Source organism: Kineosporia rhizophila (assembly GCF_021277265.1).
GTDB classification, from domain to species: Bacteria; Actinomycetota; Actinomycetes; order Actinomycetales; family Kineosporiaceae; genus Kineosporia; species Kineosporia rhizophila.
Window position 1 is genome coordinate 56689 of the sequence record NZ_JAJSOH010000022.1, and the last position, 57005, is coordinate 113693.

At 71.6% G+C, this 57005-nt stretch carries 53 protein-coding genes (2 of these 53 only partly in view); 15 read left to right on the plus strand and 38 right to left on the minus strand.

Annotation, left to right across the window (positions count from 1 at the left end):
- Positions 1 to 187 carry the 3' portion of an acyltransferase family protein gene (locus tag LWF15_RS25930; RefSeq protein WP_232813548.1) on the plus strand. The gene continues 1232 nt to the left of window position 1, outside the view, so 187 of the gene's 1419 nt are visible here — the last part of the coding sequence; the start codon falls outside the window, past its left edge; its stop codon occupies positions 185 to 187.
- Here the strand turns inward: LWF15_RS25930 and LWF15_RS25935 are convergent.
- The 3 genes from LWF15_RS25935 to LWF15_RS37805 form a co-directional block, all read right to left on the minus strand.
- The gene (locus tag LWF15_RS25935; protein ID WP_232813549.1) at positions 133 to 678 is read right to left on the minus strand and encodes a murein hydrolase activator EnvC family protein; all 546 of its coding nucleotides are present in this window, start codon (positions 676 to 678) and stop codon (positions 133 to 135) included. The two genes, LWF15_RS25930 and LWF15_RS25935, sit on opposite strands and share 55 nt — an antisense overlap.
- Before the next feature lie 174 nt (positions 679 to 852).
- Complete coding sequence (whiG, locus tag LWF15_RS25940) at positions 853 to 1641, minus strand: RNA polymerase sigma factor WhiG (RefSeq protein WP_332879930.1); 789 nt, start codon at positions 1639 to 1641, stop codon at positions 853 to 855.
- An 84-nt stretch (positions 1642 to 1725) separates the two neighbouring features.
- Positions 1726 to 2787, minus strand: a complete 1062-nt coding sequence (locus tag LWF15_RS37805; RefSeq protein ID WP_332879929.1) for a tyrosine recombinase XerC — start codon at positions 2785 to 2787, stop codon at positions 1726 to 1728.
- A gap of 101 nt (positions 2788 to 2888) precedes the next feature.
- Here LWF15_RS37805 and hemC point away from each other — a divergent pair, with 101 nt between their 5' ends.
- Complete coding sequence (hemC, locus tag LWF15_RS25955) at positions 2889 to 3875, plus strand: hydroxymethylbilane synthase (RefSeq protein WP_232813551.1); 987 nt, start codon at positions 2889 to 2891, stop codon at positions 3873 to 3875.
- Between the two features lie 105 nt (positions 3876 to 3980).
- On the opposite strand, the gene dprA is transcribed toward hemC, so the two are convergent.
- The 3 genes from dprA to LWF15_RS25970 all read right to left on the minus strand — a co-directional run bounded on the left by dprA (position 3981) and on the right by LWF15_RS25970 (position 7691).
- Positions 3981 to 5423: a DNA-processing protein DprA gene (gene dprA, locus LWF15_RS25960; protein WP_232813552.1), complete on the minus strand. Its 1443-nt coding sequence runs from the start codon at positions 5421 to 5423 to the stop codon at positions 3981 to 3983.
- Positions 5424 to 5703: 280 nt separating this feature from the next.
- Complete coding sequence (locus tag LWF15_RS25965; RefSeq protein WP_232813553.1) at positions 5704 to 7332, minus strand: YifB family Mg chelatase-like AAA ATPase; 1629 nt, start codon at positions 7330 to 7332, stop codon at positions 5704 to 5706.
- Entirely contained in the window at positions 7332 to 7691 is a 360-nt protein-coding gene (locus tag LWF15_RS25970; RefSeq protein WP_232813554.1) for a YraN family protein, read from the minus strand. The genes LWF15_RS25965 and LWF15_RS25970 overlap by 1 nt, the downstream gene beginning before the upstream one ends.
- Positions 7692 to 7920: 229 nt before the next feature.
- Between LWF15_RS25970 and LWF15_RS25975 the strand changes: the two genes are divergently transcribed.
- Genes LWF15_RS25975 through LWF15_RS25990 form a run of 4 tightly spaced genes read left to right on the plus strand, consistent with a single transcriptional unit; the run spans position 7921 to position 11585 of the window.
- The gene (locus LWF15_RS25975; RefSeq protein WP_408624038.1) at positions 7921 to 9015 is read left to right on the plus strand and encodes an ABC transporter ATP-binding protein; all 1095 of its coding nucleotides are present in this window, start codon (positions 7921 to 7923) and stop codon (positions 9013 to 9015) included.
- Positions 9005 to 9898, plus strand: a complete 894-nt coding sequence (locus LWF15_RS25980) for an ABC transporter permease (RefSeq protein ID WP_232813556.1) — start codon at positions 9005 to 9007, stop codon at positions 9896 to 9898. The genes LWF15_RS25975 and LWF15_RS25980 overlap by 11 nt, the downstream gene beginning before the upstream one ends.
- Complete coding sequence (locus LWF15_RS25985; RefSeq protein ID WP_232813557.1) at positions 9895 to 10860, plus strand: ABC transporter ATP-binding protein; 966 nt, start codon at positions 9895 to 9897, stop codon at positions 10858 to 10860. The genes LWF15_RS25980 and LWF15_RS25985 overlap by 4 nt, the downstream gene beginning before the upstream one ends.
- Positions 10857 to 11585 carry an ABC transporter permease subunit gene (locus LWF15_RS25990; protein ID WP_232813558.1) on the plus strand — a complete coding sequence of 243 codons (729 nt, stop codon included), beginning with the start codon at positions 10857 to 10859 and terminating at the stop codon, positions 11583 to 11585. The genes LWF15_RS25985 and LWF15_RS25990 overlap by 4 nt, the downstream gene beginning before the upstream one ends.
- A gap of 56 nt (positions 11586 to 11641) precedes the next feature.
- Here LWF15_RS25990 and LWF15_RS25995 read toward each other — a convergent pair whose 3' ends face one another.
- From LWF15_RS25995 to ffh, 14 genes are all read right to left on the minus strand, one after another.
- Positions 11642 to 11971, minus strand: a complete 330-nt coding sequence (locus tag LWF15_RS25995; protein ID WP_231445389.1) for a DUF2469 domain-containing protein — start codon at positions 11969 to 11971, stop codon at positions 11642 to 11644.
- A gap of 297 nt (positions 11972 to 12268) precedes the next feature.
- Positions 12269 to 12640, minus strand: coding sequence for a fluoride efflux transporter CrcB (gene crcB / locus LWF15_RS26000; RefSeq protein WP_232813559.1), 372 nt, complete (start codon positions 12638 to 12640; stop codon positions 12269 to 12271).
- Entirely contained in the window at positions 12637 to 13023 is a 387-nt protein-coding gene (gene crcB, locus LWF15_RS26005) for a fluoride efflux transporter CrcB (protein WP_232813560.1), read from the minus strand. Before crcB (LWF15_RS26005) ends, crcB (LWF15_RS26000) begins: the two co-directional genes overlap by 4 nt.
- Complete coding sequence (locus tag LWF15_RS26010) at positions 13020 to 14108, minus strand: ribonuclease HII (RefSeq protein WP_232813561.1); 1089 nt, start codon at positions 14106 to 14108, stop codon at positions 13020 to 13022. Before LWF15_RS26010 ends, crcB (LWF15_RS26005) begins: the two co-directional genes overlap by 4 nt.
- Before the next feature lie 138 nt (positions 14109 to 14246).
- Positions 14247 to 15143, minus strand: coding sequence for a signal peptidase I (gene lepB / locus LWF15_RS26015; RefSeq protein WP_232813562.1), 897 nt, complete (start codon positions 15141 to 15143; stop codon positions 14247 to 14249).
- Positions 15144 to 15151: 8 nt separating this feature from the next.
- Positions 15152 to 15952, minus strand: coding sequence for a signal peptidase I (lepB, locus tag LWF15_RS26020; RefSeq protein ID WP_232813563.1), 801 nt, complete (start codon positions 15950 to 15952; stop codon positions 15152 to 15154).
- Positions 15949 to 16602, minus strand: a complete 654-nt coding sequence (gene lepB, locus LWF15_RS26025; RefSeq protein WP_232813564.1) for a signal peptidase I — start codon at positions 16600 to 16602, stop codon at positions 15949 to 15951. Before lepB (LWF15_RS26025) ends, lepB (LWF15_RS26020) begins: the two co-directional genes overlap by 4 nt.
- Positions 16603 to 16887: 285 nt before the next feature.
- Positions 16888 to 17247: a 50S ribosomal protein L19 gene (gene rplS, locus LWF15_RS26030; RefSeq protein WP_232813565.1), complete on the minus strand. Its 360-nt coding sequence runs from the start codon at positions 17245 to 17247 to the stop codon at positions 16888 to 16890.
- Positions 17248 to 17389: 142 nt separating this feature from the next.
- Positions 17390 to 18316 carry a tRNA (guanosine(37)-N1)-methyltransferase TrmD gene (trmD, locus tag LWF15_RS26035; RefSeq protein WP_232813566.1) on the minus strand — a complete coding sequence of 309 codons (927 nt, stop codon included), beginning with the start codon at positions 18314 to 18316 and terminating at the stop codon, positions 17390 to 17392.
- The gene (gene rimM, locus LWF15_RS26040) at positions 18317 to 18859 is read right to left on the minus strand and encodes a ribosome maturation factor RimM (RefSeq protein ID WP_232813567.1); all 543 of its coding nucleotides are present in this window, start codon (positions 18857 to 18859) and stop codon (positions 18317 to 18319) included.
- Between the two features lie 28 nt (positions 18860 to 18887).
- Positions 18888 to 19130, minus strand: coding sequence for an RNA-binding protein (locus LWF15_RS26045; RefSeq protein WP_052533772.1), 243 nt, complete (start codon positions 19128 to 19130; stop codon positions 18888 to 18890).
- A 1-nt stretch (position 19131) separates the two neighbouring features.
- Positions 19132 to 19596: a 30S ribosomal protein S16 gene (gene rpsP / locus LWF15_RS26050; protein ID WP_232813568.1), complete on the minus strand. Its 465-nt coding sequence runs from the start codon at positions 19594 to 19596 to the stop codon at positions 19132 to 19134.
- Between the two features lie 186 nt (positions 19597 to 19782).
- Positions 19783 to 20865: an amidohydrolase family protein gene (locus LWF15_RS26055; protein ID WP_408624040.1), complete on the minus strand. Its 1083-nt coding sequence runs from the start codon at positions 20863 to 20865 to the stop codon at positions 19783 to 19785.
- A 230-nt stretch (positions 20866 to 21095) separates the two neighbouring features.
- Positions 21096 to 22691 carry a signal recognition particle protein gene (ffh, locus tag LWF15_RS26060; protein WP_232813570.1) on the minus strand — a complete coding sequence of 532 codons (1596 nt, stop codon included), beginning with the start codon at positions 22689 to 22691 and terminating at the stop codon, positions 21096 to 21098.
- An 85-nt stretch (positions 22692 to 22776) separates the two neighbouring features.
- On the opposite strand from ffh, the gene LWF15_RS26065 reads away from it, so the two are divergent.
- Positions 22777 to 23487, plus strand: a complete 711-nt coding sequence (locus LWF15_RS26065) for a hypothetical protein (RefSeq protein ID WP_232813571.1) — start codon at positions 22777 to 22779, stop codon at positions 23485 to 23487.
- On the opposite strand, the gene LWF15_RS26070 is transcribed toward LWF15_RS26065, so the two are convergent.
- The 3 genes from LWF15_RS26070 to LWF15_RS26080 form a co-directional block, all read right to left on the minus strand.
- Positions 23484 to 25979 (minus strand): [protein-PII] uridylyltransferase, encoded by a 2496-nt coding sequence (locus LWF15_RS26070; protein WP_232813572.1) that lies wholly within the window; start codon positions 25977 to 25979, stop codon positions 23484 to 23486. The genes LWF15_RS26065 and LWF15_RS26070 overlap by 4 nt on opposite strands.
- A gap of 104 nt (positions 25980 to 26083) precedes the next feature.
- A complete protein-coding gene (locus LWF15_RS26075; protein WP_232813573.1) occupies positions 26084 to 26422 on the minus strand; it encodes a P-II family nitrogen regulator in 339 nt (112 codons plus the stop codon).
- A complete protein-coding gene (locus LWF15_RS26080) occupies positions 26419 to 27741 on the minus strand; it encodes an ammonium transporter (protein WP_232813574.1) in 1323 nt (440 codons plus the stop codon). The genes LWF15_RS26075 and LWF15_RS26080 overlap by 4 nt, the downstream gene beginning before the upstream one ends.
- Before the next feature lie 432 nt (positions 27742 to 28173).
- On the opposite strand from LWF15_RS26080, the gene LWF15_RS26085 reads away from it, so the two are divergent.
- Positions 28174 to 29280 (plus strand): hypothetical protein, encoded by a 1107-nt coding sequence (locus LWF15_RS26085; RefSeq protein ID WP_232813575.1) that lies wholly within the window; start codon positions 28174 to 28176, stop codon positions 29278 to 29280.
- Positions 29281 to 29474: 194 nt separating this feature from the next.
- Here the strand turns inward: LWF15_RS26085 and ftsY are convergent, their stop codons facing one another.
- The 3 genes from ftsY to smc form a co-directional block, all read right to left on the minus strand.
- Entirely contained in the window at positions 29475 to 30686 is a 1212-nt protein-coding gene (gene ftsY / locus LWF15_RS26090) for a signal recognition particle-docking protein FtsY (RefSeq protein WP_232813576.1), read from the minus strand.
- Between the two features lie 269 nt (positions 30687 to 30955).
- Positions 30956 to 34294, minus strand: coding sequence for a hypothetical protein (locus LWF15_RS26095; RefSeq protein WP_232813577.1), 3339 nt, complete (start codon positions 34292 to 34294; stop codon positions 30956 to 30958).
- Between the two features lie 414 nt (positions 34295 to 34708).
- Positions 34709 to 38584 (minus strand): chromosome segregation protein SMC, encoded by a 3876-nt coding sequence (smc, locus tag LWF15_RS26100; protein ID WP_232813578.1) that lies wholly within the window; start codon positions 38582 to 38584, stop codon positions 34709 to 34711.
- A 155-nt stretch (positions 38585 to 38739) separates the two neighbouring features.
- Between smc and LWF15_RS26105 the strand changes: the two genes are divergently transcribed.
- Together LWF15_RS26105 and LWF15_RS37810 are read left to right on the plus strand one after the other, a co-directional pair.
- Positions 38740 to 39684 (plus strand): hypothetical protein, encoded by a 945-nt coding sequence (locus tag LWF15_RS26105; protein WP_232813579.1) that lies wholly within the window; start codon positions 38740 to 38742, stop codon positions 39682 to 39684.
- Positions 39685 to 39725: 41 nt separating this feature from the next.
- On the plus strand, positions 39726 to 40778 hold the full coding sequence (locus LWF15_RS37810) for an FUSC family protein (protein ID WP_232813580.1): 1053 nt from the start codon (positions 39726 to 39728) through the stop codon (positions 40776 to 40778).
- 51 nt (positions 40779 to 40829) lie between these two features.
- Here the strand turns inward: LWF15_RS37810 and LWF15_RS26115 are convergent, their stop codons facing one another.
- Complete coding sequence (locus LWF15_RS26115; protein ID WP_232813581.1) at positions 40830 to 41789, minus strand: sulfotransferase family protein; 960 nt, start codon at positions 41787 to 41789, stop codon at positions 40830 to 40832.
- A 219-nt stretch (positions 41790 to 42008) separates the two neighbouring features.
- Here LWF15_RS26115 and LWF15_RS26120 point away from each other — a divergent pair, with 219 nt between their 5' ends.
- On the plus strand, positions 42009 to 42719 hold the full coding sequence (locus tag LWF15_RS26120) for a winged helix-turn-helix domain-containing protein (protein WP_232813582.1): 711 nt from the start codon (positions 42009 to 42011) through the stop codon (positions 42717 to 42719).
- Here LWF15_RS26120 and LWF15_RS26125 read toward each other — a convergent pair.
- The 9 genes from LWF15_RS26125 to LWF15_RS26165 form a co-directional block, all read right to left on the minus strand.
- Positions 42716 to 43696: an Fpg/Nei family DNA glycosylase gene (locus tag LWF15_RS26125; protein ID WP_232813583.1), complete on the minus strand. Its 981-nt coding sequence runs from the start codon at positions 43694 to 43696 to the stop codon at positions 42716 to 42718. The two genes, LWF15_RS26120 and LWF15_RS26125, sit on opposite strands and share 4 nt — an antisense overlap.
- A gap of 3 nt (positions 43697 to 43699) precedes the next feature.
- On the minus strand, positions 43700 to 44497 hold the full coding sequence (gene rnc, locus LWF15_RS26130) for a ribonuclease III (RefSeq protein WP_232813584.1): 798 nt from the start codon (positions 44495 to 44497) through the stop codon (positions 43700 to 43702).
- Positions 44498 to 44574: 77 nt separating this feature from the next.
- Positions 44575 to 44778, minus strand: coding sequence for a 50S ribosomal protein L32 (gene rpmF / locus LWF15_RS26135; RefSeq protein WP_052533759.1), 204 nt, complete (start codon positions 44776 to 44778; stop codon positions 44575 to 44577).
- A 2-nt stretch (positions 44779 to 44780) separates the two neighbouring features.
- Positions 44781 to 45314, minus strand: a complete 534-nt coding sequence (locus tag LWF15_RS26140; protein ID WP_232813585.1) for a YceD family protein — start codon at positions 45312 to 45314, stop codon at positions 44781 to 44783.
- Positions 45315 to 45507: 193 nt separating this feature from the next.
- Complete coding sequence (locus tag LWF15_RS26145) at positions 45508 to 46416, minus strand: ATP synthase subunit B family protein (RefSeq protein WP_232813586.1); 909 nt, start codon at positions 46414 to 46416, stop codon at positions 45508 to 45510.
- An 84-nt stretch (positions 46417 to 46500) separates the two neighbouring features.
- Complete coding sequence (gene coaD / locus LWF15_RS26150; RefSeq protein ID WP_232813587.1) at positions 46501 to 47031, minus strand: pantetheine-phosphate adenylyltransferase; 531 nt, start codon at positions 47029 to 47031, stop codon at positions 46501 to 46503.
- A 357-nt stretch (positions 47032 to 47388) separates the two neighbouring features.
- Positions 47389 to 48000 (minus strand): 16S rRNA (guanine(966)-N(2))-methyltransferase RsmD, encoded by a 612-nt coding sequence (rsmD, locus tag LWF15_RS26155; protein WP_232813588.1) that lies wholly within the window; start codon positions 47998 to 48000, stop codon positions 47389 to 47391.
- Positions 48001 to 48061: 61 nt separating this feature from the next.
- On the minus strand, positions 48062 to 50317 hold the full coding sequence (gene recG / locus LWF15_RS26160) for an ATP-dependent DNA helicase RecG (RefSeq protein WP_232813589.1): 2256 nt from the start codon (positions 50315 to 50317) through the stop codon (positions 48062 to 48064).
- Between the two features lie 27 nt (positions 50318 to 50344).
- The gene (locus LWF15_RS26165; protein ID WP_232813590.1) at positions 50345 to 52528 is read right to left on the minus strand and encodes a DAK2 domain-containing protein; all 2184 of its coding nucleotides are present in this window, start codon (positions 52526 to 52528) and stop codon (positions 50345 to 50347) included.
- Between the two features lie 310 nt (positions 52529 to 52838).
- On the opposite strand from LWF15_RS26165, the gene rpmB reads away from it, so the two are divergent.
- On the plus strand, positions 52839 to 53024 hold the full coding sequence (gene rpmB, locus LWF15_RS26170) for a 50S ribosomal protein L28 (protein ID WP_231445270.1): 186 nt from the start codon (positions 52839 to 52841) through the stop codon (positions 53022 to 53024).
- Positions 53025 to 53595: 571 nt separating this feature from the next.
- On the opposite strand, the gene LWF15_RS26175 is transcribed toward rpmB, so the two are convergent.
- Complete coding sequence (locus LWF15_RS26175; protein WP_232813591.1) at positions 53596 to 54621, minus strand: thiamine-phosphate kinase; 1026 nt, start codon at positions 54619 to 54621, stop codon at positions 53596 to 53598.
- A gap of 141 nt (positions 54622 to 54762) precedes the next feature.
- Here LWF15_RS26175 and LWF15_RS26180 point away from each other — a divergent pair, with 141 nt between their 5' ends.
- Positions 54763 to 54996, plus strand: coding sequence for an Lrp/AsnC family transcriptional regulator (locus LWF15_RS26180; RefSeq protein ID WP_232813600.1), 234 nt, complete (start codon positions 54763 to 54765; stop codon positions 54994 to 54996).
- Positions 54997 to 55000: 4 nt separating this feature from the next.
- On the plus strand, positions 55001 to 55564 hold the full coding sequence (locus tag LWF15_RS26185; RefSeq protein ID WP_232813592.1) for a DUF3515 domain-containing protein: 564 nt from the start codon (positions 55001 to 55003) through the stop codon (positions 55562 to 55564).
- Positions 55565 to 55634: 70 nt separating this feature from the next.
- Here the strand turns inward: LWF15_RS26185 and LWF15_RS26190 are convergent, their stop codons facing one another.
- Positions 55635 to 56786 (minus strand): D-alanine--D-alanine ligase family protein, encoded by a 1152-nt coding sequence (locus LWF15_RS26190; protein WP_232813593.1) that lies wholly within the window; start codon positions 56784 to 56786, stop codon positions 55635 to 55637.
- Positions 56787 to 56874: 88 nt separating this feature from the next.
- Here LWF15_RS26190 and LWF15_RS26195 point away from each other — a divergent pair, with 88 nt between their 5' ends.
- Positions 56875 to 57005 carry the start of a trans-sulfuration enzyme family protein gene (locus LWF15_RS26195; RefSeq protein ID WP_232813594.1) on the plus strand. The gene runs 1033 nt beyond the window's last position, so the window shows 131 of its 1164 coding nt (coding positions 1-131); the start codon lies at positions 56875 to 56877; its stop codon lies beyond the right edge, outside the window.

Here is a 57005-nt window from a genome sequence, read left to right on the forward strand (position 1 = left end):
TGGTCAGAGCGCCCACCGGGCCATTGGCCAGACCGCCCGCCGGGCCATTGGTCGGGCCGCCGACACCCGCGAGCAGCCCGGAGACCAAGGCGCTGATCAGGCCCGCGGCCTGCTTCGTCCCGGCGTTCCGGTTCAGCCTGGCCACCAGACCAGACCTCGCGCCGGATCCCGGGCGAGCGCCGGGTAGCCCGCGCCGAGCGGAAGCAGCACGGCCGGGCCGGCTTCGAGGCCGAGCATCGTCAGCGGGTCTACGTAGGCCCCATCTCGCCGAACACCCCAGTGCAGACATACGTGAGGCAGACAATGGCTACCCGGGCCGGCCGCCAGCAGATCACCCAGCACCTCGCCCGCCTGCACAGGCTGTCCGCGATGCACCCGCACCCGTACTGGCTCGAAGCTGCTCACCAGACCGTCACCGTGATCGATGCTGACCACCGGCGTACCGGCCACCACCCCGGCGAAGCTGATCGTGCCGGAGGCCGGGGCGAGCACGGCCGCATTCGCACTCCCATTCAGGTCGACCCCGCGATGCCCGGGAGACCACGGCTGTGGCCCCACCGCGAACCCCCGGGCGACCGCGGGCTCGGGCCGCAGCGGCCACTGCCAGCGCAGCTGCGGCCCGGCGGCCCCGCCAAAGTGCAGGGCCGCAACCAGAATCAAGGCGAAGGTCGTGGTCACTGGTCCAGAGTGCCGCCACCGAGCCCAGCCCATAGGGCGAGAACGGCCACCTGTGGACAAACAGCCGTTCGTGTGGGTCTGTGGACGAACTGGCCCGGGCCGGCACCGTCAACCGGTGCCAAAACGCCCGGCGGCGCACCGGATCACCGATGCGCCGCCCCGGAGCGTCTGGCTCTAACTGACCTCGGAGAGCTTTCCGCGCAACTGCAGCACGGCCTTGGTGTGCATCTGGCAGATGCGGGACTCGGTCACGCCGAGCACCCGGCCGATCTCGGCCAGCGTGAGCCCCTCGTAGTAGTAGAGGGTGACCACGATCTTCTCCCGCTCGGGCAACTGGTTGATCGCCCGGGAGAGCATGAACTTGGTCTCCTCGCTCTCGAAGGCGGCCACCGGGTCCTCGGCCTTGGTGTCCTCGAGGGTGTCGACCAGGGAGAGCTTGTCCCCCTTCTCCCCGCCCACGGTGAGCAGTTCGTCCAGGGCCACCACGTTCACGTAGGAGACCTGGGAGAAGACCGCGTGCAGTTCCTCCAGCGTCATCCCCAGCCGCTCGGCCACCTCGGGCTCGGTCGGCGTGCGGTGCAGTTCGCCCTCCAGCGCGGCGTAGGCCCGCTCCACCTCACGGGCCTTGTAGCGCACCGAGCGGGGGATCCAGTCGATCGCCCGCAGCTCGTCGATGATCGCCCCGCGGATGCGGGAGATGGCGTAGGTCTCGAACTTGATGGCGCGGTCGATGTCAAACTTCTCGATCGCGTCGATCAGCCCGAAGATCCCGTAGGAGACCAGGTCGGCCTGCTCGATGTTGGGCGGCAGGCCCACGCCCACCCGGCCGGCCACGTACTTGACCAGCGGCGAGTAGTGGAGGATCAGGCGTTCACGGGTCGTCTGGTCGGCCGTGGCCTTGAACTTCTCCCATAGCGCCCGCAAGGCGGCCTCGTTGGCCGCGACGGCGTCCTCCGCGGTCACGTCTACGAGAGCGTCGCTGTCGGCAGTCACCCGGGTCCTCCCCTGCTCAGCGCCTAGTCATCCGGTCAGGCAGCTTCGTCGAACTCAGGCCCTGGGGTGGGCCTGACGGTAGCTGGCGCGCAGCCGGTCCACCGACACATGTGTGTAGAGCTGCGTAGTCGTGAGCGTAGCGTGACCAAGCAGTTCCTGAACGCTACGAAGGTCCGCGCCGCCGTCCAGAAGATGCGTCGCCGCGCTGTGCCGTAACCCGTGCGGGCCAAGCGAGGGCGCGTCATTCACCCGTTCGAGGGCCTGATGCACCACCTGCCGGACTTGACGCTGGTTGACCCGACCTCCGCGCTTTCCCAAAAATGCCGCCGAATCGCTGTTTTCGCTGGTCAGCGTGGGCCTGGCCCGATCCAGCCAGGCGTTCAGGGCCTGGGCGGCGGGTAGGCCGTACGGGACCACCCGCTCCTTGCCGCCCTTGCCCAGGACCCGGATCGTGCGCCGCTCGCGGTCGATGTCGTCGACGTCCAGCGAACAGAGTTCACCCACTCGGACGCCGGTCGCGTAAAGAAGCTCCAGCAGGGCGAGGTCGCGGACGAGGATCGGATCGCCGGGCTCGATCCTGAAGCCTTCGGCAGCGTCTTCGGCCACGCCGTTCTCGACCACCGCGGCCGCTTCGGCCAGAGCTCCCCGGGCCTGGTCCTGACGCAGCACCCCGGGCAGCCGGCGTCCGCGTTTGGGGGCCTGAAGACGGGCCCCCGGATCGGTGGTCAGCCGTTCGGTACGCAGGAGCCAACGGGTGAGGGCCCGGGCACTCGCGGCGCGGCGGGCCAGACTGGCCCGGGCCTGGCCGGATCCGGCCAGCTCGGCCAGCCAGGAGCGCAGGACCGGCAAGGTGAGCAGGCCCTCGAGCGAGGTTGGCCCGCCGGCGACGTTCCGGGCGTGTCGCAGCAGCTCGGCGGCGTCGCCCGCGTAGGCCCGGACGGTGTGCTCGGAGAGATTGCGCTCGGCCGAAAGATGGCGGGCGAACTCCTCGACCAGCAGCTCGTCCTGGGGGTGCTTCTCACAATTGTGGACGTCGGTGGGCCCCGAACCGTCTCCGGCTCGCTCACGGGGGTGGCTGGCCGGGTCGGGTGATCGACCGGGGGGCTGCTCGGACATCTGCCCACAGTCTCCTCTACCCGGGCACGGCTCAAGCACGAAGCCCGGCGCGCCGTAGACCAGCCGCCCACCGCCCTGCTTCCCGCCCTATGGTGCGGAGGATGAGCCGACCGCCCCAGCCTCCTTGTGACCAAGCCCCGGCCGGGCGGACGATCCGGATCGGTACGCGCTCCTCGCCGATGGCGCTGGCCCAGGCGGAGCGGGTGCGGGCCGCGCTCACCGCCCTGGTGCCCGGCCTGCGGGTCGACGTCGTTCCGGTCACCACCAGTGGAGACCGCTGGCCCGGAGCCTTGTCGGCGCTCGGCGGCAAGGGCGCGTTCACCAGGGAGGTGGACCAGCTCCTGCTCTCCGGCACGGTGGATCTGGCGGTGCACTGCATGAAGGACGTGCCCGGGGACCGGCCAGTGCCGGCCGGCACCAGGTTCGCCGGTTACCTGGAGCGCGACGACATCCGGGACGCCCTGATCCACCCCGGCGGCCTGAAGCTGGAGGAGTTGCCGCCAGGAACCCGCATCGGCACCTCCGCCGTGCGCCGGATCGCTCAGCTGGCCCGCCACTACCCGCATCTGGAAACCGTGCCGATCCGCGGCAACGCCAACCGCCGTCTGGCCAAACTGGATGCGGACGAGTCTGACGCTCTGATGCTGGCCTACTCCGGTCTGGAGCGGATCGGCCAGACCGCCAGAGCCACCGAGATTCTCGACGTGGAAACGATGTTCCCCGCGGTCGGGGCCGGAGTGCTGGGCCTGCAGTGCCGGGATCACGACGCTGCCACGATCGCACTGGCCGACCGCCTGGCCGACCCCGGCACCGGACTCCAGACCACGGCCGAGCGGATGATGCTGCAGGTGCTCCAGGGCCACTGCAACAGCCCGATCGCGGGTTTCGCAACCTCCCGGCCGGACGGCTCCCTGACCCTGCGGGCCATGGTGTTCTCGCTCGACGGGAAGACCGTGATCGAGGCCGAGGAGACCGACAGCGCCTGCGACCCGGTGCTGCTGGGCGCCTCGGTCGCGACCACCCTGCTGCGCCAGGGAGCCCACGAGCTGATCGAGGCGTCGGCGCTGCTGACACCGCCCATGACATAGCGCCGGCCCTCGTCCTCCTGCCCACGAATCCCAGCCACGACACGGACGGCGCCCGCGCGCCAAGCAGTTTCACCACCGTTGCCCCGACGCCCTGGCCGAGCTGCGCTATTCCTTTCCCGGCCCACCTCCTCGGGCTCGGCGCCACTGCTCGGCGCCCGGACCGGCGGGCTCGGCCAGGCCCCGCAGCTCCAGCCGGGCCAATGAGGCCAGAAGTGAGCCCTCGTCCTGCTCCACGGCCGCCCCCAGGGCGGCAAGGGCGAGCGCTGCTCGTAGCGGCAGCGCGTCCAGCACCCGCAGGTCACGCGGTTCGAGGCCGGTGAAGTCGGCCGAGACAGGGCTCTCCTGCTCATCGGCGAATTCTCCGATGGGTCCAGCCAGTTCGCAGAGCTCCGCGGCCGAGGTGATGCAGACAGCCCCCTTACGCAGCAACCGGTGTGCCCCGTACGACGACGGTGACGTGACCGGCCCGGGCACCGCTCCGACCGGACGGCTGAGCCGGTCGGCCCACTCGGCCGTGCCCATCGTGCCCGACCGACTGCCCGCCTCGACCACGCAGGTGGCCTGCCCGAGAGCTGCGATGATGCGGTTGCGCAGGATGAAGCGCCACCGCGTGGGCGCCGAGCCGATCGGCACCTCGCTGATCACCGCCCCGTGCCGGCCGACCTCCTTGATGAGCAGTTCGTTGCTCGGCGGATAGGCCCGGTCCAGGCCACCGGCCAGCACCGCGACGGTCGGGCCCCCGACCGCGAGCGCGCCCCGGTGAGCGGCCGCGTCGATGCCCAGCGCCGCTCCCGAGATCACCGTCAGACCCCGCTCGGCGCAGCCGACGGCCAGTTCGGAGGCCATGTGCTCGCCGTAGCCGGTGGCCGCCCGGGCCCCGACGATCGAGACGGCCCGGGCCCCGGCCCGGGCGAGGTGAAGAGGGCCGAGCACGTAGAGACAGAAGGGCATCTCGACCTCGAGCCGGTTCAGGCCCTCGGGCCATTCCGGGTCGGACGGGACCACCAGGCGCCCGCCGATCCGGAGCAGGTTGCGCAGATCCTGCGCCGGATCGAGGCCGGCCAGCTTGTTCACGTACCGCTCGCCGTGCAGCCCGGCCCGGGCCTCGGCCAGCGCCGCGACGGCTCCGAGCCGCGCCACCAGTTCACCGGCCCGGGCGTCGGCGGGCTCGACCAGGCGGCTCCAGGCCACGCGGGCCAGCCTTTCCGCCTCGTCGCCGGAGTCGTCCGGACCACCGGAAAGAACCGAACCAGGAGGGCCTTCGTCTCCGTCCGCAAGAGTGGGCAGCGCCGGTGAGAGCTCACCCGTCAGATCGGCTCCGGACGACTGTAACTCGACCGCCTCAGCCGCCCCGACCGCCTCGACCGCCCCAGCCGCTCCCAGCACGTCAGCTGCTACCGCCTCCTTGGCCACCTCCTCAGTTCCAGCCGCCCCCAACACTTCGGCTGCCCCCACTGCTCCGGCCATCTCGTCAGCTCCAGCCCCGAACACCTTGTCTGCTCCCGCTGCTCCTGCCCCCTCGGCTGCTTCCTCTGTTCCGACCCCCACGGCTACTCCCCCGGCCGCGGTCATCCCTGCTCCCGCCGTCCTGGCCACCTCGGCAGCTCCAGCCGCCTAAATACTTTGTTTGCTCCCTCTACTCCGGCCACCCCGACTACCTCCCCTGTTCCGGCCCCCACGGCCAATTCCCCAGTCCCGGCCATCACCGTCACTCCCGCTGCCTCAGCCACCTCTACCGTTCCAGGCGTCCGGGAAACCTCGGCTGCTCTCCACGCTCCTACCACCAGACCAATTCCGGATTCGTTCCCCTCAAACGGATCTCGCGTGGTCATGCCGTCACCTGCCCACGCCGGCGCAGCATCAGGGCGCGGGACACGTCGTCTCGGTCGGGCTGTTGCCTTCCGGCCAGGTCGGAGATCGTCCAGGCGACCCGCAGCACCCGGTCGTGCCCTCGGATCGAGAGCTGCCCGTCGTCGAGGGCCCGGTCCACGTCCTGGGTGACCGCGGTGGGCAGCCTGAGGGTTCCTCGCAGATAGCTGCCGGACACTTCGCCGTTGCTGCTCCACGACGTACCGGCGAGCCGTTCAGCCGCGACCGCCCGCGCCTGCCGCACGCGCTGAGCCACCGTGGCCGAACTCTCCGCCGGTTCCTTCGCTGCCATGTCTGCCCTGGACACGGGCAGGACGTCCACCTGCAGGTCGACCCGGTCGAGCAGCGGCCCGGAGAGCCGGGAGAGGTAGCGGCGGCGGGCATTCGGTGCGCAGACGCAGTTCAGGCCCTTGCCGCTGGCGAAGCCGCACGGGCACGGATTGCTGGCCAGGACGAGCAGGAAGCGCGCGGGGAAACGGGCGGTGCCGTTGGCCCGGTGGATGACCAGATCGCCGTGCTCGAGCGGCTGGCGCAGCGAATCCAGCACCTGGCTGCCGAACTCGCCGGCCTCGTCCAGGAAGAGGATGCCTCGGTGAGCCAGCGAGGCGGCGCCCGGATGGGGCAGGCCGCTGCCGCCGCCCACCATCGAGACGACCGTGCAGGTGTGGTGCGGATTCTGGAACGGCGGGCGCCGGATCAGCCCGGTGGCCGCGTCCAAGGTGCCCGCCACCGAGTGAACCGCCGTCACCTCGACCGCCGCATCGTCGTCCAGATCAGGCAGCAACCCGGGCAGTCGCGAGGCCAGCAGTGTCTTCCCGGTGCCGGGCGGGCCCATCAGCAACAAGTGGTGCCCGCCCGCGGCGGCGAGCTCGATCGCGTAGCGAGCCTGCTTCTGCCCCACCACATCGGCCAGATCGGGCTCGGGGCCGGGCGGTGCCGCGGTGCGCACGTCGGCCAGGTTCTGCGGCCGCACTAGCACGTCTCCCGGACCGGCCGACCGTTCCGGCCGGGCCGAGGCGGAACGTGGATCCCGGATCAGCGCCGGCTGTTCCGGTTCTGGCCTGATCTCGCCGGGCCGACCGCCGTGCAGCCGGATCAGGTCGGCCAGCGTGGCCATCGGGTACACCCGGGCGCCGGGCACCAGCCGTGCCTCGGCCTCGTTCGCGGCCGGGACCACCACGTCCGGGTATCCGCCCCGGACCGCGGCCAGGGTGGCGGGCAGCACCCCGCGCACCGGGCGCACCCGGCCGTTGAGCCCGAGTTCGCCGACGTGCACGTAGCGCTGGACCAGCGGCGAGCGCAGCACCGACTGAGCGGTGAGCAGGGCCACCGCGATGGCCAGGTCGAAGCCGCTGCCGGCCTTGGGCAGGGCGGCCGGGGAGAGGTTCACGGTGATCCGCCTCTGCGGTAGAGGGTGACCGGAGTTGGAGCAGGCCGCCCGTACCCGGTCGCGGGACTCGGCCAGCGAGGCGTCGGGCAGGCCGACCAGGGTGAAAGCGGGCAGACCGAGGGCGATGTCGGCCTCGACGTCGACCACGTGCCCGGTCAGCCCCACGATCGACACCGACAGGGCCCGGCCCAGCGCCATCAGGCCACCGCCTTCAGGTGCACCAGCCGGGCCGGGCCGGCGGCCGGGCGGACGATGCCCACCACGTCGATGCGCACCTCCGGGTAGAAGCGCGACTGCGTGGACAGCCAGGCCCCGGCCAGCCGCCGCAGCCGGCCGGCCTTGAGCGCCGTCACCGCCTCGAGCGGGCTTCCGGCCGTGACCGTCTGCCGGGTCTTCACCTCGCACACCACCAGGCACTCGCCCTCGAGCGCGACCAGGTCGATCTCGCCGAGCCGGCACCGCCAGTTGCGGGCCAGGATCCGGCAGCCCGTGGCCTCCAGGTGCGCGGCCGCCAGATCTTCCCCGTACCGGCCGAGTTCGGCCTTCGCCAGATGCATCCCCACCACCTCCGCACGAAAGCCTGCGGAGGGCGGGCCGCTCCGGTCATCCCCGGCGACGGCGCCTGTGGACAAACCACCGGTCGTGCCGGTCTGTGGAAAACCGGACGGTGCACCCCTGCATGCATCCGGGGACGTAGCGGTGTCCGACCGGGGGATGATTTCCCGGAACAGGACGTTGGAGGGGCGTGAATTGTCGGGGGACAGCACTAGAGTCGGCCGGGTCATGATGATCTCGGTCGAGAACCTCACGAAGCGCTACGGCGCTGTCACCGCGCTCGACGGGCTGACCTTCGCCATCGAGCCGGGTGTCGTCGGTCTGGTCGGCGCCAACGGCGCGGGCAAGTCCACGATGATCAAGATCCTGCTCGGGCTGCTGCCCGCCACCGCCGGCAACGCCCGCGTGCTGGATCTCGACGTCGCCACCGACGGGCCCGCCATCCGGCAACGTGTGGGCTACATGCCCGAGCACGACTGCCTTCCCGCCGACATGTCGGCCACCGAGTTCGTGCTGCACATGGCCCGGATGTCCGGGCTGCCGCTGACCGCGGCGCGCGAGCGCACCGCCGACACCCTGCGCCACGTCGGCCTCTACGAGGAGCGGTACCGCTCGATGGGCGGCTACTCGACCGGCATGAAGCAGCGGGTCAAGCTGGCCCAGGCCCTGGTGCACGACCCGGGCATGCTGCTGCTGGACGAGCCGACCAACGGGCTCGACCCGGCCGGGCGCGACCAGATGCTCGCGCTGATGCGCCGGATCGGCACCGAGTTCGGCATCCCCATGCTGGTCACCTCGCACCTGCTCGGCGAGCTCGAGCAGATCTGCGACCACATCGTGGTGGTCGACGGCGGGCGCCTCCTGCGCTCCACCACCACCGCCGACGTGACCTCGGCCAGCCGGGTCCTGGCGGTCGAGGTCGACGAGCGGATGGACGAGGTGGGCCGGGCCCTGCAGGCCGCGGGCCTGGTGGTGCACCCGGCCGGGCGGCAGCTGGAGATCGAGCTGGCCGACGAGTCCACCTACGACCGGGTGCTCGACGTGGTGGTCCAGCTCGGTGTGGGCCTGCACCGGATGGAACGCCGCCGGCACCGCATGGCCGAGATCTTCCGCGCCGACCCGAGTCTCGACCCGGCTCTGCCCTCGGGCGCGCCGGCCGATCCCGGGCAGGCCGCGGCGGCCGCGTTGCAGCAGCAGTGGGCCGCCGCCGGGCGGAACGCGAATCAGGCCGGTGCGGGCCGGTCTTCGGGCGAGGCGGGCCTGCGAACCGTGAACCCCGACCAGCCGCAGACCGACGGGCCGAGGAGCGGTGAGCATGAGCAGTGATTCCGGAGCCGGTACCGGTGTCATCCACGACATCGGTTTCCGGCACTACGAGGGTCCCCGGCTCGGCCGCGGCTACCTGATCCGCTCGTTGTACGTGGACAGCCTGCGCGGCTGCTACGGTCTCGGCCGCTCCGGCAAGTCCAAGATCATGCCGTTCCTGCTGCTGGTCGTGATGACCGCCCCGGCCGTCATCATCGCCGTGGTGGCCGGGGTCACCGGGATGGACGAGCTCCCCCTCGACTACGTCGGCTACATCTTCGCGCTCAGCTCGGCGATCACGATCTTCCTGGCCGCCCAGTCACCGGCCACGGTCTCGCGCGACCTGCGATTCCGCACCATGCCGCTGTACCTGTCCCGGCCGCTGACCCGTAATCACTACGTCCTGGCCAAGTACGGCGCGATGAGCACGGCCCTGTTCATCCTCGTCGCCCTGCCGCAGACCGCCCTGTTCATCGGGGCGCTGCTGGCCGAGATGGAGTTCTGGCCCAACGCGAAGGGCTGGGCCGCCGGGCTGCTCGGGTCGTTCCTGCTCAGCCTGGTGCTGGCCGGGATCGGCCTGCTGATCGCCTCGATCACCCCGCGGCGGGGCTTCGGGGTGGCCGCGGTGATCACCGTGCTGCTGCTGCTCACCCTGGTCAGCGGGGTGCTCTCGGCCCTGGCCTACGAGAACGACCACCCCCACCTGTCCGCCTACTTCGCCCTGATCAACCCGGTCTCGCTGGTCGAGGGGGTGCTGGTCTGGATGGTGGACGCGCAGTCTTCCTACCCCGAGCCGCCGCCCGGCAACCTCGGCGGGCTGATCTTCACCCTGGTCACCGTCGCGGTGATCGCCGGCTCCTACGCCCTGCTGCTCGCCCGCTACCGGAAGGTCTCGGCGTCATGAGCATGACCCTGCCCTACCGCCCCCGCACCGAGGGCGGGCCGGTGGTGATGAAGCTGGAACAGGTCAGCCGCTGGTTCGGCAACGTGGTCGCGGTGAACGACGTGACCATGACGATCGGTCCGGGGGTCACCGGTCTGCTCGGTCCCAACGGGGCGGGCAAGTCCACCCTGATCCACCTGATGAGCGGTTTCCTGCCGCCGTCGTCGGGCTCGGTGACCATCGACGGCGAGTCCACCTGGCACAACGAGAACATCTACCGCCGGATCGGTCTCGTGCCCGAGCGCGAGGCGATGTACGAGGGCATCTCGGGCTGGGACTTCGTGCTGGCGAACGCCCGGCTGCACCGCCTGCCCGACCCGAAGGCGGCCGCCCGCCGCGCGATCGAGACGGTCGACATGGAGGCGGCGGCCGGGCGTGACGTGGCCGGCTACTCCAAGGGCATGAAGCAGCGCATCAAGATGGCCACCGCGCTGGTCCACGACCCCGACCTGCTGCTGCTGGACGAGCCGTTCAACGGGATGGACCCCCGCCAGCGGCTGCAGCTGATGGACCTGATGGCCGAGCTCGGCCGCAACGGCCGGGCGGTGCTGTTCAGCTCGCACATCCTCGAGGAGGTCGAGCAGATCGCCGCCGGGATCGAGGTGATGGTGGCCGGCCGGCACGCCGCGTCGGGCGACTTCCGCGAGATCCGCCGGCTGATGACCGAGCGCCCGCACCAGTACACGATCCGCTCCAGCGACGACCGGGCCCTGGCCGCCGCGCTGATCGCCGACGGCTCCACCTCCGGGGTCGAGCTGGGGCAGCAGGCCGGCTCGGTCGTGCTGAACGTGCAGGCCACCGACTACAACCGGTTCGCCCACCGGCTGCCGGTCTTCGCCCGGGAACGAGGGATCCGGTTGTACGAGGTCACACCCGCCGACGAGTCGCTGGAGAAGGTCTTCTCCTACCTGGTGAGCCGATGAACGCCACCGTCGCTGGGCTCACCTGGCACAGCCTGGTCGGCCGCCGCCGGGCCGTCCTGCTCGTCGTCCTGCCCACCGTCCTGATCGCCCTGGCCGTGCTGGTGCGCCTGGTCAGCGGCGAGTCCGCCGCCAGCGCGGCCGACCTGCTCGGCTCGTTCTCGCTGGGCTTCCTGATCCCCCTGCTCTGCCTGATCGCCGGCACCGGGGCGATCGGCCCCGAGATCGACGACGGCTCGATCGTCTACCTGCTGGCCAAACCGCTGAACCGGTACGTGATCGCGGTCAGCAAGTGGGCCGTCGCGATCGGCGTGATCGTGCTCTTCGGCGTGCTGCCCACCCTGGTGGCGGGTTTCGTCGTCGCCGGTGGCGAGGCGAACGTGGCCGTCGGCGCGGCGGCCGCAGCCCTGCTGGCCGGGATCGCCTACGTCACCGTCTTCCTGCTGCTGGCCGTGGTCACCCGCAACGCCGTGGTGATCGGGCTGCTCTACGCCCTGGTCTGGGAGGCGGCGATCGGCGGGTACGTGCCCGGCGCCCAGGCCCTGAGCATCCAGCAGTGGGCCCTGGCGATCGCCGAGAAGATGGTCGGCGACCGGGCTGCCGAGCTGGGCATCCAGTCGGCCGTCGGGCTGGGCACCGCCGTCGTCCTGCTGAGCGTGGTCACGTTCGGCGGTCTGGCCTACACCGGCTACCGGCTGCGCAGCATCCGGATCAGCGGAGACGAGTGAGCGACCTGACCGGGTGAGGTCGCCGGGCCGCTGCCGCAGCGACCTCACCCATCGGCTCAGGACGCGGAGCCGAAGCCGCCGTTCTTGGGCAGCTGCAGATCGTTGGGGGTGAGTTCCTCCACGTTCACGTCCTTGAACGTGACCACCTTGACCGCCTTGACGAAACGCGCCGGACGGTACACGTCCCAGACCCACGCGTCGCTCATCGAGACCTCGAAGTAGACCTCTCCGTCGGCCGAACGCACCTGCAGATCCACCTGGTTGGCCAGGTAGAAGCGCCGCTCGGTCTCGACCACGTAACTGAAGAGACCGACCACGTCGCGGTACTCGCGATAGAGCTGGAGCTCCATCTCGGTCTCGTAGTTCTCCAGGTCTTCGGCGCTCATCGCACCTCCCCGCCGGGGCGGGTAGGCGCAGTGAGAGCCGCCCGGGGTCTGGAGGCCTGCCGTCGCTCGTTCATACCTGCCGCTTGCTCCTGTGTGCCGACTGTGGGCCGGGCCGTCACGTCTGCGGGGACATGATGACCATCAGTCCGCGCAAGCCCGCTCCGAGCATCCGCTTCCGTCCCATGATGGCGCAGAACCGTGCGGGCGGGGACGCTTGCCGCGCGACTCTTGGGCCCGGGCCCCGACGGTACCGGTCCACCCCGCTCCGGCCTGCGACGATGCCGGGGCACCGGCACCTCAGGCGAGCCGGGCGCCGATCTCCACCCCGGCCCAGGCCAGCCCGAGCCCGCCCAGTACGGACGCCAGCACGTACGCCGTCGCCCAGCCGGAGCGTTCCTGCCGGGCCAGCTGCACCGTCTCGAAGCTGAACGTGCTGTAGGTGGTGAAGGCGCCGCACCACCCGGTGCCCGCCGCGGCCAGCACCTGGCTGCCGATCGCACCGTGGGCGGCCAGGCCCAGCAACAGCCCGAGCAGTGCCGAGCCGAGCAGGTTGATCAGCAACGTACCGAACGGCAGCCCACCACCGACCCGGGCCTGCACCCAGCGGTCCACCAGGTACCGGCTGGGCGCCCCGATCGCAGCTCCCAGCCCCACCAGCAGCGGAATCACCGAGCCACCCTGGACACGAGAGCGGTTCCCACCACGACCCCCAGCAGCGCCCCGGCCAAGGTCAGGCCCAGGTAGCCGACGGCGGCCAGGGTGCGGCCGGCCTCGATCAGCTGGACGGCGTCGGTGCTGTAGGCCGAGAACGTGGTGAACCCGCCGAGGATCCCCACCCCGAAGAACGGCCGGACCAGCGGGTTCGGCGCGGCCGAGCGTCCGAGCAGGGCCATCAGCACCCCCATCAGCAGGCCGCCGAAGACGTTGATCAGCAGCACCGTCCAGGGCACCTCGCCGGGCGTGGCGGGAAGCAGCCGGGTCAGGCCGTAGCGAGCCTCGGCCCCGATCACGCCTCCGAGGGCGACCGCGGCCAGGATCCGGCCGTCTTTCATGGGAAGAGCGTCAGCTCTTCGTGGTCGTAGCCCACCGCCCGCACGTGCTCGGGCGGGGCAGGCAGCTCGGCGCCCAGCTCGCGGACGTCCGCGTCGGACAGCTCTTCCGCCGAGTCCGCCGAGAGCGCATCCTCCACCGACGCGCCGTCGTCGTGGAGATCGTCCGTAAGCTCTTTCTCCGAAACTGATTCCAGATCGAGCGTCTCGCCGAACACCCCGTCCGACCCGGGAATGTTCCAGGAGACCCGGTGCAGCCGGCTCGGCCCGAGCCGGCGCAGCGCGGCCAGGTGGTCGGGGGCCGAGTAGCCCTTGTTCAGCTCCCACCCGTACCCCGGGTGCTCGGCCGCGAAAGAGACCATCAGCGCGTCCCGTTCGACCTTGGCCAGCACGCTCGCGGCAGCCACGGCGGCGCACCGCAGGTCGGCCTTCACCTGGGTGATCACCCGCGGCGGCACGATCGCCGCGATCGGCTCACCGTCGATGAAGCTCAGCGGGTGCCCGACCGCGACCGGTTCCTCGTCGAAGTCGAACAGCGAGGTGCCCTGCGGCGCCTCCTCGGCCGGCTCCACCGGAACGCTCAGCCAGTCGTGGGAGCCGTCCAGCAGCGCGCAGTCCGGCCGGATCTCCAGCGAGGCGAAAGCCCGGGCGGCGGCCAGCCGCAGCGCCGCGATGATGCCGATCTCGTCGATCTCGTCCGCCCCGGCGTGACCCACCGCACTCATCGGCGCCCAGCGCCGCAGGCGGGGCACCAGCTTCTCGCGGGCGGCCGGGGCCAGGAGCTTGGAGTCACGTACCCCGGTGGGGGCGGACTTCGTGTCCAGGTCGACCACCACCACCCCGACCGTGACCGGCCCAGCCAGCGACCCTCGTCCCACCTCGTCGATCCCCGCGACGAAACGGTGCCCCTCGCGCAGCAGCTTGCGCTCTTCGCGCAGCGTGGGCGGCTGGGCCGAGAGCTTCTTCAGCAACGCCTTCTTGGCCTCCGCCTTACGGGCCTTGGCCCGCTGCGCCGCGGCCTGCCGGGCGAGAACCTTCTTGGTCACCGGCGCCGACGGCTCGGATGCGGGATTGGACGCCGGGGTCATCGCCCACTCACCACCTGAAGTCTGAGAAGCCGGAATCTTGCGGACTGCCCGACGCTACCGGACTTGAGCCGGTTCTCTGCGCGAAGAGACCCCAGTTGCGCATGTTTCCGTGGTCACGGCTGCGGAACGGGTGACGTCCTACGGCTCTCCCACCTTCTCGAACACCGACGAGGGATTGGTCAGCAGACCCATCCGGCCCAGTGGCCAGACCCGGGCGAACGACACCCCGACCAGGTTCCCCATCGGCACCCCTCCGTCGGCGTTGTCGCGGTGGTAGCGCGAGTCGGCCGAGTCGCCGCGGTTGTCGCCGAGCACCCACACGTGCCCCTGAGGCACCGTGACCTCGAACTTCTCCTCGCTCGGGGCAGCTCCCGGCTTGATGTAGGGCTCGTCCACCGGCACCCCGTTGACGGTGATCCGGCCCTGGTCGTCGCAACACACCACCCGGTCGCCGGGCAGCCCGATGAGCCGCTTGATCAGGTGGTTGTCGGCGTCGCTGGGCATCAGGCCGACGAACATCAGGGCGCCGTGCACCTTCTCCACGGCCGGGCTGCGCGCCTCCTTGGCGGGGGCCGGGGGCAGCCAGCCGCCCGGGTCCTCGAACACCACGATGTCGCCACGCTGCAGGCTGAACGGGCCCGGGGTCAGCTTGCTCACCAGCACCCGGTCGCCGATCTGCAGGGTGTCCTCCATCGAGGAGGACGGGATGAAGAAGGCCTGCATCAGGTACGTCTTGATGATCAGCGACAGCACCAGGGCGATGCTCATCACCAGGAAGACCTCGCGCACCAGGTAGCCCGCGGCCTGGACCGGGGTGAGCGGCGGGTCGTCCGGCTTGGGCCGGTGCGCCAGAGGGCGGAACTTGCTTGGGGGCCTGCGCTCGCGTGGGGGCTTGCCGGCCCGCACCCGCTCGGCGTCGAGCACCTCCCGGCGGCTCGGGCCGCGGGGGCGGGAGGCCGGCGTCCGCCGGGCGCGGCGCCAGGCGTCTTCCCCCTCGTCCGGCTCCGACGGGCCGGCGGCGCGGTGCGTGTTCACGCCCGAGGTCACGGGGCCGGGACGTTGGCGAACGTGGAGGACGGATTCCGCAGCAGGCCGAGCCGGTCCAGCGGCCAGACGTTGACGAAGGCGCGGCCGACGATGTTCGAGCTGGGCACCATGCCGTTGTTCACGTCGGGGTGGTAGCGCGAGTCCTGGGAGACCGAGCGGTGGTCGCCCAGCACCCAGATGTGCCCGGCCGGGACCTTGACCGAGAACGTCTTGTCGCTCGGCTCGTCGCCCGGGTACAGGTACGGCTCGTCGATCGCCACCCCGTTGACCGTGATCCGGCCCTGGTCGTCGCAGCAGGCCACGGTGTCGCCGGGCAGGCCGATGACCCGCTTGATCAGGTGGTCGTCGGAGTTGCTGGGCACCAGGCCGACGAAGCTGAGCACCCGGTGCAGGTCGCTCACCGGTGCCGCGGTGCTCTGGTCGAGCCAGCCGCCCGGGTCCTTGAACACCACGATGTCGCCGCGCTTGAGGTCGAACGGCCCCGGCGTCAGCTTGCTGACCAGCACCCGGTCACCGGTGAGCAGCGTGTTCTCCATCGACGGGGACGGGATGAAGAACGCCTGCACCAGGAAGGTCTTGATCAGCAGCGACAGCCCCAGGGCGATCACCAGCACCATGGCCAGCTCTCGGATCAGCCCCCAGAGGGCCGACATCGGCGTGGCCGGGCGCTTCTCGGCCGGGGGCTCCTCGACCGCCGTGTCCTCGGCCCGGGTCTGCTCCACTCCGGTGTCGGGGTTCCACGGATCCATCGGCGTGGTCTGGTCGTCCCACGCGTCGCCCTGGCTCGAGCCCCTCACTCACCGCTCCCGTTGCCGTTGTCCAGGCCACCGACCCGTGACATCGGCCAGTAGATACCCACCACCTTGCCCACGACGTTGCCGACCGGCACCGTGCCACCTCCCGGCGAGCCCAGATGGGCCCGGGAGTCGGCCGAGTCGGCGCGATGGTCACCCATCACCCACAACCGGCCCTCGGGCACCTCGATGTCGAAGGCGACCTCGCTGGGCTTGTTCCCCTCGGCCACGTAGGGCTCGTCGACCGGCTCGCCGTTGACCGTCAGGCGGCCCTGTGAGTCACAGCACACCACGTGATCACCAGGCAGACCTATCACTCGCTTGACGTAGTCGCGCGAGCCGACCGGCATGCTGAAGGCCGAGGCCACGAACCGGCCGACCCCGGCCAGCAGCGTGTCCGGGCCGTCGTCCTCCGGGTCGAACACCCCGGCGCCGTCGAACACGATCACGTCGCCGCGCTCGATGTCCGAGGCCAGGTACGAGAGGCGGGAGACCAGCACCCGGTCGCCGATCTGCACGGTCGGCTCCATCGAACCCGACGGCACCACGAACGACTGCATGACGAACGCCCTGATCAGCGCGATCGTCACGGCCACGGCGACCAGGCCGGTGGCGGCCCGGCGCAGAGGGCCGGCCCCCGAACGGTCAGGCACCGCCGGACGGGGCGACGTCGGCACGGCACGGCCGGTCAGCACCCGAACCCACCCCTTCGGTCAACCGCCCGGATCCGGGCAGATCTGAAACTCTGAAGAAAACACGCCGATCCTCGCACGCGCCCGCCGACCACGCCGCCGAACCACGCTCACCCGGCGGCCCGGGAGGCGATTCACAGCTTCTCATCCCCACCTGTGCCCGGGGCAGCCCGGGCGGGGACAAAGCGGACCGGCCCCGGCTCCCCACCGGGAAGCCAGGGCCGGAACCGTCGGAACAGGCTCGGATCAGCGCGCCGGAACGGCGTCGCGCTTCTCCTTGATCTTGGCAGCCTTGCCGCGCAGCGCGCGCAGGTAGTAGAGCTTCGCGCGGCGGACGTCACCGCGGGTGGCCACCTCGATCTTCTCGATGATCGGGGTGTGCACCGGGAAGGTGCGCTCGACACCCACACCGAAGCTGACCTTGCGGACGGTGAAGGTCTCGCGGACGCCGCCGCCCGAGCGGCGGATCACGACGCCCTGGAAGAGCTGCACACGGGAGCGGTTGCCCTCGACCACGCGGACGTGAACCTTGACGGTGTCACCGGCCCGGAAGTGGGGGACGTCGCTCTTCAGCGATGCTGCGTCGATGTTGTCGAGTGCGTGCATGGCACTGTCGCTCTCTCGCGGATGCCACAGGCCACCCGCGCAGGTAGAAGGTTCTGCGGGTTCACGGTTCGTTGCCGGCTCTCGTGTCGGTTCCGCGCTCTCCCCCTGTGGCAGGGGCGCAGCCGACAGGCGGCACGAAGGGTCAGTCTGCCACAGGGGCGGTCAGGGGCTGAAATCGGGAACCCTCCACGGTCCACCCCTCCTCGGCCAGGACGGCCCGGTCCTTCTTGTCGAACTGGGCCGGGTCGAGCCGGGCGATCAGGTCGGGCCGCCGCCGGGAGGTCCTGCGCAGACGCTCGTCCCGGCGCCAGCGCTCGATCTGGGCGTGGTGCCCGGACATCAGCACCGGGGGTACGTCCCGTCCCTGCCAGGAGGCCGGTTTCGTGTACACCGGGTACTCCAGCAGGCCGTCCTCGTGGCTCTCCTCGACCAGGCTCTCGGCGTTGCCGATGACCCCCGGGATCAGCCGGGCCACGGCCTCGACGATGGCCAGGACAGCCACCTCGCCCCCGTTGAGCACGTAGTCGCCCAGGCTGACCGGCTGCACCCGCAGGCGCGTCGCGGCGTGTTCGTAGACCCGCTCGTCGATGCCCTCGTAGCGGCCGCAGGCGAAGATCAGCCACGGCTCGGCGGCCAGTTCCCGGGCCATGGCCTGGGTGAACGGACGACCGGAGGGGCTGGGCACAAGCAGAAGTGGGGACGTCGGGGCCGGCTCAGCGGGAAGGGCGGACTCGCGCTCGGGCGGCGATCCGACGGGGAGCGTTCGCATCGGGCCCGCCAGAACTGAGGACGAGTGTGCGGCCTCGGGCGCAGAGGCTCGTCCTGCGTCGGTGGGGACTGCGTCGGTGAGGACTGCGTCGAGCGCCTCGGCCCACGGCTCGGGTTTCATCACCATGCCCGCTCCCCCGCCGGCGGGCGCGTCGTCCACCGTCCGGTGCCGGTCATGGGTGAACTCGCGCAGGTCACGCACGGCGAGCTCGAGCAGCCCGCTGCGCCGGGCCTTGCCGATCAGCGAAAGATCAAGGGGGGCGAGGTATTCGGGGAAGATCGAGACGATGTCGACGCGCATCTACTCTTCCGGGTCTTCCAGCAGGCCGGCCGGCGGGTCGAGCACGATCCGTCCACCGGCCACGTCGACCTCGGGAACGATCGCCCCGACGAAGGGCACCAGCCGGTCGCCGCTGTGCAGGGTGCGGATCACCAGCAGGTCCTGCGCCCCCGGATGCTGCACGGAGACCACCTCGCCGAGCTTCTCGCCCTGCCGGTCCACCGCGGTCAGGCCGACCAGCTCGTGGTCGTACCAGGCGTCCGGCTCGTCGGAGGCCTCGGCCACCTCGACCTCGAGCCGGGCGTTGCGCAGGGCCTCGGCCGTGGTGCGGTCGCCCACCTCCTCGAAGGTGAGCAGCAGGGTGCCGTTGTTGTCCCGCACCCGGGCCAGGGTGAGGGTGGTGGGCACGTCGACCGGGGTCAGGGAACGGCTGAGGGAGCCGTCCTCCACGTGGAGGACGGCTCCCTTGACGAACCGCTGGTCCGGCGCATCCGTGCGGACCTCGACGCTCACCTCACCACGCAGACCGTGGGCGCGACCGATCCGGGCTACCACGAGACGCATGGTGAAACAGTGCTCCTGTACGGGTTGGTCAGCGGCCGCGGTCGACGTCGACGACGTCCACCCGGACCGGCTCACCGTTGCTGATCGCCTTGACCACGGTGCGCAGCGCGGTAGCGGTGCGACCGGAACGGCCGATCACCCGGCCGAGGTCCTCGGGGTGAACCCGGACCTCGAGCAGGGAACCCCGGCGGAGCGAGCGATTGCGCACGACCACGTCGTCCGGGTGGGCGACGATGCCGCGCACCAGGTGCTCCAGCGCGTCGACGAGCACGTCAGGCCTGCTCGGCCGGGGCCTCGGCGGCAGCCTCGGTGGTGGCCGGCTTCTCCTCGGCCTTCGCCTCGGCCTTGGCCTTCTTCTCTTCCTCGCGCTTGGTGCGCAGGGTCTTGGCCTCGTTCTCGTTCAGGCCCTTCGCCTCGGCGAAGCCGGAACGGTCCTCGACCTTCTTCTCGCCGACGCGCAGGGTGCCCTCGGTGCCCGGCAGGCCCTTGTGCTTCTGCCAGTCGCCGGTCACCTTGAGGAGGGCGAGGACCTGCTCGGTCGGCTGCGCGCCGACGCCGAGCCAGTACAGGGCGCGCTCGCTGTCGATCTCGATGACCGACGGGTCGTACGTGGGCTGGTACCGGCCGATCTCCTCGATCGCGCGGCCGTCACGCTTGGTGCGCGAGTCGGCGACGACGATGCGGTAGTGCGGGGCGCGGATCTTGCCCATCCGCTTGAGACGGATCTTGACTGCCACTGGTGTGGACTCCTCATATGCATGGATGCGGCCGTGCCGGCGCACCGGGTGGGTTTCCGGCGCTTCGGGTTGGCCTAGGACTCGGCATCGCCTGCGGTGAGAGGGTCCGCACCGGCCGGGTTCAGCCGACCATTGTGCCAGATCACCGGGCCTGACGTTGCCAACCGGTCTCCCCGGCGGCCGGGATCACCCGCCGACCTGGTTACCCCTCAGCACCACGGCTCGCGGGTCGGTGAGAACCCGCAGGTCATCCCGTGGATCAGTGGCGTACACCACCAGGTCGGCCGATGCTCCCTCGACCAGCCCCGGCCTCCCCAGCCAGGACCGGGCCGACCAGCAGGCCGCGCCCAGCGCCTCGACCCGGGACAGCCCGGCGGCGTGCAGCTCGGCGATCTCGGAGGCGACCAGCCCGTGCGGCAGGCTCCCGCCGGCGTCGGTGCCGCAGAACACCGGCACCCCCTCGTCGAAGGCGTTCTTCACGGTCTCGTAGCGCCGGGCGTGCAGCGAGCGCATGTGGGCGGCGTAGACCGGGAACTTGCCTTCGGCCTGAGCGGCGATCTGCGGGAAGGTGGCGATGTTGATCAGGGTGGGCACGATCGGCACCCCGCGGGCAGCCGCCGCCGTCAGGGCTGCATCGCTCAGACCGGTGGCGTGCTCGATGCAGTCGATGCCGGCGGCCAGCAGGTCGGGCAGGCACTCTTCGCCGAAACAGTGCGCGGTGACCCGGGCGCCTTCGGCATGGGCGGCGGCCATTCCCGCGGTGAGCGCATCCAGCGGCCAGCACGGGGCCAGGTCACCGCTGGCGCGGTCGATCCAGTCGCCGACGATCTTGACCCAGCCGTCACCCAGGCGGGCCTGCGCGGCCATCATCGCGGGCAGCTGTTCCGGCTCGATCTCGTGCGCGTAGTTACGCAGGTAGCGGCGGGTGCGGGCGATGTGCCGCCCGGCCCGCACGATCACCGGCAGGTCTTCGCGCTCGTCGATCCATCGGGTGTCGGTGGGCGAACCGGCGTCGCGCAGCAGCAGGGCCCCGGAGTCACGGTCGTCGAGTGCCTGTTGCTCGGCGGTGGCCGCGTCGACCGGGCCGTGCTGGTCGAGGCCGACGTGGCTGTGCGCGTCGACCAGACCAGGCAGCACCCAGCCCTCGACCACGCTCTCGTGCACCCCGGCCGAGGTGGGCCGCTCGAAGGTGATCCGGCCGCCCACCACCCAGGCGCCGGCCCGGACCTCGTCCGGCCCGACGAGCACCGGGCCGGCCAGCCGAGTCACCCGCACCGGAACACCTCGCCCGGCTGCCCCGTGGCGGAATTCGCGCCACCCCGACGCGCGCGCAAAGCCTTACGTGTGAGCACCACCGCCACCCCCGCCCGCCCTGGGAAACACGCCACGCCGAACCGAAGGTTGACTCAGGTGCAGTGCCGGGACCACAACCGGCCCGGCCCAGTGCTCACACCCGTTGCTGCCTCAGCCGTACCGTCCGGCGTTCTGCCTGACCGGCCTCAGCGGCCGAGGAACTTCTCGAACCCGGGCGGCAGCTGCAGGTTCGCCGGGTCGACGTTCTGCTGGCCGCCCATCCCGAACGCGCCCCCGGACTGCGCCGGACCGCCCGGCTTGTTGCCCTCGGCCAGCTGCTGGGCCCGCTTCGCCGGGTTGCCCGACTTGGCCTTGCCCTTGCGCGGGGCCGTGTTCTTGGCCTTGCCCTTACTCTTCTTGCCGCCCGGCATCCCCGGCAGACCAGGCATCCCCGGCATGCCGGGCAGCCCGCCGCCGTTGCGCATCTGGCGCATCATCTTCTGCGCCTCGCCGAACCGCTCGATCAGCGTGTTGACCTCGCTGACCTGGGTGCCGGAACCCTTGGCGACGCGCAGCCGGCGCGAGCCGTTGAGCACCCGGGGCTGCCGGCGCTCCAGCGGCGTCATCGACTTGATGATCGCCTCGACCCGGTCCATCTCGCGCTCGTCGAAGTTGTCGAGCTGCTCGCGCAGTTCGCCCATGCCCGGCAGCATGCCCAGCATCTTCTTCAGCGAGCCCATGTTCTTCAGGGCCGCCATCTGGGCGAGGAAGTCTTCCAGGGTGAAGTCGTCGCCGTCGGCGAACTTGGCCGCCATCTTCTCGGCCTGATCGGCGTCGAACGCCTTCTCGGCCTGCTCGATCAGGGTGAGGATGTCACCCATGTCGAGGATGCGGGAGGCCATCCGGTCGGGGTGGAAGAGCTCGAACTCCTCCAGCTTCTCGCCGGTGGAGGCGAACATCACCGGCTGACCGGTGACCCCGACGACCGACAGCGCGGCACCACCACGGGCGTCACCGTCCAGCTTGGACAGCACCACCCCGGTGAAGCCGACGCCCTCCATGAACGCCATCGCGGTGTTCACCGCGTCCTGGCCGATCATCGCGTCGACGACGAAGAGGACCTCGTCGGGGCTGGTGGCGGCCTTGATGTCGGCGGCCTGCTGCATCAGCTCACCGTCGACGCCGAGGCGGCCGGCGGTGTCGATGATGACCACGTCGTGGTGCTTGTCGCGGGCGAAGGCAACACCGTCGCGGGCCACCTGCACCGGGTCGCCCTGGCTGGTGCCGGAGACGCCCTGGCCCTCGGAGACCCCGCGCTCGGGGGCGAACACCGGCACCCCGGCCCGCTGCCCGACCACCTCGAGCTGGGTGACGGCGTTGGGGCGCTGCAGGTCGGAGGCCACCAGCAGCGGCGTGTGGCCCTGCTCGCGCAGCCAGCGGCCGAGCTTTCCGGCCAGGGTGGTCTTACCCGCACCCTGCAGACCGGCCAGCATGATCACCGTGGGCGGGTTCTTGGCCAGGCGCAGCCGCCGGGTCTCGCCGCCGAGGATGCCGATGAGCTCCTCGTTGACGATCTTGACGACCTGCTGCGCCGGGTTCAGCGCCTGGGAGACCTCGGTGCCGACCGTGCGCTCGCGGATGCGCGCGGTGAACTGACGCACGACGGGCAGCGCCACGTCGGCGTCGAGCAGCGCGCGGCGGATCTCGCGGATCGTCGCGTCGACGTCGGCCTCGGAGAGCCGGCCCTTGCCGCGCAGCGACTTGAACGTGGCGGTCAGGCGGTCGGAAAGGGTGGCGAACACCCCAACAGCTTAATGCAACGCGGGGTCGCCGATCCTCGTCCAACCCCTGGACCGCGCGCCTGCCACCAGGCGACCCTGACGAGAGGTGACCAGCGTGACCGTGAGCGTGGAGAAGCGCCCCGAGCGACCGGCGGGCCGGAACAGCCGCTGGGGCCTGATCAGCGTCGCGATCGGCGTGCCGGTCCTGGCGCTCCTGGTCGTGGCGGCCGGCTTCATCCACCCCTGGAACCCCGGCGGCGGTCTCGCGGACGGTCGTTACACCCGCGACTACTCGGTGCGGCTGCCGCACGAGGTCACCGACGCGGGCGCCTGCCTTGACCTGACCCTCGCGGGAACGCTGAGCGCCACCTACCGCTCCCCCGCCTGGAGTCTGGGTGGGCCGGGCTGGACCTCGGCGCAACTGTCCGACGTCTCGCTGACCGTACGCAGCGCCGAACGATGCGGCGACGACGCCCCGGCGGTCGTTCTCGACACCTACGACCTGAGCCAGTTCTGGGCCACCGAGACCTGCGCCGAGCCGATCCGCGGCGACTGGCAGGAATCCACGCCGGCCACCGGCTGCGAGTCCCAGGACCTGGTCGCCGGAATTGGCACCCGGTCGACCGCCCCGGGCGCCGAGTACCGCAACACCTTCTCCGGCATCGAACCGCTCTCCTGGCACGGAACGGTCTACGGCGACTCGCTCTGCCTGAACGGCGCGGTCAGCGGCACGGTGAACAAGGAGAGCCAGACTCACACCGTCGCTCTCGAGGGCTACCGGGTCTGCCTCGACCCGACCACCGCCCAGCCGAACTAACCCGCGTTCGGTACCAGCCCCGCGTCCACAAGCACTGAAACCGTCTCGGCCACCCGCGGAGGCGACAGCGGCCCTCCACCCCGTTCGCACACGTACAGCACATCCACCGCCTGCCCGGCATGAGTGGCCACGTGCGCCGAGCGCAGATCCACGCCTACCCCGGCGAGCGCCGATCCGATCGCGTGCATGAGCCCCGGGCGGTCGGCGGCCCGTACCTCCAGCACGGTCGCCTCCTGGGAGGCGCCGGGCAGCAGCACCACCCGGGGGCGAGCCGGGGCGCCGGAGCGGGTACGGAAGCCCGCGTCCCGGCGGATCAGCGGCTCCAGCACGCTCTGGTCGCCCTCACTGAGCCGGCGCAGGTGCTGCTCCAGCAGTTCCGGCGGGGGCATGTCACCGCGGCTCTCGACCCACCAGGTGTCCACTGCGATGTCCAGGCCCGGTGAGCCCAGGTGCTCGGCCGCCACCGTGCGCACCAGCGCGGACTTCACGGTGAGCCGGAAACTGGCCAGCACACCGGCGATCTCGGCCAGCAGGCCGGGCCGGTCGGGGGCGACCACGGTGACCACGTGCAGCTCGTCCATCGGCGTGACGGCCACCCGCGGACGTCCGTCGGCCAGTGCGGTCCGGACCAGCTCGACCTCCGCCTCCGCGATCGGCGCCGGGCCGGGCGGCTCCTGACCGCGCAGTGCCGTGGCCGCGCGGGCCATCAGATCGTCGACCAGGCGCGCCCGCCAGGCCGTCCAGGCAACCGCCCCCACCGCGACGGCATCAGCCTCGGTCAGGGCGCGTAGCAGCAGCAACGTCTCCTGGCGCTCGCCGACCGCGTTGACCAGGGCCTCCACCGTGCCCGGGTCGTCCGGGTCACGCCGGGTGGCCAGCTCGATCAGGGTCAGGTGCTCGCGGACCAGCCGCTCGAGCAGGTCGCTGTCCTCGTCGCCCAGCCCCATCCGGCGGGCGATCTTCCCGGCGATCGGCCCGCCGGTGATCGAATGGTCCTGCGCCCCGGCGATCTTCCCGATGTCGTGCAGCAACGCGGCCAGCACGAGCAGGTCGGGGCGGGAGGTGTCGCGCAGCGCCCCCTGGATCTGGATGACCGTCTCGATCAGGTGCCGGTCCACCGTGTGCCGGTGAACCGCGTTGCGCTGCGGACGGTTCCGCACCGAGACCCATTCCGGGATCCAGCGGGTGATCACCCCGGCCCGGTCGAGCGACTCCCAGACCTGGGCCAGGTGCGGGCCGCCGGCCAGCATGGCGACGAACTCGTCGCGGGCCGCGGTGGGCCAGGGGTCGGGCAGCGGCGGGCAGTCCCGGGCCAGGTGCTCGACGGTGACCGGGCTGAGCGGCAGGCCGACCCGCACGGCGGTGGCGGCGGCGCGGATCGGGAGCACCGGGTCCTGGGCCGCCTCCACCCCGACGCCGAGCACGACCTCGCCGTCGTGCTCCACCAGCCCGTGCCCCAAGGGCCTCAACCGAGGACGTCGGGGGCCAGGTCGCAGTCGACGTGCGGGGAGCGACTGGCGGGCCCGGCGAGCCGTTACGTCCACGGCGTAGGCAATCGACCGGGTGCAGTCGGCCACCCGGGCCAGCAGTTCGTCGGCATCGGTCAGGCCGCAGAGCACGGCCACCGCGTCCTGTTCGGGCAGCAGCAGCCGGTCGTTGCTCTTGCCGGTGACCGCCTGCAGGGCGTCCCGGACGTCGAGCAGAAGTTCGTGCACCTCGTCCACCGAGCCGTGCGGGCGGTCGGTGACCCAGCTGGCGGCCAGGGCACGCAGGACCGTGACGTCGCGCAGCCCACCACGGGCGTCCTTGAGGTCGGGTTCCAGCAGATGGGCCGCCTCGCCGTACCTTTCGGCGCGCTCGGCCAGGGAGTCCAGGACCTGCGGCAGACGGCGCCGGATACCTCCGCGCCAGTCGCTGAGCAGTGACGTCCGAGTCTTCACGACCAGCGCCGCGTCACCGGCGACGACCCGCAGGTCGAGCATGCCGATGGCGGCGGACAGGTCGGCGGCCGCGACCTCGCGGCACTGGGTGGGGGTACGCACGGAATGGTCGAGCCTCAGCCCGCCGTCCCACAGGGGGTACCACAGTCGCTGGGCCAGCTCCCCCACCTCGTCCGCCGGAAGGCGGCGGCCGTCGTGCAGCAGCACCAGGTCCAGGTCGCTGGCCGGGCCGGCCTGCCCTCGGGCCACACTGCCGACGGCGGCCAGGGCCAGGCCGTCGAGACCGCTCTGGCGGCGGCGCTTCGGCCGTTCGTGCAACGGCGCGACCGCGGCTTCCCAGTCCAGTCGCAGCGCCCGCTCGACCATTTCGGTGAGCGTGCGGCGGCGCTCGGCACCCGGGCTGCCCGGGGTTCCCGAGCGCAGGGCCAGCGCCAGCCTGTCCTTTCTCAGGTCACGGGCGGCGTGCAGGGCCGCCTGGGCCAGATCCTCCGCGTTCTCCCTCTCCTCGAGGGCGGGATCTTCTTCCAGGCCGTCGAACTGGCCAGCCGTCACCGTTCACCTTTCTTCCCGAGCCCGCCCCGGCGGGACCTTCGGCCGGTAACGGAAACTCCCGGCACCCCTGCGGGTACCGGGAGTCTCCGGTGTCACTGACCTGCTTACAGGGCGTCCGCGCCGCGCTCGCCGGTGCGCACCCGGACCACGTCGTCGACCGAGGTGACCCAGACCTTGCCGTCACCGATGCGGCCGGTGGCGGCGGCCTTCACGACCACGTCCACCACGTCCACCACGTCGGTGTCGTCGACCAGGACCTCGAGGCGGGACTTCGGCACCAGGTCGACGGTGTACTCGGCGCCCCGGTAGACCTCGGTGTGGCCCTTCTGGCGGCCGTAACCGCTGGCCTCGCTGACCGTCATGCCCTGGATCCCGAAGGTCTCCAGTGCGGCCTTCACCTCGTCCAGCTTGTGCGGCTTGATCACCGCGGTGACCAGCTTCATGCCGGGACCTCGCTCTCAGCAGTCTTCTTGGCGGCGACCACCGGGCGGGAGGAACCCCCACCGGTGGAGGAGTCGTAGGCGGACTCGGCGTGCTCGTGACCGTCGATGCCCTCGACCTCGGACTCCTCGTCCAGGCGGAACCCGATGGTCTTCTGGATGGCCAGACCAATGATGTAGGTCAGGACGAAGGAGAAGGCAAGGACGACGAACGCGCCCACGGCCTGGCGCCAGAGCTGGTCCACGCCGCCGCCGAAGAACAGGCCGTCCACGCCGGCCGGGGCCGTCGAGGTGGCGAAGAGGCCGATGGCCAGGGTGCCCCAGAGGCCACCGACCAGGTGCACGCCGACCACGTCGAGCGAGTCGTCGTAGCCGAAGCGGTACTTCAGGCCGACCGCCAGGGCGCAGAGCACGCCGGCGACCACACCGATGATGACCGCGCCGACCGGGCTGACCGAGTTGGCGGCCGGAGTGATGGCGACCAGACCGGCGACCACACCGGAGGCGGCACCGAGCGAGGTCGGGTGACCGTCGCGGAAACGCTCGACGACCAGCCAGCCCAGCAGAGCGGCGGCGGTGGCGGCGATGGTGTTGACCCACGCGGTGGCGGCGATGCCGTTGGCACCCAGGGCCGAGCCGGCGTTGAAGCCGAACCAGCCGAACCACAGCAGACCGGCGCCGAGCATCACGAACGGCAGGTTGTGCGGGCGGAACGGCTCCTTGGGCCAGCCGACCCGCTTGCCCAGCACCAGGGCCAGGGCCAGGCCCGCGGCACCGGCGTTGATGTGGACCGCGGTACCACCGGCGAAGTCGAGCGCCTTCAGGTCGTTGGCGATCCAGCCGCCCAGGCTCTCCGCACCGGCGGTGGCCCCGTCGAACGCGAACACCCAGTGCGCCACCGGGAAGTAGACGATCGTGGCCCAGACCGCGACGAACAGGCACCAGGCGCCGAACTTGGCCCGGTCGGCGATCGCCCCGGAGATCAGCGCGACCGTGATGATCGCGAAGACGCACTGGAAGCCGACGAAGGCCATCGCCGGGACGGTGAAGACCAGCTGGTCCTCGGCCATCAGGCCGGACAGACCGAAGAACTGGCTCGGGTCACCGACCAGACCGGCGCCGAGGTCGTCGCCGAACGCCAGCGAGTAGCCGTAGAGCACCCACAGCACCGTCACGATGCCCAGCGCGGCGAAGCTCATCATCATCATGTTGAGAACGCTCTTCGTGCGGACCATGCCGCCGTAGAAGAACGCCAGACCTGGAGTCATGAGCAGCACGAGCGCAGCGCTCGTCATCACCCACGCGGTGTCGCCGGTATCCATCCGCACCCCTTCGAGGAGAACCGCCCCTCGGTGAAGGGGCCGTCATCGGGACCATCGTGTGTTCTGGGCGCCGCAGCTCAGGGTGACCGCGGCGGGGACCGACCCCTGAACGGAGTCGATCGCTCACAGAAGAAATTGCTGTGCGCCGGTTTCCTCGTGGCACCCGCAGGATTTCCGCCCCGTAACGTTTGGCGGCGGGATGTTTCCGCTCAGTTACCCGTGCTGGGCGTTAACCCGTTCGGGGGTATCCGCGCCAGCCCCGGAGCCCGCCGCCGCCCGCATGTGACCCAATGGTGATCGGAACGTTGCCGGGCCTGGCCGGGGGTCACGCAGAGATCAACTTGGTGATGTCTCAATCTCCACCCGAGGCCCCGGCGATCCCCTACCCGCGACGGAGGCGCCTACCCCCGCCCGCTTCGCAGACTGCCGGGTATGGACATCACACGTGGTCAGCTCCTACGTGGCGCCGCCCTGGCCGGCTTGGCCGTCACGTCCACCCCCGCAGTCGCCCAGGCCTGGCCCGGCTCGGCCGACGCGAAGGGCAAGCGGCGCGACGTCCCCTTCCGCGGGGTTACCTATGGCGTCAACAGCGGCGAGAGCCCGACGACCGGCTGGGAAGCGCGGCGGATGCGCAGTGACATGAAAGCCATCCGCGAACGTCTTCACGCAAACACCGTCGCAGTCATGGGCGACGGGGTGGAACGGCTGTCCGCCACAGCCACCGAGGCCGCCGAACGCGGCCTGACCGTTTTCCTGCAGCCCCGGCTCGGCGATGTGCCGGAGGCCGAGATCCTGGAGCACCTGGCCGAGTCGGGCCGGGTGGCCGAACAACTACGTAAGGACGGCGCATGGGTGCGCCTGAGCGTCGGCTGCGAGTTCTGGCTCTTCGTACCGGGAATCGTGCCCGGGGAGAACGCCCTGGAACGGGTTCAGAACCTGCTGAAGGGCAACTTCGATGCGGTGCACATGAGCCGTGAACTGCAACGCTTCATCGGCCTGAGCGCGCGCACCGGCCGTCGCGTGTTCAAGGGCCGGCTGACCTACGGCGCGGCCGAGGACGACGAGGTCGACTGGAAGCTGTTCGACCTGGTCAGCGTCAACTACTACAGCCACCACCGCAAGCGTCGGGACTACCTGCGTGACCTGCGGACCTACCAGGCCCACGGAAAACCGGTGATCGTGCAGGAGTTCGGCTCCTGCACCTTCGTCGGCGCTCCCGAGGCCGGCGGAATGGGCTGGAACGTCGTGGACTACGAGAAGGATCCGGCCGAGGTGCCGGCCCGCATCGTGCGCAGTGAGAAGGTCCAGGCCGACCACCTCGTCCGGCTCTACGACGTCTTCGCCGAGGCCGGCATCCACGCGGCCACGGTCTACGACTTCGTCAGCCCCGACTCGCAGCACAACCCCACCGAGCCGCGCTACGACTACGACACCGCCAGCTATTCCATCGTCAAGGCCGTCGGCCAGGGGAAGAACTGGCACTGGGAGCCCAAGCTCGCGTTCCACGCCCTGTCGCGGCGTTGGTGTCCGCAGAACTGAAAGGCCCACCAGAGGACGTTGGTGAGCCAGTCTCCTGATTGGCTCACGGACGTCCTCTGGTGGGCTCTTGCACTTCTACTGCACCCGAACGCTTATGGCCTCACGTTTGCCTCCGCCGCCCTCGTCTTCCCGGGTGGGAGGGGGAGGGCGGCGGACAAACTGGGCACACCTAGCGGCAGAGCGGGGTTCGGGATCTAGGCGAGCAGGGCGTCGACGAAGGCCTCGGGCTCGAAGGGGGCCAGGTCGTCCGGGCCCTCGCCGAGACCGACGAGCTTGACCGGCACGCCGAGAGCGCGCTGCACGGCGACCACGATGCCGCCCTTGGCCGTGCCGTCGAGCTTGGTCAGCACGATCCCGGTGACGTCGACGACCTCGCTGAACACCTTGGCCTGCTGCATGCCGTTCTGGCCGGTGGTGGCGTCGAGGACCAGCAGCACCTCGTCGACCGGCCCGTGCTTCTCCACCACCCGCTTGACCTTGCCCAGCTCGTCCATCAGGCCGACCTTGTTCTGCAGCCGGCCGGCGGTGTCGATGAGGACGACGTCGGCCTCGGTCTCGATCCCGGCCTTGACCGCGTCGAACGCCACCGAGGCGGGGTCGGCGCCGTCGCGGTCGCTGCGGATCGTCGGCACGCCCACCCGGTCGCCCCAGGTGGCGAGCTGGTCGGCGGCGGCCGCGCGGAAGGTGTCGGCCGCGCCGAGCACCACGTCCTTGTCCTCGGCCACCAGCACGCGGGCCAGCTTGCCCACCGTGGTGGTCTTGCCGGTGCCGTTCACGCCGACCACCATGATCACGGCCGGGCGACCGGGAGCGTGCTCCACGGCGAGCGAGCGGTCCAGGCCCTCGCCCGGGTCGACCAGCGCCTTGAGCTCTTCCCGGAGCAGGGCGCGGACCTGGTCGGCGTCGCGCACCCCGAGCGCGGAGACCCGCTCGCGCAGGCGGTCGATCAGCTCGGTGGTCGGGTCCATGCCGAGGTCGGCCAGAAGCAGCGTCTCCTCGATCTCGTCCCAGGTGTCGGCGTCGAGCTTGTCGCGGCTGAGCAGTTCCAGCAGACCGCGGCCGAGGGCGTTGGAGCGGGCGAGCCGGGCGCGCAGGCGGACCAGACGGCCACGCGGGGCCTCCGGGCGGTCGAGCTCGGGGACGAGGAGGGCCGGCTCGGCGACCTCGGGCACCTCGATCTCGGGGGCCTCGACGGTGGCCTGCGGCTCAGGCTCGAGGACGCCGACTCCGCCGGCCCCCTCCCCCTCGCCGGTGCTCGGGGCCCGGCGCTCAAGGGTGGGGGTGCCCTTGACCGGCGGCAGCGACGGCGGCTGCTGACGCCCGCGGCCGGCGAGCAGGCCGACGGTACCGCCGAGCGCCGCCAGCGCGACGATGGCGACGAGAATGATCCACTGGACGGTGTCCACTCCGGGCGAGCCTCCTCAGGCACAGGACGGCGCCGGGCCCCCGACGCCGAAGTAGATGACGTGTCGGCGTACCTGAGCATGCCAGCCCGACCGCCGGGACGCCCGCGCCGGGTACCTACAGCGCGCCGAGTCACCCAGATATCGGGGGTGGAGTGACGGAGCGAGGGCGGGCGCGTACGGCTGAACTTTGTGCCTGTGTGCCAGCAAGAACCGGGACAAGGCCAAAACAGAGGCGGCGGGCGGTGTGACCGCCCGCCGCCAGATCGAACTCAGCGACCGTTACGAACCTTGCCGCCCCTGGGCTTCTTGCCCCGCGACCGGTTCTTGTTGTGCGCCTTGCCGGGCTGCTGCGGACCGGACGACGCCGGAGCCTCGACCGGCTCGAGCACCGCGGTCTCGTCCACCTCGGACTGAACCGGCGGAATGAGCGCCGTCTCCTCGATGGCGGCATCGGGGACGGGCGGCATCGCGATGGTCTGGTCGGCCCCGGCGTCCGGGACCGGCGTCATGACCTCGGTCGCCGCGGCGGCAGCGGGCTGGCCGTCGCCCGTGGATGCGGGCTGCGGCTTGGGGGCGGTCTGGGACTTGGAGTCGGTCGCTGGCTTCTGGTTTGCGGCAGCGTCTGTAGCCGACTCGTTCCCAGCCCCTGCGGGCTCCGCGGTGGCCTTCGGCTCGGCGGCGGTCTGGGCAGCGGTCTTGGAGTCGACGCCCGTGGTCGGCCTGGGACCAGCGGCCGGCTTGGCGCTGGCCACGGGCCCGGACTCGGTGTTGACCTCAGACTTGGGCTCGATGCCGGTGCTGGGCTTGATATCAGTCCGGGGCTCGACCTTGATCCCGGTGCTGGCTTCAGTACCGGACGCGCCGGCCTTCGACCCCGTGCCCGTCTCGGACTCAACCGCTGCCTGGGACTCGGTGGCCGCCTGGGACTCGGTGGCCGCCTTGGACTCAGTGGCCACCCCGGACTCGGTACCCACCTTGGACTCAGCGGCTGCCTTGGACGTGGTGGTCGCCACTGAGTCAGCGACCACCTTGGGCTTGGCGGACGCCGTGGACTCGGTGGCCACCTTGGATTCGGTACGCGCCTTCGGTGTCGCGGCTGCACCGGACTCGGTGGCCGCCTTGGGCTCGGTGGCCGCCTTGGGCTTGGCGGCTGCCCCGGACGTGGTGGCTGCCTTGGACCCGGTGTCCGTCTTGGACTCGGTGGCCGCCTTGAGTTCGGCGCTGGTCGCGGACCGCGCACCGGCCGCTGCAGGGGTGCTCGGTTTCGGCTCGGGGCTGGCCTTGGGCTGCGGGGTCGCCTTGGCGCTGGGCTTAGCTTCAGGCTGGGCGCTCGCTGCGGATGCTCCGGCTGTGGGCCGAGGGCTGGACGCGGGGGTCGCGCTCGGCTCGGGCTTCGCCTGGCCGGCGGGCTTGGCCACGCCACCCACGGGGCCGGTGATTCCGGGGCGGGCGGCCGGGCCAGTGGCCGCGGTGGACCGGCCGTCCGCGATCGGCTCGCGGATCGGGGCCATGATCACGACTTCGTCGGGGTTGGCCTTCGGGGTCTTGGCCGGTCCGGCCTGGGTCGTGTGGGCCTGGCCGGGGGTGGTGGGGCGGGGCGGGGTGGCGGCGACCGGGGGGATCATGACGGTCTCGTCGGAGGGGTCGACGGGTGTCACCGATCGGGGCGTGGCCGGCTTGGACGGCACGGCGTTCGGGGAGGCTGATGAACCGGCGTCGAGGTTCGCAGCGGCTGGATTCCCCGCGGCAGGCTTCCCAACGGTCGGCTTCGCAACGGCTGGATTCCCCGCGGCTGGATTCCCCGCGGCAGGCTTGCCCGCGGTCGGCTTCGCAACGGTCGGGTTCCCCGCGGCAGGCTTCCCCGCGGCCTGGTTCCCAGCGCCGGGTTTTGCGCCGGCCGAGTTGGCGGGGGCCGGGTTCGAAGTGGCGGGCTTCGCGGGGCTGGGCTTGCCAGTGGTCGGCGCCGGGGTGGTCCGGGCGACCGGCTCCTGGACCGGAGCGATCATCACGGTCTCGTCGTCGGCAGCAGGAGCAGGCTTGGCTACCGGGTCCTGGACCGGGGCGATCATCACCGTCTCGTCCTCGGCAGCAGGAGCAGGCTTGGCTACCGGGTCCTGGACCGGAGCGATCATCACCGTCTCGTCCTCGGCAGCAGGAGCAGGCTTGGCAACCGGCTCCTGGACCGGAGCGATCATCACCGTCTCGTCCTCGGCGGCGACAGCGGCAGGAGTGGCGGCAGGAGCGAGGGGAGCCTTGACCGGCTGGATGCGCACGGTCTCGTCGGCGGGGGTGACCGGGGCAGCGGGGGCCTTGGCCGCAGCCGCAGAGGAGCTCGCCGACTGCTTGGCCCGAGCGGGGGCCGGGTTCTTGACCGAGGCCGAGCTGCGGGGGGCGGTGGAGGTGACGGCGGCGGCTGCGGTGCGGGACGCGACGGGGGCCTTGACCGGCTGGATCATGACCGTTTCGTCGGCCGGGTCGACCGCAGCCGGCTTCGGCCGGGCCGGGCCGGTGCTCTGCGGGCGGGCCTTGGCCGGCTGCGCGGCGGCGGTGGGCTTGGCCGGCGCGGCTGCCTTGGCTTCGGCCGATTCCGGCTGGGCCTCGGGTTGAGCGGCGCCCTTGGCTTCGGCCCGGGCCGCCTCCTGCTGGGCCGCCTCGACCCGGGCGGCGGCCTCCTTGATCCGGCTGCGGCTGCCGATGATGGCGGCCACGTCGAACTTGTCGCGACGCGGGCCCTTGGGCTTGGCCACCGGGCGGGCCGGGCCGCTGGAGTGGCGGACCCCACCCTGACCAGCACCGACGTTCGCGCCCCCGGAACCGGCAGCACCGCCGGAGGAGGCAGCACCGCCGGAGGAGGCGGGGGCGTCGGCGGCGACCTTGGCCGCAGCGGGCTGGGGCTCGTTGTGCCGGACGGTCTTCTTGGCGTCGCTCTGCTTCGGGGACGCCGGAGCGGCCGCGACCGCGGCGACGCCGGGCGTGGTGACGCCGCGGGCCGGGGTGCGCGGTGCGTGGGCGGTGGAGCGGGCGCCCGCCGAGGCGGGGACGACCCCGGGGACGGGGGCGATCGGCCGGGTGATCTCGGCCTCGGCGAAGGGGCGGTCGCCGTCGTCGGCGATCTCCGGATCGGTGGGCACCGCGATGTCACGCATCGCGATCTCGCCGGTGTTGCCGAGCCACGCGGACGCCGGGTGGGTGCGGCCACCGGCGGCCGTGGCCGAACGGGTGTGACCCCGGGGCTGCGTGCGACCCAGGCGCGCGGTGAGGTCGGCCGCCCCGAGGACGGTCGGGCGAGCGCCGTTCTTGGCCGCCGGGCCGGCCGGGTTCTCCCGGTCCTCCAGACGGTCGAGCGCGCTGTGCATGGCCTCGCTCACCGGGTGCCAGATGCGCTGGAACCACTGGGCCGTCGCGATCGATGCGCGCCACGAGGCGATGACGCCGCGCACCGTGCCGCGGCCGGCAGCCACCGGGGCGGAGGCCGCCGTCTTCACCGCCCGTTCGCCCTCGGGCGTGAGAATCTTTCTGCCCGAGCGTAATTGAGGTGCGGCGATCAGGTAGAGGAATCCGATCGCAATGGTCAGGATGAGCAGGAGTCCCACGATCGCGGCAAGCACATGTCTACGTTACGAGGTATTTCGCTCCGGCCCAATGGGAACGGCCCTGCCAATTGTTGCGATCGCGTCACTTCGGTCCGCCGGGACTGGACACGTGACCGAATCCGTGCCTGTGATTGACCGGCAAAAGCATCGGCGAGACAACGGCTTTCACAGGATGACGCTGGTCACGGCGATGCACCCGGAAATCCGGCCGGGCTTCGCCCCGATGGAGCAGTCACAGGAACGACACCGGCGATTACCGGAAAAGTCCCAGCCCGCAACGGGAACTGCTGACCATGGTCGGCCGTTACCCTTCACGTTTCCCGGGCACAGCGAAAAACGGCCCTCGGCCGGGTAATCGAAAAAGCCCTCGGGATGCACCCGAAGGCCTTCACGATGTCATGCGCGCCTCAGGCCCGCATCATGGGCGAGTCAGCCGTTGCCGGAGGCCGGGTCCACGGGCACCGCATCGAGGTCGATCACCCGGTCTGCCGTCCCGCCGGACTCTGTGTGCACACCCGCTTCCCCAGCATCACCGGCAACCTCGCCGACCCCGGCCGAAGCACTCGCCGGCGGGCGCCGCCGCCCCGAACCCGAGTCCGAATCACCGTCGTCCGACAGCCGCTGACTGATCACCGTGGTCACCCCGTCGCCCCGCATGGTGACGCCGTACAGGGCGTCGGCCACCTCCATGGTGCGCTTCTGGTGCGTGATCACGATCAGCTGCGACGACTCCCGCAGCTCCTGGAAGATCCCGATCAGCCGGCCCAGGTTGGTGTCGTCGAGCGCCGCCTCCACCTCGTCCATCACGTAGAACGGGCTCGGCCGGGCCTTGAAGATCGAGACCAGCAGGGCGACGGCGGTGAGCGAGCGCTCGCCACCGGACAGCAGCGACAGCCGCTTGACCTTCTTGCCCGGCGGGCGGGCCTCCACGTCCAGGCCCGTGGTCAGCATGTTCGAGGGGTCGGTGAGGATCAGCTTGCCCTCGCCGCCGGGGAAGAGCCGCTGGAACACCCCGACGAACTCGCGGGCGGTGTCGTTGAAGGCCTCGGTGAAGACCTCCTCCACCCGCCGGTCCACGTCCTCGATGATCTGCAGCAGGTCGCGCCGGGAGACCTTCAGGTCGTCGAGCTGCTTGTTCAGGAACGTGTGCCGTTCCTCCAGCGCCGCGAACTCCTCCAGGGCCAGCGGGTTGACCGTGCCCAGCAGGTTGAGCCCGCGCTCGGCCCGGCGCAGCCGCTTCTCCTGGGTGGCCCGGTGGTAGGGCACCGGCTCGGGCGGGGTCTCGGGCTCCGGGTCGCCCGGGGCCGGTGGGCTCGGCGGCACCAGCTGGTGCGGGCCGTACTCCTCGATCAGCACGTCCGGGTCCATGCCCAGTTCGTCGACGCTGCGCTGGCGCAGGGCGTCGATCCGCAGGCGCTGCTCGGTGCGCACCACCTCGTCGCGGTGGGCCGAGTCGATCAGCCGGGACTGCTCCGCCGCCAGCCTCTGCTCCCCCTCGCGCACCACCTGCAGCTCGGCGTTCCGGGCGTCCCGCTCGGCCTCCAGCCGCAGCCGCTCCTGCGCGGCCGTGGCCAGCGACTTCTCCAGCAGCACGAGCAGGTACTCGCCACCGGCCAGCACCGCCCGGGCAATCTGCATCTGGCGCTGCCGGCGCTCCTCCCGGGCCACCGCCCGGGCCCGGGCCGCCCGCTCCTCCGCGGCCCGGCGCAGCAGCTGCTCGGAACGACCGGCCACCGCCCGGGCCCGCTCCTCGGCGGTGCGCAGGGCCAGCCGGGCGTCGGTCTCCTCGCTCCGCAACCGCGAGGCGGCCTCGACCAGCCGGTCGCGCTCGGAGGTGTCCGGCTCCTCGTCCGCCGCCGCGGCCGCCTCGGAAGCGGCCTCCAGCTGGGCCTCCAGCTCGAACAGGGCCTCACGGGCGCTCTCGGCCGACTGCACCGCCCGCTCGCGCTGCCCCCGCAACCGCTCGACCTCGGCCTCGGCCGCCCGCGCGGTACCGGCCAGCCGACCGCGCTCGGCGGCCAGCTTTGCCTCGGCCTGGGCCCGGCGGCCCTCCAGCTCGCTGAGCCGGCCCTCGACCCGCCGCAGGTCGCCCTGGGCCTGCTTGACCGACCCCTGAAGATCACGGACCCGCTGCTGCACCTCGGTCTGCCGGTCGCGGGCCTCGCTCAGCGCCGACCCGGCGTTCTCCGCCTTCTCGGCCGCCGCCGACACCCGTTCCTCGGCCTGCTCGACCGCGGCCTGGGTCTCGATCGGGGACGGCGCGGAGGCCGACCCACCCCGCACCAACGAGGCCGAGACCAGCTCACCGGAGGTGGTGACCACCCGCAGCTCGGGCCAGAGCCGGATCAGGTCGGCCGCCGCCCGCAGGTCGGTGACCACCGCGACCCGGTGCAGCAGCCGGTCGATCGCGGCCGTGAGCTCGATCGGCTCGCGCACCAGGGCCCGGGCCCAGCGGGCGCCGGGCGGCAGGGTGGGCCAGCCGGCCGGGTCCGCGTCGGCCACCGTGCCGGTGCGCCCCGCGTTGCCGGCCGGGACCAGCACCGCCTGGCCCCCGTCCTCGGCGGCCAGGTAGTCCAGCGCGGCCAGGGCTCCGGTCAGGTCGTGCACCGCCACCGCCTCGGCGGCCGGCCCCAGGGCCGCCGCCACCGACGTCTCAAATCCGGTTTCCACAGCCAGCACCGCCGCGAGCGAACCGATCAACCCGGGCACCCGGTCCCCGGCGGCCAGCACCGCACCGGCGCCGTCCTTACGCCGCAGCCCCAGAGCCAGCGTGTCCCGGCGGGCCGCCCACTCCTTACGCTCGCCGTGCGCCTCGCGCTCGGTGTGCCGCAGTGCCTCGAGCTCCCGGTTCAGCGCGGTCAGGTCGGCCTGCGCCGCCTCCAGCGCGGCCTCGTCGGCGGCGATCCGCTCGGCCACCTGCTCGGCCTCGACCTGCAGGGCCTCGGCCTGCTCGGCCTGCGCCTGGGCCGCCCCGCCGTCGTCGGGAACCTGGGAGTCCAGCGCCGCCACGGCCGCCACGGCCTCGGAAACCCGCTGCTCGGCGTCGGTGATGGTGCCCGAGAGCCGCTCGACCGCCTCGGCCGACGCGTTCACCGTGCTGCGCTGCGCCCCGACCTTGCCGGCCAGCCGGGCCAACTGCTCACGCTGGTCGGCCGCCCGCCGGGCCTCCTCGGCCAGCCGCTGCTCCTCGGTCCGGGCCGCGCGTTCCGCCTCCCGGCGCCGGTCCTCGGCCATCAGCATCAGCTCGTTGGCGCCCTCGACCTCGGCCTGCAGCTCCTCCTCCTGCTCGCGCACGAGCGCGGCCTGGGCCTCCAGGTCCTCCGGGTCGCGCCCGGTCTGCCGCTCGTCCGGCGCCGACTCCGACAGCAGCCGCAGCCGGTCGGCGGCCAGGCTGTTGGTGCCCCGGGTGCGCTCGCGCAGCGAGGAGAGCTGGAACCAGACGTTCTGGGCGTGCGAGAGCTGCGGGGCCGCCGCGCTGGTGGCCAGCTCCAGGGCGGAGAGCCGGGCCCGGGTGTCGGTCAGCTCCTGCTCCACCGCCGAGCGCCGTTCCAGCACCGCGGCCTCGTCGGCCAACTCGGCGGCGATCTGCCCGGTCAGCGTGACCAGGTCGTCGGCCAGCAGCCGGGCCTTGGCGTCGCGGAGGTCGGCCTGCACCACCTGGGCCTTGCGGGCCACCTCGGCCTGCCGGCCCAGCGGTTTCAGCTGACGCCGGATCTCGGTGGTCAGGTCGGCCAGGCGCTGCAGGTTGCCCTGCATGGCGTCGAGCTTGCGGATCGCCTTCTCTTTGCGCTTGCGGTGCTTGAGCACCCCGGCCGCCTCCTCGATGAACGCGCGGCGTTCCTCGGGGGTGGCGTGCAGGACCGCGTCGAGCTGCCCCTGCCCGACGATCACGTGCATCTCGCGGCCGATGCCGGAGTCGGACAGCAGTTCCTGGATGTCGAGCAGGCGGCACGGGGAGCCGTTGATCGCGTACTCGCTGCCGCCGGAGCGGAACATCGTGCGCGAGATCGTGACCTCGGTGTAGTCGATCGGCAGCGCGCCGTCGGTGTTGTCGATGGTCAGGGCCACCTCGGCGCGACCCAGCGGGGGGCGGCCGGAGGTGCCGGCGAAGATGACGTCCTCCATCTTGCCGCCGCGCAGGCTCTTGGCCCCCTGCTCGCCCATCACCCAGCTCAGCGCGTCGACCACGTTCGACTTGCCCGAGCCGTTGGGACCCACCACGCAGGTGATGCCCGGCTCCAGACGCAGCGTGGTGGCGGAGGCGAACGACTTGAACCCGCGCAGGGTCAGGGTCTTCAGGTGCACGGGCGGCGCTCTCCTTGAGCTGATGCGGACGTCCCAGGGTATCCGTCGTGGCGCACCACCCCGCCGCAGTGCTGGCACACTGGGCCGCGATCGGACCGGCCCATCACCTCGGCTGCTCGCAACAGGGCGAAACCGCTTGGAGGAAGAGCCCCACCATGACCTCGGCCACTCGTTCCACCTCATCCGAAGCGCTCTCCGGCATCACCGTCCCGGACCACCCGGCCTCGCAGGTCTGTGTGGACGCACCCGGGTCGGGCCCGGGGTACTGGACCGGTGCCCCCAGTGTCTGCTTCGAGAACGGGGTGTTCTGGCTGGCCTACCGGGTCCGCCGCCCGCTGGACGCCGGTCGTGGCGTGGCGGTCACGCTCGCCCGCAGCGACGACGGCGTGAACTTCGAGACGGTGGCCTCGGTCGGGCGGGACATCTTCGGCGCCGCCTCGCTCGAGCGCCCGGCCCTGCTGACCACCGGGGACGGCGGCTGGCGGCTGTACCTGAGCTGCTCCACGCCCAACTCCAAGCACTGGTGGATCGAGGCGCTGGACGCGACCGACGTGGTCGACCTGCCCACCGGCAAGCGCACGATGGTCCTGCCCGGCGACGAGCTGACCGGGGTGAAGGACCCGGTGGTGCACCGCGACGAGAACGGCTGGCGGATGTGGGTGTGCTGCCACCCGCTCGACGACCCGGACGCCACGGACCGGATGAACTCCCGCTTCGCGACCAGCGAGGACGGGCTGACCTGGGACGTCGGCCCGGTCGCGATCGGGGGGCGGCCCGGCGCCTGGGACGCGCGTGGAGCGCGGATCACGGCGGTGACCGCGCAGGGGGATCGGCTGGTCGCCTACTACGACGGCCGGGCCACCTCGGCGGAGAACTGGTTCGAGCGCACCGGAGTGGCCCAGGGTCCGGCCCAGGGTCCCAGCGTGGGCACGTTCGCTGCGATCGGTGAGCAGCCGGTGGCCCGATCCCCCCACGGCGACCACGCCCTTAGGTACCTCGACGTGGTCGACCTGCCGGACGGTTCACGACGCCTGTACTACGAGGCGGCGCTGCCGGACGGGTCGCACGACCTGCGCACCGAGCTGGTCAAGCCGGAGTAGCCCCCACCGCGCAGGACGGCCGCCGGGTGCACCATGGACGGGTGTCAGAGCTTCACTCTTCCCCGCGGTCGATCGTGCGCAGCTGGGGTCTGACGGAGCTCCGGCCGCACGAGCACGCTCACTGGGGAGCACTGCGCGCCGTTGTCTCGGTGGGTGCGCCGGTGGCCGTCCTTCTCGCCCTCGACCGGGCCGACCTGACCTTGTTCGCCAGCTTCGGGGCCTTCAACAGCCTCTACGGCCGGCACTCGGTCTACGCCGCGCGCCTGCGTATGCAGACCGAGGCCGGGCTGTTCCTGGTCGGTGCGGTCGCTCTCGGTGTGCTGGCGGGCGCGATCGGCGGCTCCTGGCTGGCCATCACCGCCACTGCCGTCACCAGCGTCCTTGCGTACCTGGTCTCGCGCTGGCGGCATTGGGTGCCCCCGGGAGCTCTCTTCCCGGTGTTCGCCGTGAGCGCGTGCTCGGCACATCACCAGTCATGGAACATGCTGCCGGTCGCTGTAGGGGTGAGTGCCGCTGCCGCGGTCTTCGCAGTGCTCGTAGGTCAGACCGGGCAGCTGTTCCCGGCCGGGCGCGAACGGCAGAAGCACGCGGCCCGGCCACTGCTCAGCCGGGCCGAGCTCTTCGGCTCCGAAGGTGTACGGGGCGATCTGATCGTCTACGCGGCTGCCCCGGTGGTCGCCGGAGCGACTGCGCTGACCGCCGGGGGCGCACATCCCTACTGGGCAATGGTTTCGGCGGTGGTCCCGCTGACCGGGCCGAGCAGTACGCAGCGGATCGCCCGTGCCATGCACCGGATCTGGGGCACGCTGGCCGGGGTGCTCCTGAGCGTCGCGATCCTCTCGTTCGACCCAGGGGTGGTGACAACCCTCGTCCTAGCCCTGATCGCCCAGACCTGGGCCGAACTGTTCGTGGCCCGCAACTACGGTCTGGCGGTTGTCGGGATCACTCCCCTGGCGCTGCTGATGCAGCACCTGGCGGTGGAGAGCGACCCCTTCGCCACCGCCGGCGACCGCCTGGCCGAAACCGCGCTGGGGCTGGCCGTCGCCGTCGTCCTCATTCTGCTCACCCGACGGCGACCAAAAGCCCAGATTTAAGACGTCGGTGAGCACGGACGTCCGTAAGTCGCCTTGGTGGGTGGGGGCTACTCAACTCTCGGTCGCCGAAGGGGCGAACTGCCCCCTCGACGTGGTTCCCATCCAGTCGGAGAACGACTGCCCGGCGAGCTCGTTGAGCAGGGCGTTGTCTTCCCGGTACGCCTCGACCAGACGCATCCGCACCGACGCGTCGAGCACCGGCCGGCGGGCGCCGCCCTTCTGCAGGTAACGCAGGAGGGGCTCACTCACCTGCCGCCACACCTGCGGCGGTAGGTAGGCACCGGCGGCGGCGCCGGCCCGGACCACCCGGGACAGTGCTTCGGTGCGGCGGCCGGGAGGCACGTAGGAACGGGAGTTCTCGCGGGCGGGCTGCTCGATCTGGCCCGGCTCGACCCCGAGGAAGGCGCAGACCTTGCCCAGCGCCGCCTCGGGCGTCTCGACCAGGTCGCGGTAACGCAGCACGTGCACCTGGTCACGGCCGAACAGTTCGATCAGGTCGCGCAGTTGTTCGCCGTACAGACCGAGCCGGCGGTAGTGCCAGAACGGCGCCCAGCCGGCCGCGACCCGCTCGTCCTCGGCGGCCCAGGCCTCGGCGAAGTCGGCGATCGGTTCCAGGCCGTCCGAGCGCAGGTGCATCCAGTTGGAGTACGCCCGGTCGATCGGGTCGCGCAGCACCACCAGGAGTCTGGCGTGCGGCACGTCGGCGGCGATGCGGCGCTGGGCCTGCCGGTCGTACAGGTAGAACGGCGTGCTCTCGCCCTTGAGCGTGCCGGCCGGCGCCACGTCGAACAGCGCCTCGTACTCACCGCGCCGCCACACCCACTCCTGCGCGCTGTGCGCGTCTCCCGGCCCCCGCTGCTGCGAGCGGGGCGGCGGCCGCCCGTCGCACATGTAGAACTTCGGCTCCTTGACCGCCGACAGGAACAGCTGCGGATGCTGCGCCAACGCGGCGTGCAGGGCAGTGGTGCCGGCCTTCGGTGCGCCGAGCAGAAAGAAATCGGGCAGAGCCATCTCAACGCCTCCGGGGTCAGGATCAGAGAAATTCTAGACCAATCCGATAGAGTTACTTGTAGAGCGGCCGAATGAGTGCTTCACTCGATCTCATGAGTTATTGACCTCGTAGCTGATCTGGGCCGACGCCCGCGAATGACAACCGGCCGGGCTCCGGCCGGGAGGTGTTCCAGGCGTCGCGGGCGGTGCTTTGCTGATCTACGCGACCGGAGCTTCTCAATGCTGACCTCACCGGGAACAGATGCCAATCGAGCCGACCCCTCCCCGCAGGCTGGGCTGGTCGTGCGGCTCAGTGTGCCGGGCGCCACGGCCGACGGCCGGCGAGGCGGGCGCGAGGTGAGCGCCGACGGGCAGAGCCCCCGCGCCACCCAGCCGGGCCCCGACCTGCGCGGGATCGCCCGGGCGGTCGAGGATCTGGTGCACGCGGTGGCGCCGGACGTGGTCACCAGCGTCGAGATCGAACTGCGCGAGCCGGCCCGTCCCACCCGCCCGGTCTCCGCCCCCGGCTCGGCCGGCACCCCGGTGAGCAGCCCGGCCAACGGGTCGGCGAGTTCACTCGTGGGCCAACGGCGTTGGGGTACCCCGAACGAGGAGACGGCCGCGGTCACCGCGCTGGCCCCGGTTCCGGCGGCCACCCCGCGAGCTCCGGGTTCGGGCGAGCCGTTCGACGTGGACACCACGCGCCGCACGCTCGAACTCGACGGTGAGCCGGTCGAGCTCACCCGTCGCGAGTTCGACCTCCTGGCCTTTCTCGAACGGCACCGGGGTCAGGCCCTGGGCCGTGACGAGCTGATGCGGGCGGTGTGGCACACCGGCTACATATCCGGCGACCGCACCATCGACGTGCACGTGCGGCGGCTGCGGGTGAAGCTCGGCCGGCACGCCGACCGCCTGGTCACGCTGCGCGGCTACGGCTACCGGCTGGACTAGCGGGCGTTGCGGGGCCGGGGCTGGCACTTGGGGCAGAAGAACGACGAGCGGTTCATGAAGCTCTCCCGCCGGACCGGGCCACCGCATCGGTGACAGGCCTCGCCCTCGCGCCCGTAGACGTCCAAACCCCGCTCGAAGTAACCGCTCTGGCCGTTCACGTCGACGTACAGACTGTCGAAGCTGGTGCCGCCCTGGGCCAGTGCCTCGCGCATCACGTCCTGGGCGTGGGCCAGCAGCCGGTTCAGGGTGGGCCGGTTCAGCGTCTCGGTGGGCCGCGCGTAGTGCAGCCGGGCCCGCCAGAGCGCCTCGTCGGCGTAGATGTTGCCGATGCCCGAGATCAGCGTCTGGTCGAGAAGGGCCCGCTTCAGGCCGGTCTCGCGGCGGCGCAGACGGGCCGCCAGCAGGTCCACGTCCAGCACCGGATCCAGAGCATCGCGGGCGATGTGGGCCACCGGCACCGGGATCAGCGCCTGTTCGGCCGCGTACTCCCCCTCGACCGGGCCTTCACCCACGGGTTCTTCCGGCCGCCCGACCGGCAGTTCACCGTCGTCGGCCGGCACCCCGCCCAGACCACCCGGCCCACCGTCCGGTGTCTTGACCATCTCGACCACGGCCAGGCCGCCGAACATGCGCTGGTCGACGAACCGCAGCTCCCGCCCGGTACCGCCACGCATCCCCAGGCGCACCCGAAGATGCTTCTCGTCCGGGGCGTCCGGCGCCTCGAGCAGCAACTGGCCGCTCATCCCGAGATGGGCCAGCAGGGCCTCGCCCGAGTCGAGAGTCAGCCAGAGGAACTTGCCGCGGCGCACCGCGTCGAGCACGGTGACCCCGCTGAGCCGGGCCACGAAGTCGTCGATGCCGGCCTCGTGCCGGCGCACCGGGCGCGGGTGCAGCACCTCGACGTCGTCGATGGTGGCGCCGATCGTCCAGCGGGCCAGCCCGCGCCGCACCACCTCGACCTCGGGCAGTTCCGGCACCGCTCAGCCGTTCTGGTTCTTCGGGTCGCCGTCCGGCTTCCCGTCGGCCTTCTCGGCGGCGGCCTTCTCGGCCCGTTCGGCGGTGAGCCGGCCGAACGCGGCGGCGGCAGCCTCCTGCTCGGCCTCCTTCTTGGAGCGCCCACTGCCCTCGCCCCGCCCGATGCCCTGCACCAGGGCCGAGGCGTGGAAGATCTTGGCGTGGTCGGGGCCTTCCTCGGTGACCGCGTACTCCGGCACCCCGAGCCCCTCCATCGCGGTGAGCTCCTGCAGGCTGGTCTTCCAGTCGAGGCCGGCGCCGAGTTCCGCGCTGGTGGCCAGCAACGGGTCGACCAGGCGGTGCACGAGCAGGCTCGCCACCTCCATGCCGGACTCCAGGTAGACCGCGCCGATCAGGGCCTCCACGGTGTCGGCGAGGATGGACGACTTGTCGCGCCCACCACTGGCCTCCTCACCGCGGCCCAGCATCAGGTACTGGCCCAGGTCGAGACGGCGGCCGACACCGGCCAGCGCCCGCATGTTGACCACCGCGGCGCGCAGCTTGGCCAGCTGCCCCTCGGCCAGGTCGGGATGACGGCGGTACAGGGCCGAGGTCACGACCAGGCCCAGCACGGAGTCGCCCAGGAACTCCAGCCGCTCGTTGGTCGGCAGCCCACCATTCTCGTACGCGTACGAGCGGTGGGTCAGCGCCTGGAACAGCAGGCCATGACTGACCTGGACGCCGAGGACCTCGACAAGCTTCAGATGCTTGGCGAGCGCCTCGGCGTCCAGGCCGTCGGGCAGTGCGTCGTCGGGGTCAGTCACAGCTACGTGGGCTTCCTGACCTGACGGGGGAACGACAGCTCCCTCGTCAGACGCCTGCCCGGCCGTCATGCTCAGACTCAGAGGTCCTTGACCTTGCGACCCTTGTACTCGAGGTACAGCGGGGTGCCGGCGGAGTCGGTGACGACGCGCGCCTGGTGCGGCCGGGAGTAGGTGGTGGTGCCACCCGACGTCGTGGCGGTGAGCGCCGTCGGCGTCGCCTTCCACTGCGCCCGGCGGGACCGCGTGTTGCTGCGGGACATCTTCCGCTTCGGAACGGCCACGCCTAGCTCTCCTTCGTTTCGTCCGGGCCGCCCACCGTGGACGGGCCGGAATCTTCCTGAGGCATCCCATCGGTCAGGATGCCCTGGAGCGCCGACCACCGGGGGTCGGTCACCTCGTGACTGTGGCCCGGGTCGTCTGCCAGCCGCGCCCCGCACTCGGAGCACAGACCTGGGCAGTCTTCCCGGCAGACCGGCTGGAACGGCAGTTCGGAAACCACCGCGTCGCGCAGGGCGGGCTCGAGGTCGATCATCTCGTCCTCGAGTTCCTGCCGGTCCTCGTCCTGGTCCTCGGCGACCCGGTTCTCGGGGTAGCTGTACAGCTCCCCGATCCGGACCTCCAGTTCCAGCCGGACCTCGTCCAGGCAGCGGATGCACTCACCCACCGCCGTGGCCGAGACCGTGCCGCTGACCAGCACACCCTCCATCACCGCCTCGAGCCGGAGATCCAGCTCGACGTCGGAGCCCTCTGGGACGCCGATCACCTCGGTGCCGAGCTCGGCCGGGGCCGGGACGGTCCGCTTGACCTTTCGCATCATGCCCGGGCGCCGGCCGAGTTCCCGGGTGTCGAGAACGTAGGGCGATCGGGCGTTCAGACGAATGGTGCACTCCTTACAAGCACAGAACGGACGCGTCCGGCCCTGGGTGGTGGGACCTCCGGGAGGAGGTACCGCGCACCCGACCGGGCCGACACAGTAAGACCAGCTCGCAAGGCTACTTCAGGTCGTGGCCTTATCCCAAACCGGAACGCTCGGCGGCGCGCTCGATCGCGGTCAGGTCGAGCACCCGTCTCTCCGGGCCGGTGGCCAGACCAGTACCGATACCGGCCGGGACGCGCGGTTGCGGGTTCTCTTCGGAACTACCTGAGGACGCGGGTGGGCCAGTGAGATCGGCACCGGCAGTGTCGGGGGTGTCACCTTCGGGGACGGCCGGTTCCGGCTCGTCCGGTGCCGGCCCCTGGGCCCCGCCCGGTGCCCCGGCCCGGTCGACCTCGGCCTGGTTCTCGCGTTCCTGGTCGTACGCGTCCTCGGAGGCCACGGCGACCTGTTCGTACTGGTCGTAGGCCTCGTCCCGGGAGCGCGCCGGGCGCCACTGCTCCTCCTCGGGCTCGCGCTCCACGGCCTGCTCGTACTCGGCCTGCACGTCGCGGCCCTCCGGATCGGCCTCGTCCGGCAGCGGGTCGAGGTAGTCCAGCTCGCTCCGGTCGCGCAGCCGGTCCCGCCCGCGGCGCACCTGCCCGAGCGTGCGGTGCAGGTCGTCCTCCAGCGCAGCGAGCCGGTTGTCGCAGTACAGGTCACACTCGCGCAGCAGGCGGGCGGCCTCCGCGCGGGCGGCGTCGAGGATCTGCTCCGAGCGCGCCCGGGCACTGGCCACCAGCGCCGTCTCCATGATCATCCGCTCGGCGTCGGCCTGCGCCTGGGCCAGCAGCTGCTCCGCCTCGGTCTCGGCCCGGGAGATCACCTCCTGGTGCGCGACCAGCAGCTCGGCCGCCTGGTCGAGCTCCACCGGCAGCTCGGCGCGGGCCCGTTCCACCAGGGCCAGCATCTCGGCGCGGTTGACCATGCAGGACGCCGAGAGGGGCACCGACGAAGCCCGCTCCACCATCGCGCCCATTGCGTCCAAGGTTCGGCGAAGACTCACCGATGACCTCCCTCCACCGCTTCGGTCCGATGCGGGAGGAAGTGGCTAATTAACTCAGAGTAACCGTAGGGTTACGCGAAGTGCTTAACCGGCCGCATCGGGCTGACCGTTTTCAGTCTGACCAACCCGTCCGACTCGTGCCAGGAGGCGCGCCAGGACATGCTCCGGGACAAGACCGGACACGTCGCCCCCGTGCGCGGCGACTTCCTTGATCAAACTACTCGAAACGTGCTCGAACCTGGGCTCACCGGGCAGAAAGACCGTCTCGACCTCGCTGAGGTGCCGGTTCATCAGGGCCATCGGCAGTTCGTAGGCGAAGTCGGTGCCGCCCCGCAGGCCCTTGACGATCGCCCCGGCGCCGACCTGGCGGCAGAAGTCGACCAGCAGACCACCCTCGACCGTGGCCACCGTCACGTTGGTGATCCCGTCCAGGCTCTGCCGGATCAGCTCGACCCGCTCGGCCACGGTGAACATGGACCGCTTGGCCGGGTTGCCCGCCACCGCCACGATCACCTCGTCGAAGAGGACCCCGGCCCGGCGGATGACGTCGAGGTGCCCGTTGGTCACCGGATCGAAACTGCCGGGGCACACGCAGCGGCGAGTCAGACGAGTCACAGGAGTGACGGTAGCCGGTCGGCCCGCCGCTCAACTGCGGCCCGGTTCACGCCGCCACCCGGTTCACGCCGCCACCCATCTCACGCCGCCACCCATCTCACGCCGCCACCCGGTTCACGCCGCCACCCGGTTCACGCCAGCGTCGGACCCACTTCACCGGCCTCCCGTCACGCCCGCACGTCAGGCCCCCGCATCACCCGGCCGGATTCACTCGACCACCGGGCCGCCTCCACCGCCCAACTCACGCCGCTGCCGGCTCCCGCCGCCGGACTCACCTCACCGCACTCACCCCCCGGCCTCCTGTCACGCCCGCACGTCAGGCCCCCACATCACCCGGCCGGATTCACCCGGCCGGATTCACTCGGCCACCGGGCCCCCTCCACCACCAGACTCATGCCCCGGCCCGGTCTCCGGATCCCACACCGCCTGCCACACCGCGGTCTCGCCGTAGCGTCGCAGCGCCTCGCGGAACATGCCCTTGGGCCACTCCGGCTCGGGCGAGCGGCCGCTGCGCTCCAGCACCACCGTGGCTTCCTGAGCCAGCCACCCCCGCTCGGCCAGCGAGGTGAGCATCGCCCCGAGTCCGGCCTCGTCCAGGGGGTACGGCGGATCGGCGAGCACCAGGTCGACCGGCGTCACCGACCGACTCTCGAGGAACTTCTGCACGGGCGAGAGCACCACCGAGGCCTGCGTGAACTTGAGCGTGGCCACGTTCGTGCGGGCCGCCTCGACCGCCGGGCGGCCCGCGTCGACCAGCACCGCCGAGGCCGCACCCCGGCTCATCGCCTCCAGCCCCAGCGCCCCCGACCCGCAGAACAGGTCGAGCACCCGGGCGCCCTCGATCAGACCGCGGGCCTCCAGTGCCCCGAACAGCGCCTCGCGCACCCGGTCGCTGGTGGGGCGGGTGGCGTCGCCCTTGGGCGCGAGCAGGCGCCGGCCGCCGGCCGAGCCGGAGATGATGCGGGTCATGCGTCTTCCTGAGGTTGTAAGGACTGGACGGACGCAGGGCGGGTCCCGCTCACGCGGCGCCTCACCCCTTGTCCAGGAAGGCGGCCCGGTCGGAACCGACCCACGGACGCAACGCCTCGATCAACTCGGGATACCCGCGCAGCCGCACGTCCTCGTCCAGAAGCAGGGTCGCCTCTTCCCGGGCCACCGCGATCACCTTCTCGTCGCGCAGCACCCGCAGGAGTTTCAGCGAGCTGCCGACCCCGGACTGCCGGGAGCCGAGCACGTCGCCCTCCCGCCGGGTCTCCAGGTCGATGCGGGCCAGCTCGAAGCCGTCCCGCGTGCTCGCCACCGCCTGCAGCCGCTCGCGTGAGACCCCCGCCCCGGCGTCGGTGAGCAGCAGGCAGATGCCCGGTGCCCGGCCCCGGCCGACCCGGCCGCGCAGCTGGTGCAGCTGCGAGACGCCGAAGCGGTCGGCGTCGGTGATCACCATCGCGGTGGCGTTCGGCACGTCCACCCCGACCTCGATCACCGTGGTGGCGACCAGCACGTGGATCTCGTTGGCGGCGAAGCGGCGCATCACCTCTTCCCGCTCGTCGGCGGGCATGCGGCCGTGCAGCATCTCGATCACCAGGCCGTCGAGCTCGGGCTGCACCCGCAGCGCGGCCAGCACGTCGAGCACGGCGGCGGCCGGGCGCCGCTCCTCGCCCAGCTTCAGGTCGAACGTGGCCGCCTCGGCGTCGGAGACGACGTGCAGCCCCTCCTCGGCGACGAACTCCTCCTCCACCTCGTCGGAGCCGATCCGCGCACAGACCACGTAGGCCTGGTGCCCGGCCCGGCACTCCTCGGCGACCCGCTGCCAGGTCCGGGTGAGCCAGCGCTCGTCGCGGGCCGGCACCACGTGGGTGACGATCTCGCTGCGCCCGGCCGGGAGCTGGTCGAGCACCGAGGTCTCCAGGTCGCCGAACACCGTCATGGCCACCGTGCGCGGGATCGGCGTGGCCGTCATCACCAGCAGGTGCGGGGTGTTCTCGCCCTTGCGCCGCAACGCGTCCCGCTGCTCCACCCCGAACCGGTGCTGCTCGTCGACCACCACCAGGCCCAGGTCGGAGAACTGCACCGTCTCCTGGATCAGGGCGTGCGTGCCGACCACGATGCCGGCCTCGCCGGAGGCCGCCTCGAGCAGCGCCTTCCGCCGGGCCGCGGTGTTCATCGAGCCGGTGAGCAGGGTGACCCGGGTGCCGCGCTCGTGCCCGCCGAGCAGACCGCCCCCGGCCAGGTCGCCGAGCATCGCGGTCATCGAGCGGTGGTGCTGCATGGCCAGCACCTCGGTGGGGGCCAGCAGCGCGGCCTGACCGCCGGAGTCGACCACCCGGGCCATCGCCCGCAGCGCCACCAGCGTCTTGCCCGAGCCCACCTCACCCTGCAGCAGCCGGTGCATCGGGTACTCCTGGCCCAGGTCGGCGGCGATCTCCTCGCCCACCTTCTTCTGGCCCTCGGTGAGCTCGAACGGCAGCCGCTCGTCGAGCGCGTCGAGGAAGCCGCCGGACACGTAGGGCCGCGGGGTGGCCTGCTGGCGCCGGTCGACCGCCTTCCGCCAGACCAGCAGCGACTGCAGGATGAAGGCCTCCTCGAACTTCAGCCGCCGCTGGGCCGCGGCCAGCTGGGCCCGGTCGCCCGGACGGTGGATCTGGCGCAGCGCGGAGGTCAGGTCGATCAGGCCGAGCTTCATCCGGACCTTGGCCGGGACCGGATCGGGCAGGTGCGCCGGCAGGGTGTCGAGGATCGGCCGCAGCGAGTCACGGATCTTGTTCGAGGGGAACCGGCCGGTGGCCGGGTAGATCGGCAGCGGCATCTCCAGCCGCTCCTGCAGCTTCGCCTCGTCGTTGCCGGTCTCCTCGTCGAGCAGCTCGTACATCGGCTGGGCGAGCTGCTTGCCGTCCCGGTACCGCGAGACCTTGCCGCTGAACAGGGCCCGCCGGCCGACCTTCAGCTCTTTCTGCGGCTTGTGCACGTTGTTGAAGAAGGTCAGGTCGAGCATGCCGTGGCCGTCGGTCACCACCACGTTCATGATCTTGCCGCGCCGGGTCTTCATCTCCCGCACGTCGACCTTCTTGACCTCGGCGACCAGGCTGACCGGCTCGTCCTCGGGCAGCGAGTCGATCGGGGTGAGCTCGCCCAGTTCCATGTAGCGCCGCGGGTAGTGGCGCAGCAGGTCGCCCACCGTCTCCAGACCCAGCTCGCGGGCCAGCGCGTTGGCGGTACGCGCACCCAGCACCTTGACCAGAGGTTCTCTGAGTCGTTCCGGCATCGATTCGGTCGGCCCGGCCGTCGCCATCGCGTGCTCACCCCTGTCCGCGTGTGTCTACTCCACCCCGATCAGCAGCGGGTACCGGGGCTGACCGCCGTCGACGACGTTCACCTCCAGGCCCCGGCCGAGACCACGGGCGTGCGCCGCAACCGTGCGCGCAAGGGCATCATGCCCGCCGGCACCGACAACGATGGTGACCAGCTCCCCGCCCGAGGCCAGCAGCCGGTCCAGCACCTCGACCGCGACGGCGGCCAGGTCCTGGCCGATCACCACGAAGTCACCGTCGAGCACGCCCAGCGCGTCCCCGATCCTGCACTCCCCCGCGCTGGTGAGTCCATTCCGCCCGGCCACCGTCACCGCGCCGTCGCGGGCCGCGCCGGCCGCGGCCGACATCGACACCACGTCGTCGTCGAAGCGCCGCTCCCGATCGTGCACGGCGGCCGCGGCGAGCCCCTGCACCTGGGCCCGGGTGGGGATCACGGTGACCCGTACCCCCTCGGCCCGGGCCGAGGCCGCGGCGATCCGGGCGACGCTGAGGGTGTCGGCGTCGTTGGGCAGGACCGCCACGTCGGTGGCCCGGGTGCGGTGGATGGCAGCGAGGATGGCGGCGGTGGAAGGACGGCGCCCGGGACCGCCGGCCACGACGGTGGCCCCGGTGCTCTCGAACAACTCGGCCAGGCCGGGTCCGGCCGCGCAGGCGACCAGACCGGTGGAGCGAGTGCGGTGCGGCGGCCGGGCCGCGCCCGCGGTGGCCTGGGCGGCCAGATGGGTGATCCGGATCTGCCGGGGACGGCCGGCGGCGATCGCGGACTCGACCGCGGCCCCGGCGTCGGCCACGTGCACGTGGACCTGCCACAGGTCGGGGCCGCCGACGATGACCAGCGAGTCGCCCAACCGGTCCAGGCGCTCGCGCAGCTCGTCCACCCGCGCGTCGCCGTCCTGCGGGTCGGTGTCCAGCAGGAACATCAGCTCGTAGAGGTCTGCGGCCGGGCTTTCGGGCTTGAGGACCGGGGGTACCTCCCGGCCCCCCAGGGGCTGGGGGACGGCGCGCCTCTCGGTCGCGATCGGCGGCCCGGGCAGGGGGTCGGGTAGCGCAACGGTGAGCGCGTCGAGCGGCTGTGACAGCGCTTCGGTCGCGGCTCCTTCGCCGGCCACCGACTGACGGTGGGCGGTTCGCCCGACCCTGGCACCGGCGTCTTTAGGTTCGGAGACCGCAGCCCAGCCCTCGCGCCCGCTCCCCCGGCCGCGCGTGTGCCGCCGTCCTGCTCCGGCGCCGGCAGGCACCGCCGGGACCGTGTGCGCCGGCTGGGCAAGTGGCATTGGCTGCATCTGGTGAGCTGCTAGCACCGGATGGCCCGGCTGCACCGAGTGCGCCGACTGAACCTGCTCCCCGGCCGGAACCGGATGCCCCGCCCGCGCGGCATGCCCTGCCTGACCTGAGTGCCCAGCCCGAGCCGACATGGCTGGCCCACCCCAGGACTGACCGGCCAGCACCGGCACCCCTACCGCCGGAGTGAGCGGAGCGACCGCCGTGACCCCGTGGCAGGAGGCGAAGTCGAGCGCCGGCAGGTTGGCCGGACGACGGCGGCGCCGGTTCGGCCGATGGTGGGTGTGATCGGCGAGCACGACCTCGGCCAGCGCATCGAGCAGCACGACCAGCCCGCGCCCGCCCGCATCGACCACTCCGGCGGCAGCCAGCTCGGGCAGCTGAACGGGGGTGTAGGCCAACGCCAGCTGCGCCGCCTCGGCCGCCGCACTGACCACGGCCTCCAGGTCGGCCCCGAACTCGGACCCGGCAGCCGCCTGGGCGGCCTGGGCCGCCGCCCGGCTGACCGACAGGATGGTGCCCTCGACCGGATGGTGCACGGCCTTCCAGGCCTGCTCGTCGGCCCGGCGGAAGCACTCGACCGCGGTCTGGGCCGTGAGTTCGGTGTTCTCGGCGAGCACCTGCGCCCACCCCCGCAGCAGCTGCGCCCCGATGACGCCGGAGTTGCCCCGGGCACCCAGCAGGGCTCCGCGGGCGAAGGCGTCGGCCACCGCCGCGACCGGCGCGTCGGCCGGGAGGGTCTGCGCCGAGGCCACCGCCGCCTCGAGGGTCAGGTACAGGTTGGTGCCGGTGTCGCCGTCCGGCACCGGGAAGACGTTGAGGGCGTCGATCTCCTCGCGGGCATCGGCGAGCGCCGCCAGCGCGGCCATCGCCCAACGCCGCGCCGCCGGTGGGTCGAGAACGCTCAGCACCGCATTCCTCCCTCACCCGTGGGACCGGCAGGTCAGCCATCCTCCGCGGACAGTATCCGCCGCCCAGCCACACCTGCCATTCATGTGGCGTTCACCCGCTCTCGACACAGTCTGCCCGGCTTCGTCACCCCCGGGACGCCGGCCGGCCCCGGCTCGGTAGGCTCCGGTTTGGGCTGGGGCTTCTCGTTCGGCTACTCTGCTCATCGAGCGTGGTAGGTCATCGCTGCCTGCGGCTGCCCCCGGCATAACCCGGGCCAGCAGATCCGACCGCCCGCAACCAAGCATCAGTTCGATATCTCAGGAGATCAACGTGGCCGCCAACTGCGACGTTTGCCAGAAGGGGCCGGGCTTCGGCTTCAGCGTCTCGCACTCGCACCGCCGTACGAAGCGTCGCTGGAACCCGAACATCCAGCGCGTCCGTACCACCATCGGCGGTACGCCGCAGCGCATCAACGTCTGCACCTCCTGCCTGAAGGCGGGCAAGGTCAGCCGCTGACCCGCCACTGAACGTCACGACCGCCGGGAGCCTTCGGGCCTCCCGGCGGTCGTCGTTTTGCCCGGCCCGAAGGATGCCGGTCGCACCCAACGGGCTCAGAGAACCCGATGGAGCCAAGGACCTCACCATGCGTCCAGCTCAGATCACCCTGAGCACCCGTAGGGAGGAGAGGGAGTTTCTCGAGAGAACACTTGGGCGTCCAAGTGTTCTCTCGAGAAACTCCCTCCATCCCCTGCGATCACCCTCAGCTACAGACACTCACCGCGCGAAGGGCTCGTTCCCGTAGCCAACGCTGGTCGATGGCGGCCGAGGACGTGCTGGTGGGTGGCGGTCCGGGGCGTGGCGGCCAGTTGTGGCCCAGGGGCAGGGCGACCGGAGTGGCCCCGGGCGTGGCGGCCGGTTGCGGCCCAGGACATGCGGCCGGTTGCGGCCCAGGACATGCGGCCGGTTGCGGCCCAGGACATGCGGCCGGTTGCGGCCCAGGACATGCGGCCGGTTGCGGCCTAGGGCATGACGGTTCGGGTAGTGCCGGGCACGACCGTGTATCCCAGGCCGGCCCAGCCTCCACCCCTTAGGCCCAGTGCCGCCAGCCGCCTTCGCCGGTGAACGGCTCACCGCCCAGCCAGACGCCCGCCTCCACCTCTGACGCAGCCCTTACCTCACCGATCACGCTGAACGCGGCCGGAATCTGAGCATCCGGGGGGAAGCAGGCCAGGAGGGCGTGATCCTCTCCCCCGGTGAGTACCCATTCCTGGGCGTCCGCCGGCGTCAGTCCCAGCTCCGAGGCGGCGTGCAGGAGGTCGGCCGAGGGCAGCAGGGCGGAAGGCGACAGGTCGAGCACCACCTGCGAGGAGGTGGCGATGCGGAGGGCGTCGCGGACCAGGCCGTCGCTGGTGTCGATCATGGCGCTGGCCCCCGCCAGCGCGGCCTCCACCCCGGCGGGGTAGGGCGGCACGGGGGCGCGGTGCTCGCTGAGCAGGGCGGCCAGGACCGGGTCAGCGGCGGTTCCCTGCCCGGCTCGCAGCAGGGCCCAGCCGGCGGCGGAACGCCCACTGCCACCGGTCACCGCGACCACGTCTCCCACCGAGGCTCCCGAGCGCAGAACCGCGCGGGGTGTGACCAAGGTGCCCAGCGCCGTCCCCACGATCACGATCTCTGAGCCGGCCGAGACGTCTCCCCCGGCGACCACCGCACCTGCCCGGGAGCACTCGGCGGCCAGTCCGTCGGCCAGCTCGTTGGCCCACGCGGCGGGAACATCTGCGGGAGTGGTCAGGCTCACCAGCAGGGTGTGAGGCCTGCCACCCATGGCCGCCACGTCCGCGAAGTTCTGCGCCGCGATCTTGATACCGATGTCACGGGCTGTCGACCAGTCGCGCCGGAAGTCCTGTCCCTCGACGATCGTGTCGGTGCACGCGATCAGCGACCCCGGGAAGCGTCCGGACAGGTCCAGAACGGCTGCGTCGTCACCCGGGCCGACCGTCAGCCAGGGCGCCGACGGGTAGCGGCCGATCACCCCGGCAACGAGGGGATCCTCACCCAGCGTGCCGACCGTCGGATCGGAATCGACCGGTTGCTCCCCGGACGTGCCCAATTTCATCACCAATCTTCAGCCACGATCCGGCCAACCCACTGCTGCGTCCGCGGACCGACACGGTAGCGTGACCGCCCAATGTCTGGGTCGGCCCGCACCGTGGAGCCTCTGGAGACCCTCAGGCAGTTCGGACAGGAGAAACACGTGGTGGTGCAGGCTTACATCTTGATCCAGACCGAGGTCGGACGGTCGACGTCGATCGTCACCGAGATCGCCCAGATCCCGGGTGTGACCTTGGCCGAGGACGTCACCGGTCCCTACGACATCATCGCCCGGATCGAGGCCCCCTCCGTCGACGAGCTGGGCCAGGGCGTGATCGCCAAGATCCAGGACGTGAAGGGCATCACCCGCACGCTCACCTGCACCGTCGTGAAGTTGTGAGCTGATGCGCCAGCTCCTCGGTGACAGTGGGCTGCTCAGGGTCCGGCCTCGGTGCCGGGCCCTGATCGCTGTCCCGGTGGCACTGGGTGCGCTGGCCGGCTGCGGCTCCGGTTCGGCCGGCGAGGACGCCTCGCCCCAGGCCGCCGCCGTGACCCAGGGCCCGGACGCGAGCAGCCCCGAGTGCACCGACCTGATCGGCCGGCTGCCCGGGACGGTGCTCTCCAAGAACCGCGTCACCGGTGCCGGACACCCCTCCAACGTCGCCGCCTGGGGCGCGGAGGACGACCCGATCCTGCTCAACTGCGGAGTGGCCCCGACCGGGCCCACCACGGACGAGTGCATCGAGGTCAACGACGTCTCCTGGGTCTTCCGGGAGAACGCCGAGGGCTACACCTTCCTCACCTACGGCCGCGATCCGGCCGTGACGGTGACCGTTCCCGTCTCGGTGGACCGCACCCAGGCCCCCAGCGCCCTGGTCGAGCTGAACGATGCGGTGGCCCCCCTGGAACAGACCGAGCGCCGCTGCTACGACCTGGCCGACACAGTCCCCAGCGCCTCACCCAGCTGAACAAACTGCACAGCGGCCGGTGCTCCCCGCAGGGAGCACCGGCCGCTGTGCGCTGTCCGGCGGAGAACGCTCAGCGCAGCCCGGTGGGCCGTCCCAGCGCCGTCTGGATCAGCCGGTCGATCAGCTCGGGGTAGGCCAGCCCGGTGGCCGCCCACATCCGCGGGTACATCGAGGAGCTGGTGAAGCCCGGCATGGTGTTGATCTCGTTGACCACCACGCTGCCGTCGGCCTGGACGAAGAAGTCCACCCGGGCCAGGCCCTCGCAGTTCATCGCCTCGAAGGTGCGCACCGACAGCTCCCGCACCCGGGCGATCACCTCGTCCGGCAGGTCGGCCGGGCAGGACAGCTTGGTGGCGTCGTCGAGGTACTTGGCCTCGAAGTCGTAGAACGTGTGCTCGCCGACGAACTCGATCTCGCCGGGCAGGCTGGTGGCGCAGCTGCCGTCGGCCGCCTGCAGCACCGCGCACTCGATCTCCCGGCCGACCACCGCGGCCTCGATCACCAGCTTGCGGTCGTGCCGCAGCGCCTCGGCCATCGCGGCGTCGAGCTCGTCCGGGCCGTCGACCTTGGTGATGCCGACGCTCGAGCCGGCCCGGGCCGGCTTCACGAACACCGGCCAGCCGAGCTCCTCCACGTCGTCGCGCACGGCCTCGGGGTCCCGCTGCCACTGCCCCGGGCGCACCACCAGGTACTCGCCCACCGGAAGGCCGGCGCCCTTCAGCATGACCTTCATCACCGCCTTGTCCATGCTGGCCGCCGAGGCCAGCACGCCGGCCCCCACGTAGCGGACGTCGGTGAGCTCCAGCAGCCCCTGGAGCGTGCCGTCCTCGCCGAACGGGCCGTGCAGCAGCGGGAACACGACGTCGACCTGGCCGAGCTCGCGGGGTACCTGCCCGGGCTCGAGCACCTGCAGGGCGTGGTCACCGGTCTGCACCGGGGCGATCACGCCCGGGCCGTCGCCGTCCTTGACCTCGGGCAGCACCCCGGCCGAGATCGCCCAGCGCTCCGGGTCGTCCGCGGCGAGAACCCAGCGGCCGGTGCGGGTCACGCCGATCGGGATCACGTCGTACGCGTCGCGGTCGATCGCGCGCAGCACCGAGGAGGCGGTGGCGCAGCTGACCGCGTGCTCGCTCGAGCGCCCGCCGAAGAGCACCGCGACCCGCTTGCGGCGGGTGGACGGCGCACTGGCATCCGTGGCAGCCACGGGCTGGATAGCTTCCATGACCGGGGAGAGTACCGCTCCCGCAGCCCGGCTCCGTCCTGGTGAACCCCTGCATCCCCCGCCCCACCGGGCGCCCTACTCTGTGCGCATGAACGACGACACTTCCCGGGACGGACTGGCTCCCGCCACCGTGGCGGTCACCGCGGGGCGCCCGCCCGCGAGCCCGAACCAGCCGATGAACGTCCCCGTGGTGTTCACCTCCACCTACACCGCCTCCGA

What these genes read in the sequence shown, in the direction of transcription:
- LWF15_RS25990 (WP_232813558.1), top strand. Translation starts at nt 10,857, where the DNA reads ATGAACGCCACCGTCGCTGGGCTCACCTGGCACAGCCTGGTCGGCCGC.
- LWF15_RS26185 (WP_232813592.1), top strand. Translation starts at nt 55,001, where the DNA reads ATGCGCCAGCTCCTCGGTGACAGTGGGCTGCTCAGGGTCCGGCCTCGG.
- LWF15_RS26140 (WP_232813585.1), bottom strand. Translation starts at nt 45,314, where the DNA reads ATGATGCGAAAGGTCAAGCGGACCGTCCCGGCCCCGGCCGAGCTCGGC.
- LWF15_RS25965 (WP_232813553.1), bottom strand. Translation starts at nt 7,332, where the DNA reads ATGGCGCTGGGCCGGGCCCTGTCGGTGTCGATCGTGGGGCTGACCGGG.
- LWF15_RS25975 (WP_408624038.1), top strand. Translation starts at nt 7,921, where the DNA reads ATGATCTCGGTCGAGAACCTCACGAAGCGCTACGGCGCTGTCACCGCG.
- crcB (WP_232813560.1), bottom strand. Translation starts at nt 13,023, where the DNA reads ATGAAAGACGGCCGGATCCTGGCCGCGGTCGCCCTCGGAGGCGTGATC.
- LWF15_RS37805 (WP_332879929.1), bottom strand. Translation starts at nt 2,787, where the DNA reads ATGTCCGAGCAGCCCCCCGGTCGATCACCCGACCCGGCCAGCCACCCC.
- rsmD (WP_232813588.1), bottom strand. Translation starts at nt 48,000, where the DNA reads ATGACCCGCATCATCTCCGGCTCGGCCGGCGGCCGGCGCCTGCTCGCG.
- hemC (WP_232813551.1), top strand. Translation starts at nt 2,889, where the DNA reads ATGAGCCGACCGCCCCAGCCTCCTTGTGACCAAGCCCCGGCCGGGCGG.
- LWF15_RS26105 (WP_232813579.1), top strand. Translation starts at nt 38,740, where the DNA reads ATGACCTCGGCCACTCGTTCCACCTCATCCGAAGCGCTCTCCGGCATC.
- LWF15_RS26010 (WP_232813561.1), bottom strand. Translation starts at nt 14,108, where the DNA reads ATGACCCCGGCGTCCAATCCCGCATCCGAGCCGTCGGCGCCGGTGACC.
- recG (WP_232813589.1), bottom strand. Translation starts at nt 50,317, where the DNA reads ATGGCGACGGCCGGGCCGACCGAATCGATGCCGGAACGACTCAGAGAA.
- LWF15_RS26085 (WP_232813575.1), top strand. Translation starts at nt 28,174, where the DNA reads ATGGACATCACACGTGGTCAGCTCCTACGTGGCGCCGCCCTGGCCGGC.
- LWF15_RS26075 (WP_232813573.1), bottom strand. Translation starts at nt 26,422, where the DNA reads ATGAAGCTGGTCACCGCGGTGATCAAGCCGCACAAGCTGGACGAGGTG.
- LWF15_RS25980 (WP_232813556.1), top strand. Translation starts at nt 9,005, where the DNA reads ATGAGCAGTGATTCCGGAGCCGGTACCGGTGTCATCCACGACATCGGT.
- LWF15_RS25995 (WP_231445389.1), bottom strand. Translation starts at nt 11,971, where the DNA reads ATGAGCGCCGAAGACCTGGAGAACTACGAGACCGAGATGGAGCTCCAG.
- LWF15_RS25970 (WP_232813554.1), bottom strand. Translation starts at nt 7,691, where the DNA reads ATGCATCTGGCGAAGGCCGAACTCGGCCGGTACGGGGAAGATCTGGCG.
- rplS (WP_232813565.1), bottom strand. Translation starts at nt 17,247, where the DNA reads ATGCACGCACTCGACAACATCGACGCAGCATCGCTGAAGAGCGACGTC.
- LWF15_RS26175 (WP_232813591.1), bottom strand. Translation starts at nt 54,621, where the DNA reads ATGAAATTGGGCACGTCCGGGGAGCAACCGGTCGATTCCGATCCGACG.
- trmD (WP_232813566.1), bottom strand. Translation starts at nt 18,316, where the DNA reads ATGCGCGTCGACATCGTCTCGATCTTCCCCGAATACCTCGCCCCCCTT.
- rimM (WP_232813567.1), bottom strand. Translation starts at nt 18,859, where the DNA reads ATGCGTCTCGTGGTAGCCCGGATCGGTCGCGCCCACGGTCTGCGTGGT.
- LWF15_RS26190 (WP_232813593.1), bottom strand. Translation starts at nt 56,786, where the DNA reads ATGGAAGCTATCCAGCCCGTGGCTGCCACGGATGCCAGTGCGCCGTCC.
- LWF15_RS26115 (WP_232813581.1), bottom strand. Translation starts at nt 41,789, where the DNA reads ATGGCTCTGCCCGATTTCTTTCTGCTCGGCGCACCGAAGGCCGGCACC.
- LWF15_RS26080 (WP_232813574.1), bottom strand. Translation starts at nt 27,741, where the DNA reads ATGGATACCGGCGACACCGCGTGGGTGATGACGAGCGCTGCGCTCGTG.
- LWF15_RS26120 (WP_232813582.1), top strand. Translation starts at nt 42,009, where the DNA reads ATGCTGACCTCACCGGGAACAGATGCCAATCGAGCCGACCCCTCCCCG.
- LWF15_RS25985 (WP_232813557.1), top strand. Translation starts at nt 9,895, where the DNA reads ATGAGCATGACCCTGCCCTACCGCCCCCGCACCGAGGGCGGGCCGGTG.